General features: G+C 60.5%; 55 protein-coding genes (1 of these 55 running past the window's edge). 32 read left to right on the top strand and 23 right to left on the bottom strand.

Features of this window, described 5'->3' with window-relative positions; all coding sequences use genetic code 11:
* Positions 1-570: 570 nt before the first annotated feature.
* From SA339_10300 to SA339_10315, 4 genes are all read right to left on the bottom strand, one after another.
* A complete protein-coding gene (locus SA339_10300; protein MDW5563605.1) occupies positions 571-1,644 on the bottom strand; it encodes a PKD domain-containing protein in 1,074 nt (357 codons plus the stop codon).
* A 145-nt stretch (positions 1,645-1,789) separates the two neighbouring features.
* Complete coding sequence (locus SA339_10305; protein ID MDW5563606.1) at positions 1,790-2,230, bottom strand: universal stress protein; 441 nt, start codon at positions 2,228-2,230, stop codon at positions 1,790-1,792.
* 78 nt (positions 2,231-2,308) lie between these two features.
* A complete protein-coding gene (locus tag SA339_10310) occupies positions 2,309-3,964 on the bottom strand; it encodes an MDR family MFS transporter (protein ID MDW5563607.1) in 1,656 nt (551 codons plus the stop codon).
* Between the two features lie 25 nt (positions 3,965-3,989).
* The gene (locus SA339_10315; protein MDW5563608.1) at positions 3,990-4,628 is read right to left on the bottom strand and encodes a TetR/AcrR family transcriptional regulator; all 639 of its coding nucleotides are present in this window, start codon (positions 4,626-4,628) and stop codon (positions 3,990-3,992) included.
* Positions 4,629-4,781: 153 nt separating this feature from the next.
* Between SA339_10315 and SA339_10320 the strand changes: the two genes are divergently transcribed.
* Positions 4,782-5,945 (top strand): aconitase X catalytic domain-containing protein, encoded by a 1,164-nt coding sequence (locus SA339_10320; protein MDW5563609.1) that lies wholly within the window; start codon positions 4,782-4,784, stop codon positions 5,943-5,945.
* Between the two features lie 50 nt (positions 5,946-5,995).
* Positions 5,996-6,706, top strand: a complete 711-nt coding sequence (locus SA339_10325) for a DUF126 domain-containing protein (GenBank protein ID MDW5563610.1) — start codon at positions 5,996-5,998, stop codon at positions 6,704-6,706.
* On the opposite strand, the gene ileS is transcribed toward SA339_10325, so the two are convergent.
* The 5 genes from ileS to SA339_10350 form a co-directional block, all read right to left on the bottom strand.
* The gene (gene ileS, locus SA339_10330; protein MDW5563611.1) at positions 6,703-10,890 is read right to left on the bottom strand and encodes an isoleucine--tRNA ligase; all 4,188 of its coding nucleotides are present in this window, start codon (positions 10,888-10,890) and stop codon (positions 6,703-6,705) included. The two genes, SA339_10325 and ileS, sit on opposite strands and share 4 nt — an antisense overlap.
* Before the next feature lie 102 nt (positions 10,891-10,992).
* Positions 10,993-12,036, bottom strand: a complete 1,044-nt coding sequence (gene fen, locus SA339_10335; GenBank protein MDW5563612.1) for a flap endonuclease-1 — start codon at positions 12,034-12,036, stop codon at positions 10,993-10,995.
* A gap of 46 nt (positions 12,037-12,082) precedes the next feature.
* On the bottom strand, positions 12,083-12,259 hold the full coding sequence (locus SA339_10340; protein MDW5563613.1) for a hypothetical protein: 177 nt from the start codon (positions 12,257-12,259) through the stop codon (positions 12,083-12,085).
* Between the two features lie 46 nt (positions 12,260-12,305).
* Entirely contained in the window at positions 12,306-12,971 is a 666-nt protein-coding gene (gene rpe, locus SA339_10345; GenBank protein ID MDW5563614.1) for a ribulose-phosphate 3-epimerase, read from the bottom strand.
* A 27-nt stretch (positions 12,972-12,998) separates the two neighbouring features.
* On the bottom strand, positions 12,999-13,424 hold the full coding sequence (locus SA339_10350; GenBank protein ID MDW5563615.1) for a universal stress protein: 426 nt from the start codon (positions 13,422-13,424) through the stop codon (positions 12,999-13,001).
* Between the two features lie 271 nt (positions 13,425-13,695).
* Between SA339_10350 and SA339_10355 the strand changes: the two genes are divergently transcribed.
* The 6 genes from SA339_10355 to SA339_10380 all read left to right on the top strand — a co-directional run bounded on the left by SA339_10355 (position 13,696) and on the right by SA339_10380 (position 17,921).
* Positions 13,696-13,839 carry a hypothetical protein gene (locus SA339_10355; GenBank protein ID MDW5563616.1) on the top strand — a complete coding sequence of 48 codons (144 nt, stop codon included), beginning with the start codon at positions 13,696-13,698 and terminating at the stop codon, positions 13,837-13,839.
* 486 nt (positions 13,840-14,325) lie between these two features.
* Entirely contained in the window at positions 14,326-14,922 is a 597-nt protein-coding gene (locus SA339_10360; protein MDW5563617.1) for a hypothetical protein, read from the top strand.
* 382 nt (positions 14,923-15,304) lie between these two features.
* A complete protein-coding gene (locus SA339_10365) occupies positions 15,305-15,763 on the top strand; it encodes a hypothetical protein (GenBank protein ID MDW5563618.1) in 459 nt (152 codons plus the stop codon).
* Between the two features lie 276 nt (positions 15,764-16,039).
* Entirely contained in the window at positions 16,040-16,234 is a 195-nt protein-coding gene (locus SA339_10370) for a hypothetical protein (protein MDW5563619.1), read from the top strand.
* 61 nt (positions 16,235-16,295) lie between these two features.
* Positions 16,296-17,276, top strand: a complete 981-nt coding sequence (gene rnz, locus SA339_10375; GenBank protein MDW5563620.1) for a ribonuclease Z — start codon at positions 16,296-16,298, stop codon at positions 17,274-17,276.
* A 60-nt stretch (positions 17,277-17,336) separates the two neighbouring features.
* Complete coding sequence (locus tag SA339_10380) at positions 17,337-17,921, top strand: DUF4443 domain-containing protein (protein MDW5563621.1); 585 nt, start codon at positions 17,337-17,339, stop codon at positions 17,919-17,921.
* Here SA339_10380 and SA339_10385 read toward each other — a convergent pair.
* Positions 17,918-19,990, bottom strand: a complete 2,073-nt coding sequence (locus SA339_10385; protein MDW5563622.1) for a thioredoxin domain-containing protein — start codon at positions 19,988-19,990, stop codon at positions 17,918-17,920. The genes SA339_10380 and SA339_10385 overlap by 4 nt on opposite strands.
* 252 nt (positions 19,991-20,242) lie before the next feature.
* On the bottom strand, positions 20,243-21,853 hold the full coding sequence (locus SA339_10390; GenBank protein ID MDW5563623.1) for an FMN-binding glutamate synthase family protein: 1,611 nt from the start codon (positions 21,851-21,853) through the stop codon (positions 20,243-20,245).
* A gap of 372 nt (positions 21,854-22,225) precedes the next feature.
* Here SA339_10390 and SA339_10395 point away from each other — a divergent pair, with 372 nt between their 5' ends.
* The 4 genes from SA339_10395 to SA339_10410 all read left to right on the top strand — a co-directional run bounded on the left by SA339_10395 (position 22,226) and on the right by SA339_10410 (position 25,255).
* Complete coding sequence (locus SA339_10395) at positions 22,226-23,155, top strand: ABC transporter ATP-binding protein (GenBank protein MDW5563624.1); 930 nt, start codon at positions 22,226-22,228, stop codon at positions 23,153-23,155.
* The gene (locus SA339_10400; GenBank protein MDW5563625.1) at positions 23,152-23,865 is read left to right on the top strand and encodes an ABC transporter permease; all 714 of its coding nucleotides are present in this window, start codon (positions 23,152-23,154) and stop codon (positions 23,863-23,865) included. The genes SA339_10395 and SA339_10400 overlap by 4 nt, the downstream gene beginning before the upstream one ends.
* A 54-nt stretch (positions 23,866-23,919) precedes the next feature.
* Positions 23,920-24,198, top strand: a complete 279-nt coding sequence (locus SA339_10405) for a DUF5654 family protein (GenBank protein ID MDW5563626.1) — start codon at positions 23,920-23,922, stop codon at positions 24,196-24,198.
* 94 nt (positions 24,199-24,292) lie between these two features.
* Entirely contained in the window at positions 24,293-25,255 is a 963-nt protein-coding gene (locus SA339_10410; protein ID MDW5563627.1) for a prenyltransferase, read from the top strand.
* Here SA339_10410 and SA339_10415 read toward each other — a convergent pair.
* The 3 genes from SA339_10415 to SA339_10425 all read right to left on the bottom strand — a co-directional run bounded on the left by SA339_10415 (position 25,215) and on the right by SA339_10425 (position 28,385).
* Positions 25,215-26,144 carry a radical SAM protein gene (locus tag SA339_10415; protein ID MDW5563628.1) on the bottom strand — a complete coding sequence of 310 codons (930 nt, stop codon included), beginning with the start codon at positions 26,142-26,144 and terminating at the stop codon, positions 25,215-25,217. The two genes, SA339_10410 and SA339_10415, sit on opposite strands and share 41 nt — an antisense overlap.
* Positions 26,145-26,175: 31 nt before the next feature.
* On the bottom strand, positions 26,176-27,225 hold the full coding sequence (locus SA339_10420; GenBank protein ID MDW5563629.1) for a hypothetical protein: 1,050 nt from the start codon (positions 27,223-27,225) through the stop codon (positions 26,176-26,178).
* A gap of 80 nt (positions 27,226-27,305) precedes the next feature.
* Positions 27,306-28,385, bottom strand: a complete 1,080-nt coding sequence (locus SA339_10425) for a GNAT family N-acetyltransferase (protein ID MDW5563630.1) — start codon at positions 28,383-28,385, stop codon at positions 27,306-27,308.
* Positions 28,386-28,632: 247 nt separating this feature from the next.
* On the opposite strand from SA339_10425, the gene SA339_10430 reads away from it, so the two are divergent.
* The 15 genes from SA339_10430 (at position 28,633) to twy1 (ending at position 43,595) form a co-directional block, all read left to right on the top strand.
* Positions 28,633-29,163, top strand: coding sequence for a hypothetical protein (locus tag SA339_10430; protein MDW5563631.1), 531 nt, complete (start codon positions 28,633-28,635; stop codon positions 29,161-29,163).
* A 2-nt stretch (positions 29,164-29,165) separates the two neighbouring features.
* Positions 29,166-30,329, top strand: a complete 1,164-nt coding sequence (locus SA339_10435) for an SPFH domain-containing protein (GenBank protein MDW5563632.1) — start codon at positions 29,166-29,168, stop codon at positions 30,327-30,329.
* Between the two features lie 9 nt (positions 30,330-30,338).
* Complete coding sequence (locus SA339_10440; GenBank protein ID MDW5563633.1) at positions 30,339-31,082, top strand: zinc ribbon domain-containing protein; 744 nt, start codon at positions 30,339-30,341, stop codon at positions 31,080-31,082.
* A gap of 1 nt (position 31,083) precedes the next feature.
* Positions 31,084-32,085 carry a hypothetical protein gene (locus SA339_10445; protein ID MDW5563634.1) on the top strand — a complete coding sequence of 334 codons (1,002 nt, stop codon included), beginning with the start codon at positions 31,084-31,086 and terminating at the stop codon, positions 32,083-32,085.
* The gene (locus SA339_10450; GenBank protein ID MDW5563635.1) at positions 32,082-32,672 is read left to right on the top strand and encodes a hypothetical protein; all 591 of its coding nucleotides are present in this window, start codon (positions 32,082-32,084) and stop codon (positions 32,670-32,672) included. Before SA339_10445 ends, SA339_10450 begins: the two co-directional genes overlap by 4 nt.
* A 111-nt stretch (positions 32,673-32,783) precedes the next feature.
* Positions 32,784-33,254 (top strand): NfeD family protein, encoded by a 471-nt coding sequence (locus SA339_10455; GenBank protein ID MDW5563636.1) that lies wholly within the window; start codon positions 32,784-32,786, stop codon positions 33,252-33,254.
* Between the two features lie 13 nt (positions 33,255-33,267).
* On the top strand, positions 33,268-34,371 hold the full coding sequence (locus SA339_10460; GenBank protein MDW5563637.1) for an SPFH domain-containing protein: 1,104 nt from the start codon (positions 33,268-33,270) through the stop codon (positions 34,369-34,371).
* Positions 34,372-34,522: 151 nt separating this feature from the next.
* A complete protein-coding gene (locus tag SA339_10465; GenBank protein MDW5563638.1) occupies positions 34,523-35,242 on the top strand; it encodes an ABC transporter ATP-binding protein in 720 nt (239 codons plus the stop codon).
* Positions 35,196-38,225 (top strand): FtsX-like permease family protein, encoded by a 3,030-nt coding sequence (locus SA339_10470; protein MDW5563639.1) that lies wholly within the window; start codon positions 35,196-35,198, stop codon positions 38,223-38,225. The genes SA339_10465 and SA339_10470 overlap by 47 nt, the downstream gene beginning before the upstream one ends.
* A gap of 67 nt (positions 38,226-38,292) precedes the next feature.
* Positions 38,293-38,877, top strand: a complete 585-nt coding sequence (locus tag SA339_10475) for a flavin reductase family protein (GenBank protein ID MDW5563640.1) — start codon at positions 38,293-38,295, stop codon at positions 38,875-38,877.
* Positions 38,878-38,916: 39 nt separating this feature from the next.
* Positions 38,917-39,387: a hypothetical protein gene (locus SA339_10480; GenBank protein ID MDW5563641.1), complete on the top strand. Its 471-nt coding sequence runs from the start codon at positions 38,917-38,919 to the stop codon at positions 39,385-39,387.
* 56 nt (positions 39,388-39,443) lie between these two features.
* Positions 39,444-40,658: a PAS domain-containing protein gene (locus SA339_10485; protein ID MDW5563642.1), complete on the top strand. Its 1,215-nt coding sequence runs from the start codon at positions 39,444-39,446 to the stop codon at positions 40,656-40,658.
* Between the two features lie 110 nt (positions 40,659-40,768).
* Positions 40,769-41,122, top strand: coding sequence for a hypothetical protein (locus SA339_10490; protein MDW5563643.1), 354 nt, complete (start codon positions 40,769-40,771; stop codon positions 41,120-41,122).
* A gap of 100 nt (positions 41,123-41,222) precedes the next feature.
* Entirely contained in the window at positions 41,223-42,653 is a 1,431-nt protein-coding gene (locus tag SA339_10495; GenBank protein ID MDW5563644.1) for a replication factor C large subunit, read from the top strand.
* Between the two features lie 6 nt (positions 42,654-42,659).
* Entirely contained in the window at positions 42,660-43,595 is a 936-nt protein-coding gene (gene twy1, locus SA339_10500; protein ID MDW5563645.1) for a 4-demethylwyosine synthase TYW1, read from the top strand.
* Positions 43,596-43,872: 277 nt separating this feature from the next.
* Here the strand turns inward: twy1 and SA339_10505 are convergent, their stop codons facing one another.
* Entirely contained in the window at positions 43,873-45,783 is a 1,911-nt protein-coding gene (locus SA339_10505; GenBank protein ID MDW5563646.1) for a beta-CASP ribonuclease aCPSF1, read from the bottom strand.
* Positions 45,784-45,838: 55 nt separating this feature from the next.
* Positions 45,839-46,501, bottom strand: a complete 663-nt coding sequence (gene psmB / locus SA339_10510; GenBank protein MDW5563647.1) for an archaeal proteasome endopeptidase complex subunit beta — start codon at positions 46,499-46,501, stop codon at positions 45,839-45,841.
* A gap of 270 nt (positions 46,502-46,771) precedes the next feature.
* Between psmB and SA339_10515 the strand changes: the two genes are divergently transcribed.
* Positions 46,772-47,263, top strand: coding sequence for a redoxin domain-containing protein (locus SA339_10515; GenBank protein MDW5563648.1), 492 nt, complete (start codon positions 46,772-46,774; stop codon positions 47,261-47,263).
* Positions 47,264-47,271: 8 nt separating this feature from the next.
* On the opposite strand, the gene SA339_10520 is transcribed toward SA339_10515, so the two are convergent.
* Complete coding sequence (locus SA339_10520; GenBank protein ID MDW5563649.1) at positions 47,272-48,213, bottom strand: hypothetical protein; 942 nt, start codon at positions 48,211-48,213, stop codon at positions 47,272-47,274.
* Positions 48,214-48,695: 482 nt separating this feature from the next.
* Positions 48,696-49,217 (bottom strand): DUF2085 domain-containing protein, encoded by a 522-nt coding sequence (locus tag SA339_10525; protein ID MDW5563650.1) that lies wholly within the window; start codon positions 49,215-49,217, stop codon positions 48,696-48,698.
* An 89-nt stretch (positions 49,218-49,306) separates the two neighbouring features.
* Between SA339_10525 and SA339_10530 the strand changes: the two genes are divergently transcribed.
* Positions 49,307-49,732: a formylmethanofuran dehydrogenase subunit E family protein gene (locus SA339_10530; GenBank protein ID MDW5563651.1), complete on the top strand. Its 426-nt coding sequence runs from the start codon at positions 49,307-49,309 to the stop codon at positions 49,730-49,732.
* Here SA339_10530 and SA339_10535 read toward each other — a convergent pair.
* Genes SA339_10535 through SA339_10545 form a run of 3 tightly spaced genes read right to left on the bottom strand, consistent with a single transcriptional unit; the run spans position 49,698 to position 53,749 of the window.
* Positions 49,698-51,476, bottom strand: a complete 1,779-nt coding sequence (locus SA339_10535) for a hypothetical protein (GenBank protein MDW5563652.1) — start codon at positions 51,474-51,476, stop codon at positions 49,698-49,700. The genes SA339_10530 and SA339_10535 overlap by 35 nt on opposite strands.
* A gap of 4 nt (positions 51,477-51,480) precedes the next feature.
* A complete protein-coding gene (locus SA339_10540) occupies positions 51,481-53,196 on the bottom strand; it encodes a type II/IV secretion system ATPase subunit (protein ID MDW5563653.1) in 1,716 nt (571 codons plus the stop codon).
* Positions 53,186-53,749 (bottom strand): hypothetical protein, encoded by a 564-nt coding sequence (locus tag SA339_10545; GenBank protein MDW5563654.1) that lies wholly within the window; start codon positions 53,747-53,749, stop codon positions 53,186-53,188. Before SA339_10545 ends, SA339_10540 begins: the two co-directional genes overlap by 11 nt.
* A gap of 162 nt (positions 53,750-53,911) precedes the next feature.
* Between SA339_10545 and SA339_10550 the strand changes: the two genes are divergently transcribed.
* From SA339_10550 to SA339_10560, 3 genes are read left to right on the top strand one after another with little or no spacing between them, the layout of a single operon-like run.
* Entirely contained in the window at positions 53,912-55,834 is a 1,923-nt protein-coding gene (locus SA339_10550) for a U32 family peptidase (protein ID MDW5563655.1), read from the top strand.
* 56 nt (positions 55,835-55,890) lie between these two features.
* Entirely contained in the window at positions 55,891-56,376 is a 486-nt protein-coding gene (locus tag SA339_10555; GenBank protein ID MDW5563656.1) for a hypothetical protein, read from the top strand.
* Positions 56,373-56,810 (top strand): hypothetical protein, encoded by a 438-nt coding sequence (locus SA339_10560; GenBank protein MDW5563657.1) that lies wholly within the window; start codon positions 56,373-56,375, stop codon positions 56,808-56,810. The genes SA339_10555 and SA339_10560 overlap by 4 nt, the downstream gene beginning before the upstream one ends.
* Here the strand turns inward: SA339_10560 and SA339_10565 are convergent.
* Positions 56,801-57,160 carry a hypothetical protein gene (locus SA339_10565; protein ID MDW5563658.1) on the bottom strand — a complete coding sequence of 120 codons (360 nt, stop codon included), beginning with the start codon at positions 57,158-57,160 and terminating at the stop codon, positions 56,801-56,803. The two genes, SA339_10560 and SA339_10565, sit on opposite strands and share 10 nt — an antisense overlap.
* 2 nt (positions 57,161-57,162) lie before the next feature.
* Positions 57,163-57,671, bottom strand: partial view of a 2,3-bisphosphoglycerate-independent phosphoglycerate mutase gene (locus SA339_10570; GenBank protein ID MDW5563659.1) — the 3' end only. The gene runs 724 nt beyond the window's last position; 509 of the gene's 1,233 nt are visible here — the last part of the coding sequence; its start codon lies beyond the right edge, outside the window; it ends in the stop codon at positions 57,163-57,165.

Here is a 57,671-nt window from a genome sequence, read left to right on the forward strand (position 1 = left end):
ACGTGGTTACTGGAAACACCATCACCAACTGCCCCTCCTTCGGCATCCGCGTGTACAGCGGGAGCGGCAACACCATCTCGCCGAACACCTTCTCCGGGAACGGCCGAGACACTGGCTAGATCGATTCGATGTTCTGTCCCTCTGGTCTCCCCGGCCGCCGCCTGTCAGATGACGTTGGGGCATCTTGATGGAGGTACCGCATGTATCGCGAGCTCGAGGTCAAGGTGCTCCCAAATTGCGTATGCTGACCATCCCAGGTTCGACCCACGCATCGAGCCTTTGGCGTCGTGTCTAGGGTCCGATTTACAATCATCCTATATTCTTTTATAGAACGTTCAGAAATCCACACAAGGGTGTTGGGATGGGCATAGATTCCCTCAAATCCACTTAGCTTCCATCCCAACGCCTATACCGCTATTCACGTACTGCGTATATTATTTCTGTTACGATAAAACGAATGCTCCCTCCCTTGAGTACTTCCTCCTTTACTTTTATCATCATTCATCCTGGGAGTTAGAGGCTCACCGGCTCTTATGCGTGGAAGTGATCATGGTCGGTCAAGTCGTTGTCTCAGTACCGGCGGAATCTCGTCCGGTTCCTGTAGATCATGAACCCTACCACGGCCGTCGATGCAATCACGAACACGAAGATGTAGACGATGAGCAGTGGGCCGACATCGAACGGGGTCTCGGTCACCGGGGAGGTGGTCTGGTTCGATTGCGAAAGGACCGTAATGGTGATCAAGTCTCTGGCCGTGTTGCCCTCGGAATCGGTGGCCACTACCCTCACGGTGTAGGTGCCGGGATCGTTGTACGCATAAGTGAAGGAGTCCCCGTTGTAGGTCCCCCCGTCCCCGGTGGTCCAGGCGTAAGAGTACGGGCCGTTTCCGCCCGTCACGGTCGAGGTGAAAGTTGTGCTCAGAGGGGCCACCCCATTGGCCGTCGAGCTGCCGATCCGAACGGTGAAACCTGACACTCCCGCCTGAATGATGACGTCGGACGAGGCGGAAGTGCCTAGGCTGTCGGTAACCTCCAAGGTAGCGGTGTATGTGCCAGCAGTGGAAAACCGGTGATCGAACGAGGCGTCGTTCCCCATAGATCCGTCGCTGGTGGTCCAAACATAGCTGTACGGAGGTATACCCCCCATCACGGAGGACGTGAAGCTTACCTCAAGGGGCACCGTTCCGCTCTGGGGATCGGCCTGGGCGGTCACATTTAGGAGGGGGACCTCATCGATGGTGAAAGGGGCGGAGAAACTCAGTGTCGGGCTGATCAGGTCTGATGTGGTTACGTTGACGATCGCATCGTAGGTGCCGGGATCGACGTTGGGAGTGGTGAAGGACCCCGTCAGATTGGTGGTCTTACCGGCATCCACTTTCATTTCTCCGTCGAGAGCGACGACTGCAGTTGTATTTCCCCAGTCGATCTCGTAGGTGGCACTCTCGATGGATATGGAGAGCAATAGGTTCTTGTTCGTGAGCTCAACGCTGATGTTGACCTTTTGTTTAGGATATGCGGAATCGGGGCTAACGGCGACCGAACCGCTCCAGGCCGCTTGAGCCTGGTCGGTGGATATGAACAGACAGCTGACGAATGTGGCGGCCAGCAGCAGGGCCGTAACGGTCACGGTGCCGATCTTTTTCACGGAATCGCCGCGGGCACGAGTTACAGGAACTTAATATTTCCTCAGGCTATAAATGGCTCCGGGCTAGGGCGGGCGATGAGTGAAGATCGCTCACGATCAATAAGGACGAGCAGCCCGAGGGATGGTCGGGGCTCGACCCCGGCCATCACCCACCCTGCGTCGTTCGGATGACCATGACCGGACAGGCGGCGAACCGCACCACCTTCTCGGCCACGCTGCCGAGTAGGAAATGCTTCATTCCCGTCAGTCCCCTGGTAGCCATCAGCACGAGGTCGTGATCCTTTGATGCTTCAATGATGTCAAGGGCCGGGGATCCCCGCCGAACGATCGCTTCAGCCTGGACCCCTGCCTCCCGGGCTGCCGCCATCGCCGTCTCCGCTGCGGCTTCGGCCGCTTTCTGTTGGTAGGAATACACGTCCGGCATCCCCAGTCCCTGCTGAATGCTCACCGCCGCCTGCACGTCGATGATGCTCATGATTGTCACCTTGGCCCCCAGGCTCCTGGCCAGCTCCAAGCCTTGCACCACGGCCGCCTGGGCGTTCTTGCTCCCATCGGTGGGGATCAGAATCTTCCTGTAGAGCGCCATGGGATCACCCTAGCACTTTTCCTTCCGATATTCCGTTCGGTTCGCGTCTCACGATAGCAAAAGGAAGGATGGTGGGGATCACTTCCCACCCTCCTTGTTCGGTCTAAGGATATCGGCGATGGGGCCCTCTGCCCCAGCCGGGGTGCTCGCCGGTTCGGCATCGGTAGCGTGGTACTCCTCAGAGCTCTTCAGAGGCACGTTCTTAATAAGCAAGCTCACCACCAAGACGGACAGGACGATGAACGACCCGAGGAAGAAGGCGTAGGTGATGCTGTCGCTGAGCGCCTGCCTGATGATCTCCAGGACCGGAGCGGGGATCTGAGCCGTTGTGGTCAAGAGGAGCTGGCCCAGACTGTTAGTGTCCGTCGGCAACATGGCCATCTGGGCGGGGGTGAACTTGCCGAAGAGCTCTGAAGCCATCCTCGAGTTGACGATGCCGCCCATGAAGGCGACGCCCACGGTGCCGCCGATGCTCCGGAACAGGCTCATGGAGCCGGTGGCGATCCCCATCTGCTTCTTAGGCATTACGTTCTGCGCGGCCACGATGTAGTTGGACATCAGTGCACCTAGGCCGGACCCGGTGATGACCAAGTAGATGATGGCCTCGGTCGAGGAGCTACCGGAGCTCAGCGTGGACAGGAGGTACATGCCCAGTGCGGAAACGGGAGGACCGATGACTAGCCAGACCTTGTAGCCGGTCCTCTTGAGCAGCAGGCCGCTGCCGATCGAAGTCACCATCGCCCCCAGCATCAGGGGTATGATGAGCTCGCCGCTGTTGCTGGCGCTCATGCCCACCACTGCCTGCAGGAAGAGCGGGAGGTATGAGATCACACCGAACATGCCGAAGGCCATGATGAACAGGCCAATGCTGCCTAAGCTGAAGATCGGCTCCTTGAACAACCACAGGGGTAGGATCGGATCGGCCGCACGCTTCTCTATTGTTATGAACGCGTACAGGCAGGCGACGGACAGTGCCGTCAACCCGATGATCTCGGCGCTGCCCCAGGCGTAGGTGCTGCCTCCCCAGGTGACCACTAGCAGCGCCGGCGCCAGTGTGCCGATGAGCGTCAGCATGCCGGGGTAATCGACCGGCAGATTGCTCTTGTTGGCCAGCTGGGGAAACTTCATGGATGTGACCAGCACTGCGAGTAGCCCGACCGGCAGATTCACATAGAACACCCACCGCCAGTCCATGTTGTCAACGATGTACCCACCCATCAGGGGCCCCACGATGGTGGCCAAGGCGAACACACCGCCCAGCAGGCCCTGGATCTTGCCCCGCTCGGTCGGAGCGTAGAGATCGGCGACAGTGGCCATGGAGATGGGCATCATGGTACCGGCGCCTAAGCCCTGGATGAACCGGCAGGCGATCAGCATTTCCATCGATTCCGACATGCCAGCCAGGAACGAACCGGCCATAAACAGGGCCATGCCCGTCAGGAACACCGGTTTGCGGCCGGAGCGGTCCGACAGCTTGCCGGCGATGGGTATGACCACGGTCTCCGCCAGCATATAAGCGGTGAACAACCAGGAATATAGGCTCATGCCCCCTAGATCGCTCACTATCTTCGGCAAAGCGGTCCCCACCACAGTCTGGTCCAAGCTCGCCAGCAGCATGCCGAGTGCCAGCCCGAGCATGATGAAGGACCGGCTTCGGGTCTTCTTGTACCTCGCCGCCTCCTCGTCGCTGAGGGTGGCGGGGCCCTTGATAGTCTTGTTCTTACTTCCGAACATCGTTACAACCTTCGAACATCATTTTTTAAACAACCCCGGGGGGAAGCAACCGATCGTTGACCACAAAGCTCCCGGGCTTCATTCCCAGCACCCGCTCGGCGAGGAACACAAGGACTTGATAGTACTCTCTCATTTCCTCCACGGTCCTCGTCTCAGGAAGCGCATTGCCCAGTCCGTGGGCCATGGAGAGGATGGCGATGGCGGTTTGACGGGGATACTTCGTATCGAAGACCCCCTCCTCCACCCCTTGAACGATGATTTCCTGCATTGCCTCGGTCATGAAGTCCAACGCCCTTTTCTCCATTGACAACTGGAGAGCCTTGTTCCGCTCCTTTTTAAAGTAGGCCATTATAGTCGAGGAGCGGCAGGTGACATCGCGCTTGGCAGCCAGGAGCTCGGCCATTCGCTCGATGGCATTGAGGCCTTTTCTTTCCATGGCCCCGGTCACTGCCGATTCGATCTCATCCTGCAGCCTCTCGTAGAGGATATCCAGGACCTCCTCCTTGGAGTCGAAATAGTAGTAGAAGAGGCCTTTTGCGACCCCCAAGCGGGCGACGATGTCATCGATGGAGGTTTTCTCGAAACCTTTCTCGTTGAACAGATCGCGAGCTGCCTGGATGAACTCGTTTCGTCGGTCTTGGGGGGGTTTAGAGGTTCTGCTCATGTGTTATCGACTGACCGTCAGTCAAAACTGAGGGAGTATATATACATTATCGCTTGAAGGTCGAGCCCCGTTCTCACGCCTGATTGATAACCATCGACAGGCCGACCAGGAAGGCAAAAGGGTTTTATCGGCCATCGGGCCTGAGGAGTCACCATGTTCCTGACCAGGGAAGAGGAGGCCATGCTGGCCGGTGAGAAGGGGGAGGGCACCAGGACGGCCATGGAGTTGTTGGTCGCGCTGGGCGACATATACGAGGCCAAGAGACTGGTGCCAATCGCCTCGGCTCACCTGTCCGGGGTGTCGTACAAGACCATCGGAGAGGGAGGCATCGGTTTCCTCGAGTCCCTGGCCAAGGACGCCAAGGTCTGCGTGCCTACCACCCTCAACCCCGCGGGCATGGACCGCCAGAAGTGGAGGGAGATGGGAATCTCCCCCCGCTTCGCCGATCGTCAGCAACACATCATCGAGTGCTACGGCCGGCTGGGTGTGAACACCGACTGCTCCTGCACACCATACCTCAACACCAACATCCCCAAGAGAGGTCAGACGCTGGCATGGGCGGAATCGAGCGCTCTTTCCTACGCCAACTCGGTGATCGGGGCGCGGACCAACAGGGAGGGCGGCCCAGGAGCGCTGGCCGCCGCCATCGTCGGCCGGACGCCGGAGTACGGGCTCCATCTGGGCGAGAACCGCCTGCCCTCGGTAGTGGTGGAGGTCGATCTGGAGGAGGTCGACTACTCCCTCCTCGGTCATGCTGCTGGTTCGGTCGTCGGCTCCCGGGTCCCCTACTTCCGAGGCATCCGCCCTACGACGGACCAGATGAAGACGATGGCCGCGGCGATGGCCGCGGCTGGCTCGGTCGCCCTGTTCCATATCGAGGGGGTTACGCCGGAGGCCGACCCCGCCTGGACTAAGGGCCTGGAGCGCATCACGCTGGGCCGCCAAGAACTGGAGGCGGCGAGGAACAAGCTGGATACTGGGAAGGATCCCGAGCTCATCGCCCTGGGCTGTCCCCATCTGTCGGTCGAGGAGGTCCGTACCCTGGCGGCGAGGCTCAAGGGCCGCAAGCGCAAGGGAGACGCGGAAGTATGGTTCTGCACCTCCCGCTGCACCGCGGCTAAATGCTCCCGTGAGCTGGAAGTACTATCGAAGTTTGGTCAGGTGGTGTGTGACACCTGCATGATCGTCACACCCATCGAGGAGCGGTTCAAGACCACCGCCACCAACTCCGGGAAGGCGTGCAGCTACCTGCCCACCCTCTGCTCCCAGAAGGTCGTGTACCGCACCACCGACGGATTGCTGGAGATGATATCGTGATTTTCAAGGGAAGAGGCATCTCTAAGGGGCGAGGAGAAGGGCGAGCGCTGGTGAGCGAGACACCCATCTCCTTCCTGGGAGGCGTGGACCCCTCCACCGGTAACATCGCCGGTCGGGATGGCGCCTCGGTCAAGGACAAGATCTTCGCCTTCCCCCGGGGCAGGGGGAGCACCGTCGGCTCCTACGTTCTCTTGGAGATGAAGCGCCAGGGCACCCTGCCTGCGGCTATCATCAACTCCCTGGCCGAGCCCATAGTGGCCACGGGGTCGGTGATGGCCCGCGTGCCCATGGTCGACCGTATCGACATCTCCATGCTCCGGGACGGCGACCGCGTGATCGTCGATGGGGACCAGGGAACGGTCGAGCTGCCCGATGTGACCGAATCGCATGTCGTCAGCTGCGTGGTGCAGGACGGTGAGCGGCTCCTGCTGCTCAAGCGCAGCGGCAAGGTCGGCACCTTCCAGGGATACTGGGCGGCGGTAAGTGGGTTCGTGGAAAAGGATGAGGTCCCGATGGAGACGGCCCGCAAGGAGCTGAGGGAGGAGACCGGCCTGGAGGTCGATGTCTGCAAGGAGGGCCGAGTAGTCACGGTCAGGGACAAGAGCACCGTCTGGCACGTGCATCCGTACCTCTTCCGAGCCTCCAGTCCTAAAATAGAGATCGACTGGGAGCACACCGAGTTCTGCTGGGTGCGCCCCCAGGAGATGAATGGTTTCCAGACCGTCCCCGGCCTGGTGGAGATCGTTCGCGATCTCCTCTAGAAGGTGACGTCCACTTCCTTCTCCAGCAGGTTGAGCTCGTGGGGGTCCAGGGTCGAAGGGTTCAGCGCCAGCATGAGGATGGAGTGGTGGATGGCCACCTGGTCCCGCAGCGACTGCACGAACCTCAGCACCGTGAGGAAGTTGTTGTTGGTGATGAGGTATTCCAGTCCGTCGAGGAGGATGACTCCGCTGCCCTTGGACAGGAACTGCTCCAACGAGAAGCTAAGCTTCTCCAGGTCCTTGGGTCGTAAGCTGTCCTCCTTGCCGATGTTGGTCAGCCAGATCACCGGCGTCTCCCCGAGGTTGTATTTCGAGCGCACCTTGAGGGGATAGTCCCGGGTGACGCAGAAGCCCTTCATCCCCTTCTCGATCGCTTCAACGAACAGCGAGTACGAGCGTCCGCCCTTCTCCTCCTTGATCAAGTAGGTGAACGACGGCTCGAGGGCGGAAGTGGCTTTCACCGCTTCCTTGCTCCCGGCAGCCTCCTCTCCCTCGTCCTCGGCTTTGGGGATGTCCACGGGGCGATGGCAGGCTGGGCACTCGCTCTCGTAAGGCTGCACCGGTCGCTTGCAACTGCAACACTCGGTGACCCTGGTGAACCCTCCGGCGGCGGCGTGTTCCATGATTGCCTCCACCGTCTTGACCCCCAAGCCCTTGACCGACCGAAGGTCATCCTTGGTAGCCGCGGTTACCTTGTCCACCGAGTCATAGCCGGCATCGTACATCATCTCCGCCTTGAGCTGATTCATCCGGGGGATCCGCTTAAGGTATCCCAGTATGCGATCCCGGTCGTCCGGTGCTGCCGATCGGGGGGCCGCTTCGGCCTTGGCCGGAGCCTCCTGTCGGGACAGGTAGTGGACGATGTTCTTGGCGTCGTTGCGGCTTACTCCGTCGATGTCCGCCAGCGTCGCTTCGTCCATCCCCCTCAGGTCCTCGAGAGAGCCCTTGCCCGCTTTGATCAGGGCGAGGGCGGTCTCCTGGGGCAGTCCGGGCACCTTGGAGAATGTCTTGACCCGCTCCTTCATGTGCAGGGAGGAGAGGGCGATGTCCACCTTGTGCTTCTCCACATCCCAGCTGGCGGTGTGCTCGCCCTTGGGCTCCTGTACGAACTCCAGCTGGAGGGACCGAGTCTCCTTCATTATATGCTCCCTCCACGCCTTGAAGTAATCCTCCAGTTCGGTGGGCGCCTTGACCTCGGCGCGGATGAACTCCTCCACATCCAGCTTCATGTCCTTGCGCATCTGCTGGATACGGCGGATCAGTTCGCGGGTGTAGCCCTCGGCCTCGATCTCGGGTGTGACCTCGAAGTCAATGAACAGATCGCCCTCGGCGAACGGCACGCTGGTGATGTTGTCCGGAAGCGAGGTACTGAATGACACCATGCCGGGCTCGATGCGCACGACTTGGCCCTCGATGCCCAGCGAATACTCGCCCCGTTCGATCGCTTCCTTGACCTTCTCAGCCGGGCGGTTCTTGAGCATGACCGCGATCTTGGCCGACCACTGGCGGTAGACCTTGCCGATGGCGTTGGGGTTGGGGACGACCTCTAGCCTCAGCTCGTTCCAGGTTTCCCCCGCCGGCACATACTCCACGCTCTTGACGTTGGCCTGAGAGAGAAGAACCTCCTCCATCGGCTTCAGTATCTCCATGGTCTCGGCCGACCGGGGCTGGATGATGATGCGCTTCAGTGGCCAGCGGAGCTTGATGTTCTTTTTCTGCCTCTCCTTGGTGATGTCATCCACCAGCTCCTGCATGGTCCGCATGGACGCTTCCAAGCGATCGTCTGCCATGGTGGGGTCGGAAACCGGCCAATCGCACATGTGGACCGATCCCAGGGTACCGTCGAGGGATTGATAGATCTCCTCGGTGATGTGCGGACAGAAGGGGGCGAGCAAGCGTACGGTGGTCATGAGCGCATCGTACAGGGTGATGTACGCCGCCACCTTGTCCATGTCCGTGGACTCGGACCACATGCGGTCACGGATGAGCCGGACGTACCATCGGGACATGTCCTCCAGTATGAACTCCTCGAGAGCGCGGCAGGCGCGGTGCAGCTCGAACGACTCCAGGTTCTTGGTGACCTCCAGCGTGAGCTTCTCGGTGCGCGATGCCAGCCACCGGTCCTCAGGACGCAGGGCGGTCTGGACCGCGACGCGGTCGACCTTGGCCGGCTCGAACTTGTCTATCGACATGTAGGTGGAGGCGAAGTTGACCACGTTCCACAGGATGTTCAGCATCTTGCGGGCATTCTTGACCCCCTCGTGCTGGAAGGAGATGTCCTCCCAGGGAGCTGACACGCGCATGAAGTAGAACCGCATGGCGTCGGCTCCGTACTCGGCGATGACCTTGGCCGGCTCAATGACGTTGCCCTTGCTCTTGGACATCGGCTGGCCTTGTGGATCGAGCATCCATCCGTGCATCAGGACGCTCTTGTACGGGGCCCGGCCGAAGGAGATGCTCGACGAACCGAGCTGGGAGTAGAACCAGCCTCTGGTCTGATCGTGAGCCTCGGTTATGAACTTGGCCGGCCACCATCGCTCGAACTCGGTGCGGTTGCGGGGATACCCAAGCTGGGCCCAGGAGGCAACCCCGGCGTCGAACCAGACGTCCAGGACGTCGCCCACCCGCTTCATCTTCCCCTTGCACTTGTCGCACTTGAGGACCACGCCGTCAATCCACGGGCGATGGAGCTCCATCCCCTTCTGATATCCTTCAGCGCCTTCCAGCTCGTCGGTTGATCCCACTACCTTCATGTGCCCGCAGCTACAGGTCCACACTGGCAGGGGGATGCCCCAGTACCGCTGGCGCGATATGCACCAGTCCCGGGCGTTCATGGTCCAGTCGTACTCTCTCGAGGAACCGGCCCACTCCGGTGTCCACTGCACCTTGGCGATCTCGTCGAGCATGAGGTCCTTGACCTCGGTGACCCTCAGATACCACTGGCTGGTGTTCCTGTAGATGATTCCGGAGCGGCACCTCCAGCAGTGCCCATAGCGGTGCTCGATGGTGCCGCGGTGGAACATCAGGCCCTTGTCCTGGAGGTCCTCCATGATCTGGGCATTGGCCTTCTTGACGTGCATTCCGTAGTAGCGCGCGCCGACGTCCTTGGTGAACTTGCCCCCCTCGTCCACCGGGCAGTATGGATCTAGGCCGAACTCCTTGCCCAACTCGAAGTCCTCGGGACCGTGGCCGGGGGCGATGTGCACCAGGCCGGTCATGTCGGCCTCGACCGTCTGGGAGGGGATGACCTTATGCACCCATTTCCCGCCCATGGACCGCTGCGATTCGACCTCGTCGTACAGTGGGGGAAGGTACTCCAAACCTACGAGGTCATCGCCCTCGATGAGCTGCAGCACCTCGATCTCCTCCCAGCCTTCCAGCTGGCCGATCTGGTCGATGAGGCTTTCCAGCACGATAACGGTGTCCGTATCCCCGCCCTTGTGATAGCGGACCTTGGCATACCGGAAGTCAGGATGGGCGGCGACGGCCATATTGGCCGGCAGCGTCCAAGGCGTCGTTGTCCAGATGAGCAGGGAGACCCCCGCCTCGTCCTTAAGAGGGAAGCGGACGTAGATGGAGGGGTCCTTCTCGTCGGAGTACTCGATCTCCGCCTCGGCCAGAGCGGTCTCGCATCGGGGACACCATGAGATAACCCGGTTGGATGCCGCCAGCAAGCCCTTGTCGTACGCTCTCTTCAGCGTCCACCACGCCGCCTCGATGTAGGAGGGAGCGATGGTCATGTATGGCCGCTCCCAGTCCATCCACACGCCCAGCTCCTTGAACTGCTCGGTCATCTTGACCTGGTGGCTCAAAGCGAACTCCTTGCAGGTGTTGACGAACTTGTCGATACCGTAGGTCTCGATGTCCTTCTTGCTCTTGATGCCGATGGCCTGCTCGACCTTGACCTCGATAGGAAGGCCATGCATATCGTAGCCCGGCTGGTCGCGCACGTTGTGCTTCTGCATCCGCTTGAAACGTACCACGGTGTCTTTGATGGTCTTGTTCCAGGCGGTACCGAGATGAATATAACCTGTGGTGTATGGAGGCCCATCGACGAAGTAGTAGTCAGCTCCGCTAGCGCGCAGCTCCTTGGTCTTCTTGTAGGCGTTGGTATCGTTCCAGAACTTCTGCACCCGTTTCTCGAGATCGGGGGGATTATAATTCGCTTGAACCTGCTTTATCATCGCAGTCCCTTTAGGGCGGGTAAAGTCCTTGCTTATTATAATGATGATGGTTCGCCGGCCTATGCTGGATAACCTTGCATTCCCAAGAGGTGGAACGTTGGCCTATCCCCATCGGTCGAGGCTCGATTGAGACTTGGGCATGACCTCTGCTTTCTTGGCCGGCTTTCGGTTCTCCAGGCGGTCGAGGGCAGCGGTGATCCGGGCCTCTGAGAACTCGTAGCTACCGCACATGAGCTCGATGACCTTTTCCCGCTGGACGGGCTTCCACTCCAACCGGTACTCGTCAATGTGCTCTACACGCAGGAAGATCTCCTTGACCACTTCGACGTCAGGAATACTGGCATCGATCGCTTGAAGCGCTTTCTCCAGCGTGCCCTGCTCTTTGATCAGCTTGAGACCTTTCTTCGGCCCGATCCCCCGGATGCCTCGGTTGTAGTCGGTGCCCATGAGGATGCACAGGTCTATGAGCTGCTCGCGGTCCCTCAGGCCATTTGCCTCCAGCACCTTGGGGAGTTCCACGATCTCGATGTGGATGTCCCGGTACTCCTTGGAACCGGGCATCTTGCGCCGGCCGGTGATGTTGAGGTTGCGCACCAGACGGGGCGCGCCGAAGAGCAGGGAGTCGTAGTCCTGCGACGAGGCTGCCCAAACATGGCCTCGGGAGGCCATGTATGCCGCCTGGGCCTCGCCCTCCTCCGGAGCCTGGACCACCGGGATGCCCAGGTAGGTCAGGAGGATGCGCGACGACTCCACGATGTCGTTGTTAATGCGCGACGACTGGGTGGCCTTGGTGCGCGCCCTCTCGATGTCCCCCTCGGACACCGCTTCCCTCCACTCGTCATGAGCCTTCGTCCTTCGTTCCGATCTCTCCGCCAGTGTCTGGGCCTTCATGGCGTGGGGGTGGCCGTCGAAGATGTATGCCGGCCTGATCCCCGCTTCCAGCAGGTTGATGTTGCGATACAGGAGACCGGTGAGATGGGAGGTCACCCGCCCCCGGGTGTCCTTCAACGGGGTGCCATCTGGCCCCCGGATGATGGATAAGAACTGATAAATGGCATTGTATGCGTCGATGGCCAGGGTTTGGCCGGTAAGGTCCTCGAGCTCCCTATGCTCGGCCTGTACGATGTCCGAAAGGTTGACTCCCATCGTCGAAAAAGAACGCTGGCCCCGGTAATAACGCTTTTGCCCTGCCTCAATCCTTCTTGTTCGGCAGGTACAGAACCATCAGACCCATGGCCATCCAGACAAGCAGGACCATGACCCAGCAGATGTTGATGCTAAGCGCCAGGACAACGACCAACAGGAGCAAGGGCAGTACTATGGCGACGAACGGAATGAACCACTTGGAGCCGATGGGGTCGAATTTCATGGGAACGGGGGATGATTAAATGGCCCGTTAATGAACCTTTGCCGCCTCATCCCCTTTCCGGGAACCTGAACTTTCTCCACTGGTCCATCTCGTGCCCCATGTCCTTGGCCTTGAACAGGGAGCTCCCCGCGGCAAGCACTGTGGCTCCCGCCTCCACGCACTGGCGCCCGGTGCGAGAGTTGATGCCGCCGTCGACCTCGACCTCGGCGCACGATCCCACGGAGTCGAAATATTCCCTGGCCCTGGCAATCTTGGGCACGCATTGGGCGATGAAGGACTGGCCCCCGAATCCCGGATGAACGGTCATCACCAACAAGAGGTCGATATCGTCGAGGTAAGGCAGCACGTCCTCGAACGGTGTCTCGGGGTTCAGGGACAGTCCTGCCTTCTTTCCCAGTCCATGGATCCTTTCAATGCCGGAGCGGACCTTATCGGTCGCTTCCACATGGATGGTGATGCTGTCCGCTCCCGACCGTGCGAACTCGTCTATGTATCGTTCCGGCTCCGCGATCATCAGATGAACGTCGAACGGAAGCCTGGTATGGGGGCGGAGAGCGCTGACCACCCCTGGCCCGATGGTTATGTTGGGCACGAAGATACCGTCCATGACATCGACGTGAATCCAGTCGGCGCCCTCCCGTTCCAGGCGGCGGACCTCCTCTCCCAGGCGGCTGAAGTCGGCGGACAAGATGGACGGCGCGATCTTCGTCATATGCCCAGGCGAAGTGCCTGTTGCTTTTTAAGTCTTAGGGACCACCAGCACGGGAATCTTGGAGTTCTGCACGATCTTCTGCGAAACGCTCCCCATGACCATTTCTCGGAAACCTGTTAGCCCTCTCGTGCCCACCACTATGGCATCATACCGTCCGGCGGCGGTGCTCAGGATGACCTCGGCCGGGTCCCCCAGCTCGACAATAGTGTCGAAGGGGACGTTCCTCTCCTGCAGGTACTCCTTGGCTCGGTCGAATCGGTCACCGGCCAGCACGTTATCTCCGGTGGTATAGGTAGGCTTGGCCGCGAAGCTGCCGGTGTACTTGTCAGAAGCAATGTATATCAGGGTCACCGACGCCCCCAGCTTCTCGGCTAGTGCCGCTGTGAAGCTGGCAGCCTTGTATGAGTCCTCCGAACCGTCGATGCCCAACAGTATTCTCTTTATGGCGTACATATCTTCTCCGAATGAATAATTCTTGCCGCATGGAGATAAGGCTGACGATGGCAACCACTGGAAATCCAATTCAACGGTCTGGTTTGCTGGCTCGGCATCGAGGGGCATGAAAATGGCCGCCCTAGCTGGCCTTGCGGCCGAAGCTCGTCGACGCTGATCCCGATGTACGGTCGGAAGGATGGTCGTTAGTCTCGTGTCTCATCTGCCACCGGCGATTCGTTCGTGCAAGGCATTGGTTCCTCGGCAAGGGATGCTTCCCGGCCAACAAGCGATGGCAGGAGAGCCCCAGGTCGGCCCACTGCTGTTGCGGGAGGCGAGGCGCCTGAAGGACATCACGTACCTGGAGGGCTGCTGCTTCCCGTCCCGTCACCCGTCCTGCGAGGCTTCTGTCGCGAACAGGACGGTCGAAGAATAGCCATTTCAGATTCAACAGTAAATAATGTGCCAATATTTTAGCACAATGATGGGGACCTAGACAGAACAAAAAAATTCCATTATAGGTTCAGTGCTTGGTGACCCATCATAGCATTCCTCGGCCATCAGCTCCTGTTATGGACTCTTGGCGATGGATCGTAATGGCCGTTCGATGTAGTGATCGTGGCCGACGCCAATAATACTGTAGTGATAAGGCCTCGATCTGAGGTCATGGCACATTAATCAAGGGAAGCATTCTTGGGCGACCATCACAGCTCAATAACACAAACGGGGATTGGACTCTGGCCCATGGTGTCGAGGGAGGGTCGATAAATTCCATATCATGGGGGCTTAACTCGAACACCTCCGACCTGCCGAGCTAATGCGTCACGAATCGCAAGGGCGAGAAGTGACAAAACGGTTGTGTTTTTGCACAATGTTCTTTTCATCATGAGATAACATAGAAAAGGGAGCACCACAATTTCAATTGGGGAAGAAGTTGGAAAACGATTCATTATCTGCAGATAGAGTGCAAGCTCGAACCGAACGCCGATGGCCACTGCTGCTGATCATATCTAGCATCGTGCTTGGAATTATCATTTATCCAATCTACCTATTGTTGCCATATGTCGTCACCCAGACCTTCGATTACTACATCTACGCTTCACTTGCCGTTCTTCTGGCTCCCATCCTGTACGTCTGTGGTGTCGTGGAAATGGTTACGGAGAGGAGGGCAGGTGCAAAGGGACGCTATGCACTCTCACAGATCGGCGGCGCAACGTTGCTGGTCGGTGGGCTGTTCGGCGCTGTCACTTTCATCATCTATGCCTACCAGCTTTTTACATTCGATATCCCGATGTCATTAAGCCCATATGATGCGCTTACCTACGTACTGCCAGTAATAGGGGCATTCGGTTCATTACTAGGCGCCTATTTCGCCCTCAAGAGAACATCGTTCAGAGGAGCATTGCTTGCCGGGCTATTCAGCATCTTCTTGACCGGGTATGTATTCCCATTGGCCCTGTTGCCCATAGCTCTCGATATTGAGCATTTCAACAAGTCCGGAGAGAAGAGCGAAAAATAGCCTCATACGGCGTTATATGGTATTGCTAAACACGTGTTCTGGGTCATCGTCATTGAACCGTACAGGTGATGCTACCGGCTCCGGGCAGCTCTCGCTTTGATTTGATCACAACGCCGCACGATATAATTGGAGTCTCGACCGCCTTTTCTCTCCAGCCACATCCGGCATGGTTTATGGCCCCGCATGCCGGGCAATCCTCCGTCCTGGTCATGTTGACATGCTCGTTAATCATGATGGTCCGGACGACCTCCATCATCGATGCATGTCGTACCAGAGGTGACCGATAGTGCGGGTGTCCCTGGGTTCCAAGATATGGGATGATTTAACTATTATTGAAACATAGATTATTAGCTTATAGAACCGATATTGGCTGGGAATTCTTATGGAACTATGGGGACATGGTAAAGTTAACTATCCCTTGCTCAAGGGACTATATGTGTTCACGATAGTTGTGGCTGGATTCTTTGGGTTGGGCATGTTGTTCATGCCAGAGACGGCGAAGGACTGGTTCTCGATGCCCATGGACAATCCGATGATTTATGGTGTTACAGGAAGTGTCTTCCTCGCATTTGCTCTGGTGTCCATTCTGGGTCTGCGGTCACCGTTGAAGTTCGTGCCCGTCCTTCTTTTACAGCTTAGCTACAAGACGATATGGGTCGTTCTTGTTGCGATACCGGCACTGATCGATAATGCCTTCCCGTCATGGGCGTACATGACCCTGATCATCTTCCTGATATTCATCATCTGGGATCTGATCGCTATACCTTTCTGGATACTCTTGGAGAAGGATGAAACGATTGCAAAGACCAGGGCTGTGAAGAGCAAGACCAAAATCAGCTAGGGTATCTCGAGAATACCCCTCATCATGGCGGGACTGATCCGATGAATAAGTAAGGGTCGCTCTCGTAATTTTTTTCTTGATGACGAAGCTTTTTGAGCAGGATTGAATGAGTAAGAAATGACCCCATTCGTTCGCAAGGAAGAGCCACGGAACATCAAGCGGTACCTGCACCAATGCGTCTGCGGAGCTGCCGTTGAATAAATTAGTCCCTGAGCTCTTTGCCAGTGATGTTAACCGCAGGAAAACCTTTTTAGATGGACGTTAGAATGCGGGACCATGGCCGAGGAAAAGTGCGGCGTGGCCGGTTGCAATGAGCCGGCGGTCAAGTCATACTCCCGGGAGACCGTGGAGAAAGCTGGTCTCAAGGCGGCGGATGAGAAGGGCAAGCGGATGCACCTGTGCAAGGAGCACAACAAGCAGTTCAAGAAGGCCACCAAGGAAGACCGCAAGCTGGAGAGCCTGGGGCGCTGAACCTCAGGTGGGCCCGGGGCCGCCCCGGTGGCAACCGTGGAGAATATTATCGGGTAGAGCCATGTCAAGGAACGTGAGGCTCACCTTTCTAGGCACCGGTGGAGGGATGCCCTCCCCCTCCCGAGGGGTCAGCGCGATCGCCCTACAGGTGGGTGGAGACGTGCTGCTCTTCGACTGCGGTGAAGGTACCCAGCGGCAGTTCATGCGCTCCTCCGCATCCTTCATGAAGGTCACCACTATCTTCATAACTCACTTCCACGGCGATCACTTCCTCGGGCTGCCAGGGTTGATTCAATCGATGAACTTCTCCGGTCGCCAGGCACCGCTTTCGATCTACGGTCCGCCGGGGATGATCGACCTGGCCAGTACCCTCATCTCGCTGGGCCACTTCACCCTGGCCTTCCCGGTTTCGGCCGGGGAGATGATCGACGGGGACCAGGTGGACCTGGGTGCGGTCACCGTGACAGCCGTGGAAGGTGAGCACTCGGTCCCCGCGCTGTCCTTCGTGATCGAGGAGAAGGGGCGACGAGGAAGGTTCCTTCCCGAACGGGCCATGGAGCTGGGAGTGCCTTCAGGCCCTCTGTTCGGCCAGCTTCAGTCCGGTCATGAGATCAACGTGGGCGGCCGCATCGTGACGCCGTCGATGGTCATGGGCCCGCCCCGCCCGGGACTAAAGGTGGTGATATCGGGGGATACCCGGCCGACCGCCCGGCTGGCCGAGGCCGCCGGTCACGCTTCGGTGCTGGTGCACGAAGCCACCCTTGACTCCTCCCTGCAGGAGGGTGCCAGGAGCTACGGGCACTCCACCGCCCGGGAGGCGGGAGAGGTGGCCAGGGCCGCCGAGGTAGAACTGCTGGTGCTGACCCATATCTCCAACCGCTACGATGACGTGTCCGTTCTTGAGGAGGAGGCCAAGGAGGCGTTCCCCCACGTCCTGGCGGCTACCGACCTCATGACCATCCAGGTCAGGACGGAGAGAGACCGTCCGTCTGGGAGGCCGGACGACGAGGAGGAGGGGAAGACCGGAACGGGTGATACCTAGTTCAGGATCGGAGCGCCGAAAGGACAAATTGTTTATTGCCATATCGCTGTATTCTGGAACGTGAAGCTCATCGACCGGCCGAAGTACGGACCACTGTTCCGCTTCGGGGATTATCACGTGTACAAGGTGCTCTCGATCCTTGCCGATGGAAGGAGGAAGGGACGCAAGCAGCTGGCCGACAAGATCGGCGTAGGCGAAGGCAGCATGCGGACGATCGTTGACTACCTGCGCGATGAGGGCTTGATCGACGTCAAGCAGACGGGCATAAAGATCAGCAAGAAGGGGCAGGATTTCATCACTAGGCTTCCGCTGCAGGTGTACGTCCTCGACGTGCCGGACATCACCTTAGGCCAGCAATCGGTCGCGGTCCAGGTCAAGGGCGCGGCGTCCAAGATTGGCTCGGGAATGAAGCAGAGGGACCAGGCTATCAAGGCCGGGGCGGAGGGAGCCACCACCATCATCGTCAAAGGCGATCACCTTACTGTCCCGGTGGACTACGATCTGGACCAGGAGCGACCGGAGGTGGCTGCGGCCATCCGTAGGCTGTTCGACCTGACGGACAGCGACGTTATCATCGTGGGCACCTCAGCGGAGCTGCAACGGGCCGAAGAGGGCGCGATGGCTGCTGCGCTCGATCTTCTCTAGGCAGGGCGGAGGAGGGAGGCGAAGGTCTCGGGATCGGCCGTCTCCTGCAGGCAGGCCTGCTCGGTGCAGAGGTGGGCCACCGCCCTGCCCTCATGCATACCTTGTCCCTGGGCGAGGGGGGAAATCCTTCCCAACCGCTCGCCCGGCGGTCCGGGCTCGTTGAGCAGTACGACCTTGTTGGGCACGAAGCGAGGCGCCAGGGCTTTGAAGAACAAAGTGGTGTCGGGCGAACCTCCATGACCGGAGATGACGATGGAGTACGACGGCCCCACCCGGAAATCGATGGCGTTCATCAGCTGGGCATGGTTCTCCGGAGAGCCGAACACCGCGCCGGACAGGGCGCTTACGGCGGCGTCTGCTTTCTCCAATAGGTCCGGCTCTTCGGTGATGCGGTACAGTGTCAGAAGGTCGAGTATGGCGATGGAGTTGCCGGAGGGGAGCGCCCCATCATAGACGTCCTTGAGCCTGGGCATCCGTTCGTCCGAAGCCTCCGCCTGGAAGAACCCGCCCTCCTTGCGGTCCCAGAACCGGGCGATCATCTGCTCGGTGATGATGATCGCCTCCTCCAGCCACCTGAGGTCCTGGTCCGCCTGGAACAGCTCGAGGAGCCCCCAAGCCATGAATGCGTGGTCGTCGAGGAAACCAGGCACCGGGGCCGCTCCGTCCCGGTACATGTGCAGCAGGACCCCGTCCGAGGAGCGCATGCGGTCGAGGACCAGCTCGGCCGCCCTCCTCGCCGCCTGCAGATAACGCTCTTCATCAAATGCCGCCGCCCCCCGGGCCATGGCCGCGATCATCAGGCCGTTCCAGTCGGCCAAGACCTTGTCATCCAGTCCCGGACGGGATCTCTTCTCCCGTGCGGACAGGAGCTTGCTGCGGATGGCGAGATACAGGGGATCGGAGCGGCCCTCGGGAGAGGCGAGGCGCAGCACGTTCCGGCCTCCTAGCTCCCCCCATAGGCCCTCCCTGACGTTCCCCTCCTGGCTCAGGCCGAACAGGCGGTGTGCCGCCGACAGCGCCGGGGGATCGAGGACGGCGGCGGCCTGCCCCTCCGTCCAGAAATAGAACCTGCCCTCCTCGCCCTCGCTATCGGCGTCCTCCGCCGAACAGAATCCCCCCTCCGGAGAGGTGAGGCGGTCGAGGACATAGTCGAGCACCTCACGGGCGGTACTGGCATGGTCTTCCTTCCCTGTCGCCTGCCACCCCTCGATGTACGCTATGGCCAGCAAGGCCTGGTCGTACAGCATCTTCTCAAAGTGGGGGACCAGCCAGGCCTGGTCAGTGGAATAGCGGTGGAACCCGCCTCCCAGTTGATCGTACATCCCCCCGTTCCTCATGGCCTCCAGGGTACGGTCGGCCATCCATAGAGCCTTGGGATCACTGGTGCGGTTCCAGTAGCGCAACAGGAAGGTCAGACGGTGAGGGGTGGGGAACTTGGGAGCCCGGCCGAAACCGCCGTAGCGCTCATCAAATGCTTCCATCAGGTTCTGGAAAGTGGCCATCAGGTTCTCTTCGCCCATGCTGCCCCCTGCGGTGCTTCCCCCGGCCTCCCTCATGGCCTCCAGCACCCTGGCCGATGATTCCTCCAGCTCCTCCCGACGGGTCTGCCAGAACTCGGCAATGGTCGGGAGCAGGACGGTGAGGCCAGTCATGCTCATCTTGCTGTCCTTGGGCAGGTAGGTGGCGGCGAAGAATGGCCTGAGGTCGGGAGTCAGGATGACGGTGAGGGGCCAGCCTCCTCCGCCTGACAACAGCTGAGCGGCGGTCATGTAGGTCGAATCGACGTCCGGCCTCTCCTCGCGGTCGACCTTGATCGAAACAAAGCTGTCGTTGAGTAGCTTGGCCACTTCCTCGTCCTCGAAGGACTCCTTTTCCATGACGTGGCACCAGTGGCAGGAGGAATAGCCGATCGACAGGAAGATCGGCCGGTCGAGCTCGCGGGCACGCTGGAACGCCTCGTTCCCCCAGGGATACCAGTCGACCGGGTTGTTGGCGTGCTGCCGGAGGTAGGGGCTCTTCTCTCCGATCAGGTGGTTCGGGCCTCTATCGGTAGCGGTGGGAGCTTCCATGAGTGACATATTGCCGCTTCAGGTAGGTAAAGGCCGATGCCCGACGGCGGCGATGAAAAATATAGTTGGGGGCGGCCGCGAAAGCATGCGGTCCTCCCCCGGTTTCTCCTCCTCTCTCGTGAACTGGGAGGGTAAGCCTCCCTGCCCACATCTCTCCTCAGTCCACTATTTTTTGCAGGTATATATAACTGTATCCGACGGTTGTAAAAGAAAAGGGAAATGGGTGGGTAAGGGGTTTGGATAAGGCCGCTTTCAATCCCGGAGGATGTCGGCCATGGTCCGATCGGCCATCTGGTCGAAGGTCTCGATGCCGGTGACCTTGCTGGCATACTCGGTGAGGGCGGCAATGTCATCCCTCTTCAGTAGCTCCAGTTTGAACTTGCGGGTACCGGCCATGAGCTGCTTCAGCCCCTCACCAATGCGGTCCTCCATGTAGGTGTTCAAGCCGACGGCGCCCCATGGAATGCTCTTGCCGAGCTTCTGACCGGGGAACTTCCTCTGCAGCTCCGAGGCCTTGACGAAGAAGGTCGCGGGGTCATGGGTGTACTGGTCGGAGAAGGACTTGGGGAGCTTGTGGGTGTCCGCCAGCCGGGCGAAGTATTCCGACTTCATGACTGCCAGGATCGGGGCCCGAGCCATGCCGATGGCCTTGATCAGGGGGCCGTCGCCCAGATTGCTCATGGCGATGGACTTGTAGATCTGGCTCTCGTTGGTGTATCCGCCAGCGAAAACGAGGTCCGGCACGAACCGACCCTGGGCCTTGAGAATCTTGGCGCACGCCAGAACCTGAGCTTCAAGGTGCACGGTAGGGGTGGACATCTCGTTCATCATCGGCACCGGAGACATGCCCGTGCCGCCGCCGGCTCCGTCGAAGGTCAACATATCGACCCTGGCCTCGGAAGCCGCCTTCATGGTGAAGGCCACGACTTCGGGGCGATAGGCACCGGTCTTCAGGAACACGTACTTGGCACCGCTGCCCCTCAGAGCCTCCACATCCTCGACGAAGGACTTGTGGTCCGGGAAGCCGACCCTGCTGTGCCGCTCGAAGGTGCGGAAGGCCCCGGCCTTGAACGCTGCCTGGACCGAGGGATCCTCGGGGTCCGGTAGAACAAGATAGCCGCGCTTCTTAAGCTCCAGGGCCCGCTCGATGGTGGACAGCCTGACCTCGCCGCCGATGGCCTTGGCACCCTGGCCCCACTTGCGCTCGATGATGTTGACCTCGAGCTTGGAGAGGGCGTACTGGTCGACTCCCGCGCGGGTGTCCTCCACGTTGGTCTGGATCGCAATGTCACCGTACTTGCCGTCCCACAGGGCGCGGAACGAGGAGACCCTGAACTCCAGGTCAGGCGACCTGACGACCCTCCCATTGGAGTAGGTGGAGTCGGGGTCCATGCCGCAGACGTTCTCGCCGACGGTCTCGATGATACCAGAGAGGGCCGAGCCCTTGGCCAGCCCATCCCAGTTCCTCTTGGCCACATCGGTGGACCCCAGTCCAGGGATGACCAGGGGGACCTTGAGCCTGATGGGCTTCTTGCTATGGCTGGCCACCGTGGTAGTCACATCAGCGTTCTCGAAGAAGGCCATGTCAGGGTTGGCTTCTATGCCATAAGCCCCAATGAGCTCGGCCAGGATCTGGAAGTGGGACCAGTCCAGGTGGAAATTCTTGTTGGAGGCGGCGGTGCTCTGACCAAAATACTCGGTGCTGGGGTACAGGACCTCCCTCCCACGGAAAGCGGACTTGCCGACCTCGCAGACCGCTGGGCATTCTTCGACGCACAGAGGGCACATGCCCGATACCGGGCTGATGTCCTCCACTCTCGTTCTAGTTCCGGTTGTAGACCTTGCATTCTCGATCGATATCATAGCTTCATCCTCGAATCGGAAAAATCCGTGATTTTGCTATGCCCGGGGGAATGCCCGCCGAATAAATAACCGTTGTCCTACTGGCTTACTATTTTTTTGTCTATATAAATAACCTGATTATTGCCATTTGTCAACGGTTCTGACGACGCATTATATGAAAGAGGGTGACCATTCTACGGTCCTAGACAAACGCTCTAATTTGGACAATTAGACATACCGTTGCATATCATTGGAATCGATGGAGATATGGTCAAGCATTGAAAGATATGTATACGAATGACGAGCTCGGAAGGCTTCAGATCTGGGAAAAGCTAAAACAAGGTTTTTACCACCGGACGCGATGCGTGCCCCCACTCATCGAGGGGCAGGTCCATGAAGGTCATCGAGCTCGAGGATCTTAGCAAGTCGTTCGGCGGGCGTCAGGTGCTAGCTAACGTCACCTTCAGCGTGGAACGCGGAGAAGTCTTCGGTTATCTCGGCCCCAACGGGGCGGGGAAGACCACCACTATGAGGATCCTGCTGGGCCTCCTCAGGCCGACGGCCGGACGGGCGCTGGTCCGGGGGGCAGACCTCTCTCTGGACAACGCCGCCCGCGGTTCCGTCGGCGTGCTGATGGAAAACGACGGCCTCTATGACCGCATCTCCGCGTGGCAGAACCTGGATTACTATGGAAAGCTCTATGGGGTGCAGGACCGGGACAGGCGCATATCCGAACTTCTCCACGCTTTCGGACTCGCGGACCGCCGCAACGACAGGGTCTTCAACTTCTCCAAGGGCATGAGGCGAAAGCTGGGTATCGCCAGGGCCATCATACACGATCCGGACATCCTGATGCTCGACGAGCCGACCTCTGGCCTGGACCCAGAGGCCCAGAAGATGGTCAGGGATGTGCTCAAGGACCTTTCCCGTCGCGAGGGTATGACCGTGCTGCTAAGCTCCCACAACCTCGACGAGGTGGAGAAGATGTGCTCGAGAGTGGCGGTCATCAAGAGCGGGATGCTGAGAGCCTGTGACAGCGTGGAGAACTTGAGGGGAGGTCGAGGCGGGCACAACCTGACGATCACCCTTTCCAAGGAGCAGGATGCCCAGACTGCTATGGATCTGATCAAGAAATCGCCCACCGTGACCGCGGCCCGGGCTGATGGCGCCCGCATAAGCGTCGATCACCTCGAGGACAGCGCTTCCCCCCTGCTGAGCTCACTGGTCCGCGCGGGCATCGGGGTGGAGGAGGTCCATAAGGCCTCGAGATCCCTTGAGGACGTATACATCGACCTGGTGAGGGAGCAGGAGGAAGTGGCATGAACTTCGATCAGATTAGCATCGTGACCAGGAAGGAGCTCAAGGAGCTGGCCACTAACAAGGGAACTTGGATCTCGGCCCTGGTGTTCGGCCTGCTGTTCACCATGACCAGCCTGAGCACGGTGATGGCCGACGCCGAGCAGGATGGGGTTGCCTCCATTGACTGGCCGGTGATCTACCTATCCATGTTCGTGGGCGTCTTCGCCGGCTTCGTCATATGCGGGACGGTCTTCTTCCGAGAGAAGCAGAGCGGGGTCATCGAGACCCTTCTTTGCACCCCCCTGGACCTGAGGACCATCTGGCTGGGCAAGGTCCTGGGGGTAGCGCTGCCATCTTACCTCCTGGGGCTGCTGTCAGCAGGAGTGCTGGCCGTGCTCTCCTTCGCCTCCGTTGGGGCGGTTGCCATGCCCTCCCTTCTGACCGTCTTCCATCTGGCCGTCGTAGCCCCGCTGTTCATAGCCTCGGCCATCGGTCTGGTGGGCTACGTCCAGCTGGCAATGGGAATGCGGGAGAACAGGATCATCAGCATGGGTGTCTTTTTCCTCCTCATCGCCGGGCTGTCGGTGTCCTCGGGCCTTGTCCAGGAGAACGGCGCCCTGGTCACCCAGATAGTCCTCGCTCTCCTGGTCGGAGGGGCCCTGCTGTTCGTCCTCTCCTTCGTACTATCGAACCGCCTCGACAAGGAGAAGATAGTGACGTCCATACCAGACTGAAAATCCAGGAGGCAATTATTAATTATCTAGGATGATTACCTGAACTGGATACCAATGGTAGACATCAAGGAGGAAGACGGAAAGAGCACGACGGTGCTCGTCATAGAGACCATCGCGGCCCTGATGACGGCGGCGTTCGGTTTCGTGGCCGCTCTGGCGTGGAACACGGCGATACAGACCGCCCTGGCCCAGGTGTTCACGAACCCCGACGACCCGACCGGCATGTTCGTTTACGCGATCATCATCACCATCATCGCGGTCATCGCCATCGTCCTCATCGGACGGGTCCTGGCCAAGTATAAAGCGATGAACGGGAAGAGCCGCGCGAAGTAGCCGGGATGAACATAAACCCCTTCCCATTCTTGTTCCGCACTGACAAAAGGGTTATAGTAAGCGTGCTGGATAGGGGCCCGTTCCGGTGCTCACCATGGAAGAAAACCTTGAGCTAACCACCTGGCAGAAGGTCAAAGAGGTCCTTAGGATCGCCTATACCCTGCCATTCGTCCTGGCCTCGGTGGTGGGAGTGGTCTTCGCCCTGACCGTCAGGCAGGAGGCGCTAATCTCCATCCTTATCCCGCTCACCGTCCTATTCCTGGCACTCTTCGTCAACTTCTCCAACGATTATTTCGATCACAGGAGCGGCGTGGACAAGCTCCGGTTCAGCTACTACGAGGACGAGGCCTTGCGCGCGGAGATCGCCCAGCTCTTCAATCAGAAAGTATTCTGGTCCGGCAACGCCCTCGATAGGGGGATCATCACCGAGGCCCAGGGAAAGGTCCTCATGACCATCCTGGCCATCGGGGCGGTCCTCCTCGCCATCCCCATCATCCTCTATGCCGGGTGGCTGGCTGTGGCCCTCGGCCTGGTCGGTCTGGCCCTGGCGTTCTTCTATACCGCCCCCCCGATCAACCTGGGGGCACGCGGGCTAGGGGAGATCGATGTGCTTGTGTCGTTCGCCATGATGGCCTTCTTCTCCTACTTCGTCATAGCCCAGACCTTCAGCTGGCCGATGCTCTTCCTATCTTTGGCCATCGGGCTGGGGGCGATGCTCATGCGGCTATCGGACGAGGCACCGGGATATCCATCGCACGTGGCCAAGGGAGAGAAGAACCTGCTGGTGAGGTTCGGTCTCGACAACATCGGCCGCATCGAGGCGGCGCTCATCGCCGCCCTCTACCTCTGTGTCCTAAGCGCAGCGGTGCTCGAGCCGTTCCTGGTTATCCTGTTCCTCGTCCTTCCGCTTCCTATCAGGGCGCTCAGGATCCTGAGGACCGACAGCTCTCGCATCAGGCTGTGGAAGCCGATACCTCTATTTCTCAAGCAGACTGTGGGCCTCGAGGTCCTGGCGATCATCGCTTTGATAGCGCGAATCGCCTGGACATCTTTGTGATGGTCTCGACATTCCCTGCGAGGATGAGACGGTACTCGCGCACCGCATCGAAGCCGCATTGTCTGCACGACTCCGTTCCCTGCATGGGACAACCGGAGTGCTTCGAGCCGTCGGGCATGGTGAACGATGAGACCCAATAAGGGCACTTGGCCGAGTAGTCCTCAATGAGCATCTCCTTCAGGGCCCGCTCGGTGTTTAGGATCGGCAGCTTCTCCTTACGCCACTGGAGGGCATCGCTGACCACCTGTTCCTTCTCTTCGTACGATAGCGCGATATCGTAGGGCGGGGGTGTGAGGAAGTTAAGCATAAGGCCTCGGATGTGAGGGTTCGCCTTCACCACCTCTGCGGTCTCCTTGACCTTATCGAGGTTCGGCCGCATGACCACCATGTTGGCGAAGATGTTGGGATGGTCGGTCATCTCTAGGTTGGTCATGAGCTTGTCGTAGACCCCCGCCCCTCGGATGCTGTCGTGGACCTTCCGGGGCCCGTCCAGGCTTATGGAGAGAACATCGCTCTCCTCGAAGATCCTTCCTGTCCCGTTGGTGGTGTACCCGATCACATAGTAACCGATGCGCCTCCCCTCGGCGATGAGGTCCCCAAGGCCCTTGTCCCCGTCCCTCCATATGGTCGGTTCCCCGCCTTCGAAGAACAGTATTTTCGCCCCCCGATGATATTCCGCCCGCATCTCCCTGGAGGCAGCGGTGAAGGTTATCGAGCTCCCCTCCGGCAGCTTGTCTCCGTTGGCGGCGATGGAGCAGTGCTGACAGCGGAGATTGCATCCATAATGGATGATCATGGTGTTGACCAGCGGCCGCTTGATGCCAAGCTTGGAGCGCAGGAACCAGCTGGCATAGTAAGAATACTGGCGTAGGGAGCTCGCCGGGGACATGACCGATTGAACATTCCCGTCGTATATATGCTTAGTGAGCCAGACGCACCGATTGCCCCAACCCGAGGGCGAGCGCGCCGCTGGGAAGGAGCGCGGCAAGGATGGCAATGGCCGGCCCGACGATCCACCCTCCCCACAGCAAGAGACCAAGCGCACCGATGGCCAACAGAGCCACCCTGGTCCGCATGGGCACGCCGTCGGGCGACCTGTCGCGGAGGGCGATCCTGCACGCTGCGATGCCAAGGGCTAGGACCGCGGCGGCGAAGATGATGGTCACCACCGCGACGACCTCCGACCCCGTCTGCGCGAGGGACCACAGCATCTGGTATAGGAGGGAAACACCGGACGCCGCCATGAGCAGGCCAGCAGAGGTGGCCATGATCCACAGCACATCCCGGGGACGATTCCGGCGGGATGCGATCAGCATAATGGCCAGCCCGACCAGGAAGGCGACCACGGGAGGGGCGAGGACCGCAGCCAGGTCCTGCCCTTCCCACTGATAGATGGATATGGCGCTGAACGGGACGAGGAGCCACTCTTCGGCGGTAAAGCTCTCCCGCAAGCCGACCGCCAGTCCGTAGTTGCCGCCGGCGGCTCCATCGTACACCGCCAGGTAATAGTCGCCGTCCTGGGGCGCCTCCAGCGATAGCTCCCCCATCTCATAGAATGCGCTGGGGGAGAACGGCTCATACTCCATCGCCGAAGGCTGCTCTCCGGTGACGACCTTGACCCCCACGCCGTCGGGCACCTGGAGGAAGGAAGGGGGTGAGCCCTCATCCTCGATACCCGGGCCCATGAGCGCCATCGAAGGCCGGAAACCCCGTTCAGTGGAGATCTGGGGCGCGGTGAGCGATAACGTGATGTTCTCCCCTTGTTCCATCCGGAGCAGGTAGTAGTTCGCATCCCCGCCCTCCTGCAGCTGAGAGTAGAGGGCCCAGGACTTCGTGGGGTCTTCGATCTCCGTTGCCTGGTCCAAGCCGTCGTTGCCCTGAGGGAACTCTGGGGCATGGGCCGAGATCGTGGCGGTCAGCGTAATGATCGAGATAAGGAGGACGAGGGCGGCGGCCGAACCTCGGGTCATCCCTTGTCCATTTGCCCTCCCCTTTCAATAAACCTTCGCCCACCTGAGGGGGAGACGACCGGAGGTCCGGTCGACGGGGGTCACACCCAGTCGGTGTCCCCAAGCACCAGGTGGCACTTCTGCTCGCCTCCGAGGCTCTGGGCCAAGTGCTCGGCGCCATCGGCGGGGCGGTACAGCAGCTTCATTTTTCGCTCATCGGGCCCGGGCTGCCTCATCAGGAACCCCGCCCTTCCAAGGTCAGGCATGTAGGGGTGGTCGGTGGGGAGCCATATCTGCAGGACGTTGGAGCCCTCTTCTCGGCATATCCTCGCTCCTTCCCGTACCAGGGCGGCGATGGTGCTCCCGTCACCGACCTCAGCGACGAGGTCGACGATGTCCATGAAGGTGCGGTTTTCGATGGTGTAAGGACGGAGAACGATGAAGCCGGCGGTGGACCCCCCGCGGCGGGCGAATAGGGTCCTGAATCTCCCGCCCCTAGGCTCGGAGTATCTCCATTTCAGGTACGCCTGGTCCCTGCGCAGCACGAAGGTGAAAGCCTCCTGGAAGCGCTTGGTCATGGCTTCGATGTCCTCCGGGAAGGTCGTGCTCTCGTATACCTCCACACTGGGATCGTCCTTGGCCCGGTTACCCTTCAGAGTCCTGAGGCCGGAGTAGGCAATCTTCTTCAAACCTCCGAACCTGACGTTCTCGAAGAATCCGTCAGGATTGGCGATCAGCTCGTACTGCCCCATCTCCACCTTGAGGTCTACGAACCCGGCCTTGCGGACCACCTTCTCTCCCGGCACCGAGGGGAAGGCGAACTCCACTTCCACCCCCCTACGCATATTGAGCTGGTGGAGGACGGGGACGGCGCGCTCCATGGTCCCTCTTCCCCTTACATCTTCGCGTGTCAGCAGGTCGGAGTACTGGGCTCCTCGGACCTCCTTCCCGTTGATCACCAGATCGGTGGGAAGGCTGGCAGCATGGGCGCACACCTTCCCCTCACCCACCGCGACCACCTCGTTGGTGTATCCGCGGGGGTTGTCGGCATACCTCCAATTCCAGAACTCGGTCTTGCTTCCCTGGTGAACAAACCCGGGCCACGGCATGGCTCCGGTCATGAGGTCGACGATGCCCTGGGCATCGTTCCGGTCTGCCGCTCGGATCAAAGTCTCGGTCATGAACCATCCCCTCCCTGGGTCGTATCGGTACCGTATGACATTCCCTATAAGGTGATTGCCCTGAATCGTCGACCAGGAAAATGAAGTGAACCGGCAAGGAGCAGCCGGTCAGCGCCCACCACGGATGTTTGACCCAATCGGGTAAACCAGAGGTCAGGATGACCAAGTGATGCTATTAAAATGATGCTCGGTACGATACTATTATACCCTCACCTGGGGTTTTAACGCAAAAAAGAGGGTTCACACCATGCCGGACATACGTCAGAGAGTGCAGGAGGACCAAGGTATCCTGAAGAAGATCCAGCTGTTCGTCCCTGGATTCCGGGGCTACCGTCAGAGGGAGGACCTGAGGGACGCCGACCGCATGCTGCGGGATCAGTTGGCGAAGAAACTGTCGCTCCAGCGGAAGCAGGTCGAGGGAGCCCGCCGGCTGGTGGTCAGCTCCTTCAACTCCAAGGAGCTGGAGCTCATGGGCGGGATCGTCACCGGCTACAAAAAGGTGGAAGGTCTGGTCTCCCACTCCTCGCCCGGGTACTCCGGCATATCTGCCGACGTCCAGTTCAAGCAGGACGAGATATTCCGGCTTTACGATTATGACGCCTCGATGATCGACGGGCTGGCATCGATGCAGCAATCCATCGATCAGTTGAAGGCGGCCCTCGCCGCCCAGGACGGCCTGCGGGCCCAAGCGGAGCTCGATCAGCTCAAGGCTCTGCTCGGCAACTTCGAGGAACAGTTCAAGCGACGCATCAACGTCATTCAGGGAACGGAGGTCTAAAGATGGCAAAGGTAACCGACCCCAGCGGGGGCGGGGGGCTGAAAGACAGCCTCATCGGCTCGGCCACCTTCAGCTGGGACGATATCGAGAAGCGCGGTAACATCATGTTCCGCGTCCCGCGGCTGATCAGGTACAATGACAACATCGTGGTGAGGGAGGATGAGATCGCGGCGTTCTACCGTGATGGCAAGGCGCTTACCTACTTCGACCGTCCCGATCGTTACGCGCTCACCGACATCAACGCTCCGATCGTAGGCAGGCTGGTCAAGGCCCTCTCGGGTGTGGTCCAGCAGGCTGAGGTCATATATCTGCAGAAGCGTGCCTTCGACGGTAAGTTTGGCTCCAAGCAACCATACCAGTTCCGGGACAAGGACTTCGGCGTGGTGAACCTCAGAGTGTTCGGCGAGTTCCGTTACAAGGTCGGACAGCCAGAGAATTTCGTCAACCAGTTCGTGGGCACGTTGAACTTCGCCACCTCCGCCGAGGTGGAGGAACGTCTGAAGGAGCAGATGGTCGTTCTTATCTACAACGTGGTCGGGGAGATGAAGAACCAGGGGATGGGAGTCGCCGACCTGGCCTCCAGCCTCATGAACATTGAGCAGGGAGTGTTGGAGAAAGCCAAGGACCACTTCGACTTGTACGGGATCACCATCGACAAAGTATCCGGACTGTACATCTCCCTGCCGGACGAGGTCCAGAAGGCGGTGGACACCCGGGCCTCAATGCAGGTGCTGGGCACCAACTACATGGGCTACCAGACTGGTCAGGCTATGCGCGAGGCGGCCCAGAATCCCTCGGGCGGGGCCGCCGGTGTCGGCGTAGGCCTCGGGGCCGGTGTGGGGATGGGGTACACTATGGTCGACCAGATGCGGCAACAGCCGGTCAGCGGCCAACAGCAGCAGGGCGGAGCGGTACCCTTCGGCAATACGGTGAAATGTCCGAAGTGCGGGGCCATGAACCCCCCCACCAACAAGTTCTGCTCGGAGTGCGGAACCAAGTTCGAGGCCGACAAGAAGTGCCCCAAATGCGGCGCCAACGTCCCTGGCGGCTCCAAGTTCTGCCCCGAGTGCGGCAATCCCATGGGCAGCAAGAAGTGCGCCAACTGCGGGGCCGAGGTCAGTGCGGGGACCAAGTTCTGCCCCGAATGCGGGAAACCCATCCAGTGAGGTCCACAGATGGCCCAGGTAAAATGTCCCAAGTGCTCAGCGCCGATGGAGCTTGACTCCGGCACCAAGTTCGCCAAGTGCAGCTACTGCGGCTCGCTGATCTTCTTTGACCGAACCGGTGCGGGGTTCTATTACGCCATACCCTTCAAGCTCAGCCAGGACGACGCCGTGGGCACGTTCCGCCGCTGGGCCGGAGGGTCCACCAAGGCCAAGGACCTAGACCGCCTGGCGAACATCACCGCGGTCAAGAAGAAATACTTCCCGGTATACCTCTTCCGCAGAGATCTCAATGGCAAGGAGGAGGTGATGGTGGAACCGGCCGGCTCCACCATCCTGCCGGGCCTTCACCAGCTCAAGATCCCTGGCGGCGATCTCCGTATCTTCGACGACAAGTTCGACACCAACGGGGCGGAGATGGTCAAGCCGGACATCGAGATGCTGCACTATCTGGACAAGCTACCTGGAGCGGGAAAGGAGCAGGCCTTGGTCTACTTTCCAATTTGGACCATTGACTACAACTTCGGCGGTTCCAGCTATCAGGTGGTGGTGGACGCTTCCTCCTCAGAGGTGTTCGCGACTTCCTTCCCCACCCGGAGTTCGGCCGCCTACCTGTTGGTGGCGGTGGCCGGGTTCTTCACCTTTCTGGCCCTGGGATTCGTGGCCACGGTCTACTTCATACCGGCCCTGATCCTCATGGCAGTGACCGTGGTGGCGGTGTTCCTTACCTCTCTGACGGTGGCAAGGAGGCTTTGACATGGGCGATATAACCGTCGGCCTGAACTGCCCCGCCTGCGGGGGTGCCATCTCCATCAAGGAAGGGGAGAGCGTTGTCAACTGCCAGTACTGCGGCTCCACCCTCTACGCGGAGGGGGACAAGGGCGTGATGACAATCGCCTTCAAGAACAAGCTGGACCAGGGGTCGGCAGTGGGAGCCGCCCAGGGATGGTGGAGGAAGGGCTTCAAAGCCCGGGACCTGCGTACCAAGGGCAAGGTCACCGAGTGTTATCCCATCTACATCCCGTTCTGGAATATCAACACCAGGGTGGCTGGGTGGGTATGCGGCTACGAGGAGAGGACCCACTCCGACAGCAAGGGGAACACCCACACCGAGAGGGTCTACAAAGAAGAGATGGTCCTCATGGACCTGGTGTTCTCGGAGATCGCCTGCGACCCCGGCGATCTCGGGGTTCGATCGCTGCGTAACTTCTCCGGTGAGTCATCGTTCGAGGATTTCGAGATGATCCCGACCTTCGAGTCGACCACCAGCCGGGACGATGCGGATGCCCACGCCCGTGATGACGCCATCACCCGCGGGCGGAGCTCCGCCCACGTTCCCCATGTCACCTTCGAACGGCTTCATGCCTTGATCAAGAGGACATCGATCATCTACTATCCTGTCTGGGTCGTCCGGTACACCTACCAGGATCGCATGTACATCCTGACGGTGGATGGAGTGACGGGGCAGGTGCTCTCCGGCCGTGCCCCCGGGGACCCCCTCTTCCAGAGCCTCGCGGTCACCGCTGGGACGTCCGTTGGCGGTCTCGCCGCGGCTGGTGGGATCCTCTTCACGGTGGAGGCCGGTTCGGAGTTCGGGATCGCTGGGGTGATATTCGGCTTCATCATTCTGGGCCTCACTTACGTCTTCTTCCGCCATGGTTCGGAGATCATTGAAGGAGACTTCCCCGATCGCAGAAAGGCTGTCGATCTCAAGCAGATCGAGGACATCGGCAGGATGATAGGAGGTGCGTACCGATGAGGATCGTTCAGGTCAAGTGCCCCAACTGCGGACAGCCTATCTATCAGAAGACCAGGGACGAGATGTTCCTCTGTCAGAACTGCGGAACGATTCATCAACGTGATGCGCAGGGACCTCACAAGGTCCCCTTTGAGGTCGCCAGTCCCAACCCTGCGGCCGCCGGGCAGCGGTCATACATGCCGTTCTGGCGCCTGCGCTGTGATTTCATCATACGCTCGAGGAAGGTAGAGGGAGGGTTGCTGCACAAGCTGGCCACTTCGTTCAACGGAGCTGATAACGGCGGCTCCCTGTACATCTTCGTCCCCGCCGCGGACCTCGACACCGCCACCTTCAGGCGGCTGGCGGTGATGCTGACCTCATCGCCCCCTCGTTACCAGGCCAGGTCGGACTTCGCTGGCATCGAGAGGATACCGACTACCATGGGCCAGGATGAGGCGCTGGAGATGGCGGATTTCGTAGCGGTCACCCTGGAAGCGGAGAAGCCGGGCACCCTGCAGTATCTCGATTACGAACTGAAGGTGCAGGAGGCCAGGCTAATATATCTGCCCGTGATCGGCACCCCCGACGGTCCTTGGCTGGCACTGTAGACGAATTAACCTCCGAAATTCGTACCATCCGGATAAGAGAAGGGCCCATTAGTCCAACGAGGGCGGTCCAGCGGGCATAGTTTTTAGATGCCCCTCGTTATTTTTATCCCCATGACCGGAGCGGACCTAGGGCTCATATTCATCATAATCGGAGTGATCATGTTATTGGCCGAGGCGGTGACGCCCGGCGCCTTCCTGGTGGTACCGGCAACGGTACTCATCGTGCTGGGAGCGCTAGGTATGATTGCGCCGGACCTGTTGCTCAGCATCTGGTCGCCGATCATCGCTGTGCTCATCGGCGTGCCGGTGTTCATGCTCACGGTGAAAGCGTACCAGAAGCTGTCCCCGCCCATGCCCCCCACCACGACGGTGGCCACATCTCTCATCGGGAAGGAAGGGATTGTGGTGGCCGATATCTGCCCAAACAACATCCGGGGGAAGGTCAAGATCGAGAACGACACCTGGAGCGCCACCTCGGTCCGTCCCATCCCTACGGGCTATCGGGTGCGAGTGGTCCACAGCGAAGGCGTTCATGTGAAGGTCGAGCCCATCGGGGAAGTCCCCGAGGCCGAGTGCAATTAAGGAGGAGGAAAAAATGGTCGATGTATTGACGGTGGGACTTCTGGTCCTGGCCATTGTGGCCGCAGTGCTGATCCTGATAACTGGTATCCGCATCGTGAAACCTTACGAGCAGGCCATCTACATATTGCTCGGAACGTACAAGCGAACGCTGAACCCGGGGTTCAACTATGTGTTCCCGTTGATCAGTGAGGTGGTGAAGATCGACCTCCGTACCCAGGTGCTGGAGGTCCCCCGGCAGGAGGTCATCACCAAGGACAACTCGCCCACCAACGTGGACGCCATCATCTATACCAAGGTCATCGATCCCAAGAAGGCGTTCTTCCAGGTCACCAACTACCGGGCGGCGACCGTCTACCTGGCGCAGACGACCCTTCGTGCCATCATCGGAGACATGGAGCTCGATGAGATCCTGTCGTCCCGGGAGAAGATCAACCTGCGTCTGCGGGATATCCTCGATGAGGCGACCGATAAGTGGGGTGTTCGTGTCGAAGCGGTGGAGATAAGGGAGGTCGATCCCGCCCCCAAGGTCAAGCAGGCCATGGAGGAGCAGACGTCCTCTGAGCGTCTGAGAAGGGCGGCCATTCTGCGGGCCGACGGAGAGAAGCGCGCGGCTATCCTCAGCGCCGAGGGGTCCAAGAGGTCCCGCATCCTGCAGGCCGAAGGTGTCCGTCAGTCCAAGGTACTGGAGGCGGAGGGCGAGCGGCTGGCAATCATTCTGCAGAGCCAGGGTGAGGCCCAGAAGCTGCGCATCCTGTCGGTCGGCGCAAGCCCCCTGGACTCGAAGGCCTTGGCGGTTCTGTCGATGCAGACGATGCAGAGCCTCGGCGCGTCGCAGTCGACCAAGTGGATCCTGCCGTTCGAGGTCACCAAGGTCCTCGAGGGCATGTCCGAGTTCCTAGGCGTCTCCCGGCAGACCCCTACCCGTGACGTCGCCGACCAGGCCGCCATCGAGAAGGCAGTGGGCAAGCCGGAGGACATCCTCGGCCCCATTCCCACGCCTGATGAGCTGCGATCCGAGCTCAAGGGTCTGGAGGACGCCATGGCCAAGGAGCAGGCTGAGGCCGAGGCCATCGGGGCCCTGGGCCAAGGGAGGCCGGACAAAGAAATGCTGAAGTAAGTGCATATAAACCCCTTCTTTCCCTTTTTCGATGGCCCGGTCACTCCATTCTGATAAACAATTCTGGTTCGACAATTCGACGTCGTAGCCAATAAGTTTCATAAGGGGCCCCAAGCTACCCCGGCCACTAACTGATCGGGGAGGTCAAGCCGTGTCGATAATCCGCTGCGAGAACGTCGTCAAGACCTATGTCACAGGAGACATTACCGTAAATGCCCTGAAGGGCATCGACCTGGAGATCGAGAAGGGAGAGATGGTGGCAGTCATGGGTCCGTCTGGATGCGGCAAGACCACTCTCCTCAACTGCCTGTCGGGGATCGACGAGGTCACCTCTGGGCGCATCACCATTGAGGATAAGGATATAACCACGATGGACGACAACGCCAAGACGGGCTTCCGGGCCAAGCGCATGGGCTTCGTCTTTCAGTTCTACAACCTGCTGCCAGTGCTGTCGGCCACCGAGAATGTAGAGCTTCCTCTGCTCATCGCCGGGGGCAATCCCCAGGAGGCGAGGAAGAGGGCGTTGGAGCTCCTCGACTCGGTCGGCCTGTCCAAGCGGGCGAGCCTCCGCCCCAACTCTCTGTCCGGTGGCGAGAGGCAGAGGGTAACCATCGCCCGGGCGCTGAGCAACACTCCGGCCATCGTGTGGGCCGACGAGCCCACCGGCGATCTCGACGTGCGGACCTCGGAGGAGGTGGTCGCCCTCATGCGTCGCCTGAACAAGGAGAACGGGCAGACCTTCGTCATTGTCACCCACGATCCTGAGGTGGGGGCCAAGTGCGACCGTATCATTCACATGCGGGACGGGCAGGTCGTTTCCACTAATGGTAACGTTGATCACATATCCAGCGAGATCCGGCAGCTGGGGTGATGACCTGAACTGGAGATCAACGCTGCTGACCATCGTTGCCTTGGCCCTTATGGCTGCGGCCGTGGTCCTGCTACCCCTCACCCTGGCCATCCTGGCGATCATCGGCCTGGTCATGCTCCGCATCCTGCTGGACGCCCTCGGCAACCGCATGCTGTTCAAAATGGCCCTCCGCAACGTGCTCCGCCGGCCGTCGACCACCGCGCTGGTGCTGGGTGGCCTAATGATCGGCACGGCGATAATATCCGCCTCGCTTGTGGTCGGTGACACCCTCGATAACATGATCGTAGGAGAGACCACCAAGGCCTACGGGGACGTCGACTTCACCATCGCCGGCAACGGGACCGTTGCCGAAAGCCCAGGGCTCTATTCCTTGGTCAACGTCTCCGCCGTCCGCGGGGCGGTGCTAGCCGTGGACCATGTAGACGGGGCGGAATGGGTATTGGAAGCTCCGTCGAGCATCCGTTCGGTGGGGTCAAACCTCACCCAGCCTTCGGTGGGAACCATGGGCCTGACCGACGCCACGGTGGCAAGGTTCGGCGGGTTCATCGCTGAGGACGGCACCCCCCTCGACCACCTGCCCGCCGCCGGGCATGCCTACGTCAATGAGAAGCTCGCCGCCAGCCTTGGTATAGCCGACGGCGGCACCGTAATGCTGGCCACGGACCACCAGCATGTGGTATCCCTCACCGCGGACATCGTCCGCGACGAGCGTATGGCGGCGATGGGGCCGAAGCTTTTCCTGGACCTGTCCACAGCCCAACAGCTCAGCGGCATGGGCGATGTGGTGAACATGCTCCTGGTGACCCTTGACGACTCTGGACGGGCGAACGTAAACGCCACCCGGGCCGACCTGAACTCGACCATCGCCGCCTTCCCCGATCTGGAACTGCGGATCAACAACGACCGCGCCCAGGCTATCGTAGAGGGCCGCTCCAGCGTGTCGATGTTTACCTCCCTCTTCTTCGTATTCGGCTCGTTCTCCATTATCGCCGGCATCGCCCTAATCATAAACATCTTCACCATGCTGGGTGAGGAACGCAAGGGCGAGATGGGCGTGGCCCGAGCGGTGGGCATGAAGCGGGGGCATCTCCGCAAGCTCTTCACCTACGAAGGGCTGCTGTACGCGGCGGTGGCCGCGGCCATCGGGACCGGGGTGGGCCTTATACTCGCCTACGTTCTCATCATCGGCGCGGGAGCGCTCATCTCCACCGGGGATGTGGTCATAAGCGATTACTTCGCCTTCGCCCCCTTCTCGCTGTCGGTGGCCTACCTGGCGGGGTTCGTACTTACCCTGGTCACCATCTACCTGGTGACCTTCAGGATATCCAATATGAATATCGTCCGGGCGGTGCGGAACATCCCCGAGCCCCTGCGGTCCAGGACCGACAAGGGTCTGCTCCGTCTCGGACTCCTGGCCTTCGTGGCCGGTGCAATGATCATGTTTCTGGGCGTGGAACAGCAGAGCCTCGCCCTGGCCAGCAGCGGCCTCTCCCTGGTGACCCTGTCCCTGGGACTGCTGCTCCGCCGGTTCACGGGCGACCGCCTGGCCTGGACCGTCGCCGGCCTCGCCACCCTGTTCGTTTGGTTGCCCAAGGGGTTCGAGATATTCCCGTACTCCGGCGACATAGAGATGTTCGTCATCTCAGGGGTGTTCATGGTCACCTCCCTGCTCATCGTGGTCATGTTCAACTCCGACAGCATCGTGCGCTTCTTCACGATGGTGCTCAGGACTAAGGGGGGTTACCGCGCGGTCATCAAGACCGCGATCTCCTATCCCCTCAGGGCCAAGGTCCGAACCGGGCTCAGCATATTCATCTTCGGGCTGGTGATCTTCACCGTGACCACGCTGTCGATGATGTCCGGCATGCTGTCGGTGGGCATCCCCCAGATGGTCGAGGAGACCTCCGGCGGTTTCGACATCGTGGCCTTCTCGGCCGCTCCGGTGGACATGTGGGGAACGATCAACGGCACCCCCGGTCTGGTGGACCGGGTGAACGTCACCAGTATCATCCAGCTGAGCCAAGCCGACGCCCTGGTGACCATGAACCGCACCGACCCAGCGACCAACCTCACCGCGGAAGCCACCTTCAGGTATGATGCCATAGGCATAGATCCCGATGGCCGGCTGTACACCGAGGGCAATTACCCTCTCAAGCAGTGGAACACCACCCGGTTCGCCAGCGAGACGGATGTGTGGAACGCCGCCCGGTCCGATCCATCACTGGTGATCCTGGACGGCACCGCGGGGGAGGGAAATGGCGAGTTCGGCATCTCTATGGGAAGCAGTGAGATCTCCGACGCGAAGGTGGGGGACACCCTCCAGCTGACCGATCTGAGCGGCAATAACTCGACCGTGACCGTCATCGGGGTGACCAAGCAGAGTACCTTCCATGGCGTGTTCATGAACAGCGGGTACGTGAACGACGATCTCGGGGTCAACGGAACGAACCTGTTCCTTATCAAGCTGGCCGGAAATGTCGATGCCGACCGCCAGGCCACCCTCATCCAGAACGAGTTCTGGGAGGCCGGGGTTTACACCATACCCATGAAGACCGTGGCTCACCAGGCGGTCAGCCAGATCGACGGGATGTTCAACCTCATCAAGGCCTTTCTGGCACTGGGACTCATCATCGGTATCACCGGGCTGGGGATCATCACCATACGATCCATCCGGGAGAGGACCATCGAGATCGGCATGATGCGGGCCATAGGCTACACCAGGCGCATGGTCGTCGCCAACTTCGCCCTGGAGTCCGCGTTCGTCTCAGTCCTGGGGATCCTCATCGGCTCCGTCCTGGGTATAGTGGTCGGCTACCAGCTGTGGCAATCGGCCTTCCAGGACATGGGGATCGATTTCCTCATCCCGTGGTGGCCCATCCTGCTCGTGGGCGGCCTGGCGTTCATCGCCACCCTCCTCAGCGTGTACCCGGCGGCAAGGGGCGCCAGCAAGGTATCCCCGGCCGAGGTCCTGCGGTTCGAGTAAGCCAAACCTCTTCCTCCTCTTTTTTCTTAAGCAGCTTAAAAAATCACGACGACGTTCACCCCTTATCATGACCGACCGACGCCCCCTGCAGAGCCTGACCTACGGGATGTACATCGTGGGGGCGAGGGAAGGGGAGCGGATGAATGGGCAGCTGTCCAACACCGTGTTCCAAACGACCTCCGAGCCACCCATGCTATCGGTGTGCGTCAACCACCAGAATGTCACCCACGGGATGATCAAGAGGAGCGGCAGGTTCTGCGTTTCAGTGCTCGACGTGACCGCCCCGTTCACCTTCATCAGTCTCTTCGGCTTCCGCCACGGCGATAAGGTCGACAAGCTCGCTGGGGTCCCCCACCGTACCAGCAAGGCTGGCCTTCCCGTGGTAACAGCCAGCACCAATGCCTACCTCGAGGCCGTGGTCGTAGGCTCCGTTGAGGCCGTCACCCACACAGTGTTCCTCGGCCAGGTCACCGATATGGAGATCCTCGGTGAGGGAGTGTCCATGACCTATGACTACTACCGCACCGTGCTCAAGGGGCTCACTCCCCGGAGCGCCCCGACCTTCGCTCCCCCGGTCGCCGTGCGCGACTCCGCAGGGGACGCCTACCGGGTGAGCGATCCCGCCCTCGGCACAGAGAGGACGTCCCAATAGTATAAGTCATCAGACGTTTCTATTTTCCTCTGAGGACATATGGCCAGCGGGTTGGGGGTTACCAGGGCCGCCCAGGCCTCGGAAGCGGTCGTCAAGCTGAAGGACAGGATGATGTTCGGTATAGCTGATAGGGCGGGGGAGAACGCGGCAGCCCGGGCTCGCCTGCTGCTGGACCATGTCATCGACTCCCTTCCCGAAGAGGCGTTGGGGGACGAGGCGGCATTCATGGCCCTCCTGGTGGATCGGGCCAGGACCTTCGTTCTCTCCTCCGGAGGAGAGCCGGAGGGCCACTTCCGGCTGGTGGGAGCGAACCACCTGCTGGTCAACATGCTGCAGCCAGTGGTGGAGGGAACCGACGACGAGTACATCACCACCGAGTACGAGGAACTGAGCGATGGGCTCGACGACCTCGAGCGTATCGACATCTCGAACCCCTCGCTGAACAATCGCCTTAGTTCCATCTTCGACGAGCTGATCGAGCTGTCGAAGGCGCTGGGGATCGGGGCTTAGGCGGTCTGAGCGGCCGACAGTAAAAGGTATCACCACCCAGCTCTCAATCGAAACTCATGGACGACCGGTTCGTTTTAGCGGGACCTTCGGCGAAGGACCGTGTCCTGGATCTTGTGGCAAGGATCAAGCAGGGGAAGGGGGAGTTGCCCGAAGAGGTAAGGGAAGCCCTCGAGGACACCGACCCGTTCCTCATCGAGAGGATCGAGGCGGAATTGGTGGACCAGGGGGTGTCCCGCGACGACATCAGGCTGCTGTGCGACGCCCGGAGCAGGACCTTCATCGCCGCCGAGGAGATCGACGAGACCATCCTGGAACGACCGGGGCATCCCATTCACACCCTGATGGAGGAGCACCGGCAGATCCTCATGTTCATGACCCGGCTCCGGGACACCGCCCGAGAGATGCGGACCGGCGAGCTGCGGCCCGATGCCGCAAGGGTCGACCTGCGGGAGGTAGCGCCGTTCATCCAGGAAGCCCAGAAACACTTCCAGAGGGAGGAGAACGTACTGTTTCCGTACCTCGAGAGGCATGGCATCGAGGGGCCGCCCCAGGCGATGTGGTCGGAGCACCAGGTCCTGAGGGCCCATGAAGGAAAGCTCATCTCTCTCATCAGCGGGCAAGGATCAACGGGGGATCAGGAGATCACAACCGCCCTGGAATGCCAGGCATCGATCCTGCTGGCGCTGCTGGACGCGCACTTCCACAAGGAGAACCATGTCCTATTTCCCATGGCCGTGCGCGCGTTGGATGTCCATGAGTGGAACGAAGCCCGGCGGGAGTTCGAATCGATCGGCCCTTGCAGCTTCGTCGAGGCCCACGCCCCTCTCGAGTTCCGGCCGGTAGAGGTCGGGGAGACCGCTCCCGCGCAAGAGGTCGTGCTCCCCACGGGGAGGTTCACCGCGGCAGAGCTGGAGATGATGCTAGGCACCCTGCCGGTCGACATCACCTTCGTAGACGAGAACGACCGAGTGCGGTTCTACTCCAACTCTACCGACCGCATCTTCGTGAGGACGCCGGCGGTCATCGGCCGCAAGGTCCAGAACTGTCATCCTCAGAAGAGCGTGCATGTAGTGCAGAAAATCCTCGACGACTTCCGGGCAGGGAGGAGGAACGAGGCGGAGTTCTGGCTGGAGGTCGGGGAGAGGTTCGTGCACATCCGTTACTTCCCTCTCCGGAGCGCCACGGGCGAGTACAAGGGCGTTCTGGAGATGGTACAGGACGTGACCGCCATCAGAACGCTGGAGGGGCAGAAACGGCTGCTTGACGAGTAGTCCCATTCTACTCCGACGAAGGCATTCGCTCCTCGCGTAACGGCCAGGTTCTCACCATCCAAGGGGCCGGGAGTGAAACCCAAATATGCCTTATCTCCGTCATGGTGGTCATGGACGAGGTTAAGAACGTAGGGGCCGGACGGTTGAAGCACCTACGAGCGAGCGACAGGAGCATGACCTTCGAGGACGATTACATGGAGATCGAGGAGGGGACCAGGGGCCTGATTAAGGCGGTCGACCCCAAGGGCGAGATCGTCGGCCTGGAGTTCATCGAACCGGAGGAGATGTGGTCGGACCCTGACGTGATGGATGAATACCTGGAGACGCTAGAGGATGGCATATTGGTCACAGTGATCGTTCCCGACAGCGAGCGGCTGGAGGCAGAGGCTATGCTGCGGGAGGAGGTCGGTAAGAGCGTCCGCGTCCTCCCGTACAGGGAGTGCGCCACGGCCGCGTGGCGCTGATGGCCCTCTCTTTCAAGGGAAATAGCGGAGGATCGACACCGGTGGTGTCGTCCCAACCAGGGTCATCTTTTTATCCTCCCTCGGTGCTCTTTCGGGCGACATGAGCGACGATTGGACCGAGATCTACCGGCCCCATGGGCTCAGCGAGGTCGTGGGCAACCCCAAGGCCGTTGAGGAGCTGAAGGCGTGGGCTGACGCCTGGGAGAACGGGAGGCCGGCCAAGCGGGCCGCGGTGCTCATAGGTACCCCGGGCACGGGAAAGACCAGTGCCGCGCTCGCCCTGGCCGCCGATTACGGCTGGGATGTGGTGGAGATGAACGCCTCGGACCAACGCAATGCCGACGCCATCAAGGGCATCGCCCTGAGGGGGGCCATCGGCCAGACCTTCACTTCCGATGGGGAGTACCGTTCCACCAAGCAGGGCAAGCTTAAGCTCATCATCCTGGACGAGGCGGATAACATCAGCGGCCGGGAGGACCGGGGCGGGGTGCCGGCTATCGTCGAGGTGGTGCGCACCACCAAGCAGCCAGTCATACTCATCGTCAACGATTGGTATGCGCTCACCAAGAAAAGTTCGGTGCTGAAGTCACAGACCGAGCAGATCAAGTTCACCCGCATTAAGACGGTCACCGTGCGCGGTGTGCTAAGGAGGATCGCCAAGGACCAGGAGATTAAAGTCTCCGATGGGGCGCTGGAGCTGCTGTCCGAGAACTCGGGGGGCGATCTGCGCTCCGCCATCAGGGACCTCCAGGCCGTTGCCACCGGCAGGCAGGAGGTGGGCGATCTCGATACCACCGTGGTCTCGGCGCGAGAGGTCGAGAAGACCATGTACCAGGCCATGGACTCAGTGTTCAAATCCAGCGACGCCAAGGGGGCGCGAGCGAGGATGGCCGAGGTCGAAGAGACCCCTGACGCCAAGCTGTTGTGGATAGAGGAGAACCTGCCGATCGCCTACCGCGATCATCTCGACCTGTATCGAGGGATGCGCGAAGTGGCCAAGGCCAGCGCTTATCTCGGTCGGGTCCAGAGGCGCCAGCACTACGGATTCTGGAGCTACGCTGGGGACATGCTCTCATTCGGCGTGTGCGCGGCCAAGCGGAAGGAGGTCCGGGGTTACGTCCGCTATGCCTTCCCTAGCTACCTTATGAAGATGTCGCGCAGCAAGAGCGTCAGGGCGGTGCAGTCGCAGGTATGTTCCAAGATCGGGGAACGGGTCCATATGTCTGTAGCCGGAGTGCGGCAGGACCTCCTGCCGTATTTCCGGTCGATGTTCAAGACGGATAAGGAGTTCCAGTTGCGGATGGCGATCGACCTGCAGCTGGAGGACGAGGAAGTGGCATTCATCCTGGAGGATAAGATCGACTCCAACGCGGTCAAGCACGTCATGTCAAGCATCAAGAAGGTGCTGGAGGCGAAGGACCAGCGGATGGAGAAGGCCATCGACCGCAAGAAAGCCATCGATGCACTGGACGAGCCGCTGACGACCATGCCCAAGCCCCAGCCGTCCCCCTCCCAGCGGACGCTATTCTGAGGCCCCATGACCACCGATCTGAACAGGACGAGAGAGAAGCAGCAGTACAAGATGCATGGCGGACATGCTGCGGTCAAGCTGTGCCACTGGATGCAACAGTCGCTGCTCAAGGACCGCCCTTGCTATAAGCAGGAGTTCTACGGCATCCGATCGCACCGCTGCCTCCAGATGACCCCGGTGGTCGACCAGTGCACCCATAACTGCCTCTTCTGCTGGCGGGTGCAGGGCTTCGACCGCAAGGAGGAGGACTGGAGGGAGCCGGAAGAGGTCCTGGATGCATGTATCGCCGAGCAGCGCAAGCTGGTCTCTGGTTTCGGGGGCGATCCAAGATGTAAGAAGGAGATGTGGAACGAGGCGCGGGAGCCCAAACAGGTTGCCATATCCCTCTCCGGGGAGCCGACGATGTACCCCTACCTCGGCGATCTCATCGCCCTATGCCACCGGCGCGGGATGACCACCTTCCTGGTGACCAACGGCACCCTCCCAGAGGTCCTGGAGAAGCTCGATCCCCTGCCCACCCAGCTGTATGTGACGGTGGCGGCCCCCAACCCCGAGGTGTATAAGCGGCTTTGCGTGCCCCGCATCCCCGATGGGTGGCAGAAGCTCATGCGCACCCTGGAGCTATTCCCCTCGCTCGATACGCGGACGGTCATCCGGCACACCCTGGTCAAGGAGTGGAACATCGGATGGGAGGACGAGTACGCCCACCTCGACTCCATCGCCGACCCTACCTTCATCGAGCCCAAGGGCTACGTCTTCGTCGGCGATTCACGGCGCCGCATGAGCATGGCTAACATGCCCTCTCATACCGAGATCAGGGAATTCTCCACCAAGCTCGGCGAGCGGCTGGGGGTCAGCATTTTAAAGGAAAGAAAGGACAGTCGGGTGCTGGTACTCGGAGCGGATGAATCCGAGCTGAGGATCCCCGGCCTCGACGAGTGACCGCCGATCGGTCCGAGCCATCACGGCCGCTTGCACAGGGCCATGCACGACCTCTCTACCTATATGCTCGTAGAGCCGAGCCCGCCCCTGTCCAGCCGCTGAAGTTGAGCCACCTCTCATTTGCCCCCTGCCCCACTCAACATCACTCGGTCGTCGGTCTTCGTCCTCTGCTCGGGCGCTATCGTGGCGCGGGCGCCGGCTACCATCGCCAGCAGCATCCACTCCAGGCCCTCATCCCTGAAGTCCCGGAAGGAAACGCCGGCGAGGCCTATGGGACCTACTTCATCCGAATGGTCTCAAGGTTCATCGGCGCCCTCGTCTCCACATTGAACTTCTTGTAGATTGACGAGGCCAGGTCGGAGCACTTGTGCTCATCGCCGTGGCCGATGATGATCCTCTCCGGCTTGGGGTCCAGCGAAGCGATGTACGCCATCAACTGGCGGCGATCGCTATGTCCTGAGAACCCCTCGGCGTTCTCCACGTTGAGCTTGATCTTGACGGTGATGGGCTTGCCCCTTTCGCTGAGCTGCAGCTCGTTCCACCCCTTCTGGATCTTGCTGCCCAGAGTGCCCTCGGCCTGGTACCCGACGAACACCAGGGAGTTCTTGGGCTCGTCCGCCCATGACTTCAGGTATTCCAGCACCGGGCCCCCGTTCATCATGCCGCCGGTGGCGAGCACGATGCACGGTTCCACGTCATTGCAGATGCGTTCCCTCATGTCCGAGGTCTCCACCCTCTTGAAGATGGGCGACAGGAAGGGGTTCTGCCCCATCTGGAATATCTGGGTACGCAGCTGCGAGTTGAGGTACTCGGGATACGCGGTGTGGATTGCGGTCGCCTCCCAGATCATACCGTCCAGGTATACGGGGGTGTTCGGCAGCTTTCCCGTCCTCATTAGCTCTTCGAGAACGAGCATGACCTCCTGGGACCGGCCCACCGCAAACACCGGGACGAGGACCTTTCCCTGACGGGCGAGAGTCCTTTCCACGACCGCCTTGAGGGCGTTGCCGGCGTCCACCCGGGAGGGCTGGATATCCCGATATCCGCCATAGGTGGACTCGATGACCAAGGTCTCCAGGCGAGGAAACTTATTAGCAGTGGGGTTGAACAGCCAGGTTCTCTCGAACTTCATGTCTCCGGTGAAGGCCACGTTGTACAGCCCGTCGCCGACATGGAAGTGGCAGACCGCCGAGCCAAGGATGTGGCCGGCGTTCTGGAAGGTGAGCCTGATGTCCGGCGCGATGTCGGTGGTCTCCCCGTACTTCAGCGGAATACAGTGGGCTACCATCTCACGGACATGCGAGGACTCGTATGGAGCCCGCTTGCCCTCGCCGAAGGACACCTTGATGTAGTCCAGCTGCATGAGCGACATGAGGTCCCGGGTGGGCGGGGTGCAGTAGATGGGGCCGTCGTAACCGTATTTGTACAGCGCCGGCAGGAGGGCGCAGTGATCCAGGTGAGCGTGGGTGATGACCACCGCATCGAGGTTCTCCAGCGGCTGAATCTCTGGGGCGTTAAAGTAGGGCGTGGCGCCCTCCTTGTCCGAAGGGTCCACTCCGCAGTCGATGAGCACCTTGCTCTCCCTTGTGCTCAGGAGGGTGGCGCTGCGACCGACCTCGCGATAGCCGCCCAGTGCGGTCATGCGCACCCACGATTCGCCCTCCAAACGCGGCCTGGCGAGCCTCCTCCCGACCTTCTTTAAGAAGCTCTTCCGCTCGTCCGAGATCTGCCGGAGGTAGTTACGGATGTCGGAGACTGTCTTGGAGGAGAGGGGCGGCGCGCGAACGACCTTGGGTGCCCAGCCCACCTCCTTCTTGATCTCGTTGAGGATGCTTCCGTGCTTGCCGATGACGAGCCCGGGGGCGATGGCCTCGATGGTAACTTCTCCCGTGTCGTCCTCGAAATAGATATCGGTGATCTGGGCCTCCGTTGGAATGATCTCGCGGATCTTCTTCTCCACGACGGATGGGTCGGCGAGGGTGGAAGGATCGGGCCGGATGGCCACCCTCCGCCTGAGCCCTTGGGCCAGCTGTCTCACGATGTCGTTGTTGGAGGCGAACTTCTCCATGTCCTTGGTGTAGATGACAACGACAGGGCCCTCGAACTCGATGGCCGTTATGTTGACGTCGGATGGGGCGATCTTCCGGATCTGTTCCCTTGCATCCTCTAGAACTCTCTCTGCGCTCATACAATATTCCAGCTGTTGTGTTTGATGATAATATAAACGAGGATTGGGAAGGTGTTTAGAGGTGTTTGGCGTAGCCGATCAGCAGCTGCATCTCCTTGGCCCGCTCCAAAGACTCATCATCGGTGAGCTCCTTGAAGCCGTCCTTGTTGATGACAGCGACCGCGTAGCCGTCGCCGCTGGCGGAGTCCCGCCTCATGGCCGCGTTGAGCGCCCTGATGGCGAGGTCGATAGCCTCGTCCTCGGACATGCCCAACTTATAGTGGTCCTCAAGGACGCCGTAGGCGAAGACCGAGCCGGACCCGACCGACACGAACTCGTCCCTGATGGAACCACCCGCGGCATCGAGCGAGTACACGTGGCCGCCGGTGGAGTCCAGGCCACCCATGATCAGGCCGACGTAATAGTAGCCGTAGGAGCCGCCGCCTCCCCTCATTATGTTGGAAAGGAGCGTCGCGGCGGACTTGACGGACATGGGAGTGCCCTTCTTGAGCTTGTACAGCTCGACCTCTGCCTTGATGTACCGGGCGAGAAGTTGGGCGTCACCGACCAGACCGGCGACGGTCAGTCCCAGGTTGTCATCGATTTTGAAGAGCTTGCGAACATCCTTGTGGGCGATTAGGTTGCCCATGGTGGCCCGGTGCTCAGTCGCTATCACGACACCATCCTTGTATACGATTCCGATGGTGGTAGTTCCCGTCTTCAATTGATTATCAGCCATGACCATCAACCCATAAAATCGGTTAAAAGATGGATTTTAAACTTTCTGATTTCTCCAATGATGACGGGCGTATATAAAACTTGCTTAATATCGTCATCTGGATGGATTGATCCGTCGACATTTTTACCATTCCGGATATCTCAAAAAGGACAATAAAACGCTCTATCGGCATGGGTCTCGGCCAAGAGATCGGCTCTTGCGCCTCATCGATCGGGCAACTCTGACAAATACTAACAAGGTTTATTTTACCTGACCGGAATCGATAGCGAGATGACCGACGACGGCCCCAAGGAGGGAGAGAAAGCCCCTGATTTCTGCCTGCCAGAAGCTTCAGAGACCATTGTATGCCTGTACGAAGAGCTGAAGAGAAGCCCCATGATGCTCATATTCTATCCCACCGACTTTGGCATCACCTGCACTCTGGAGTTCAAGCGGTTCAAGGAGATGCTTCCCGAGTTTACAGCGGCGGGAGTCAGGCTGCTAGGCATAAGCGTCAACAGCACAAGGAGCCACCGTTCCTGGAAGGAGAAGATGGATATGGACATACCGCTGCTCTGTGACACCGATGCCGCTGTCTCCAAGCTGTACGACGTGATGAGCCCCGAGAAAAGCCTGCTCAAGGGATACTCGGGCCGGGCCATCTTCATCGTCGATGCCGAGGGGATCGTAACCTATAAGTGGGTCGCGGCGGACACCCATTTCCAACCGGACTACGACATCATCCTGAACAAGGTCAGGGAACTCCAGGCCCCCTCGTTGTGATCGCCGGCTCATGCTTTTTCCGGGGCGCAGGACGGTCTGCTTCCTAGATCGGCCATGCGGGCGTCTATCCGCTTCACCTGGGTCTCGTTGGACAATTTCTTGTATACGGCGCGAGCATGGGCCAGGGCGCGACATCCAACGTCCACCTGCCCAGCACTGATCAGGGTCTCACCGTACCAGGAGTGGGCCAGAGCCTCGTAGTACACCCCGTACCGCGTAACCCTGAATACCTCTATTGCTCTCTGAAACGTCTCCCTGCTCTCCTCCCACTCCGAGTTTATGGCCAATATCTCCGCTCTAATCAGGAAAGCCATCCCCAGGTTGGCCGGCCTCGCGCTTTCAATGTCCCCGCTGATGAGCCTCAGGGTCTCGCTCTCGAGGTCCCTGGCCTCTCCCAGCTCCCCCCGGCGCAGCCACAGGTGGGCCAGGAAAGCGTCCATGCGGCCCTTTCGAGTGGGATTATGGTGGGGAACGACGTCTTTCCCCATCTCCAGCTCGGCGGTGGCCATGCAAGGCTCCCCATGCCGCTCGTAGACCAGGGCGTGGTAGAAGTGTCCCAAGAACTGACTGTGGCTGTCGTCGAGGACCTCGGACAGGGCCACGAACTCCTCAAGGTCCCGGTGGGCTTCCTCCTCCCGCCCCATGGCCAGGTAAGCGAGCCCCCGGTAGAACAGCAGCTGACCCTTCTTGGAAGGGTTCTCTTTTCCCTGCAGCAGGTCGAAGGCCGCATCGATGTAGGCGAGGGCTTGGGGAGGTTGTCCCTGGCAAAGGCGGATCTGGCTTCTGGTGATCAGGACCTCGCTGAGCATCTCGTTATCACCCAGGTCCCTGAACGCAGTCTCCGCCTGGTACAACGCCTCCTCGGCGTCGTTGGCCTTCCGAACGGACATCAGCAGCTTCGCTCTTGTCAGCTCGTTGTTCGCCCACTCCCTTCTCTCAGAGAGCTCCATACTTCCCTACCTGCCGACATGCTGATTGTGCGGAACGCTCGCCTTTCCCGTGACGCCCACGTCTATATGAACGATCGACCGGTCCGGTGGCCGTCCGATGGTCCAAGGGCCGCGGCCTTCTGTGAAGAATAACGAGAAACATCATAATAGAAAAAACAAGCGCCATCGAATATTGTATAGCATAAAAAAATTACTCTATTCGTACTGAACCGCGAGCTCTCCTAGCTTCAATTACGAAATCGAGAAGGACGCACCGCGGACGAGGCCTCGGAGGGGAGATTAACGGGCCTTAGCCAGCGTGTCGCAGAAGCGATTTTTTTTGCAATAGGTTTAAATCGCGTGAAATAGGTCACATTGTCGGGACAGGTAGCGTATAAGACCATTCCTGTACACGCACCACTACTTGACTCGTGTGCTCCAAAACGGAAATATGGATGGCCTCGCGTCAGGACTTCCCGTGCCTGCCTGTCTCACTATTCTTATCATCTTTTGTTAAGTCCCCCGCTCTGGAGCCAGTCCGAGAAATGTCCCAGGAAATAGGACGCCCCGATGCCTCCGAGTGCTCCGGTGGCGAGCCTGAGCAGGTTGTTCGATTCGTACACTCCCGTGAGCTGCACCCCTCCGTCCATCAGGATGGGGAGAATCAGGACCGCCAGCACTGGCCAGGAGAAGCGGGGTGAGAACACCAGTGCCACCAACATCCCCACGACCAGTCCGATGAAGATGCCCACGTCCCTGGCGCAGAACGGCATTTGGTTCCCATGGAGGTAGAACGACCGCTCCGCCAGCTGATGGCAGTTGATATCTCCGAACAGATAGACTCCGGCGGCCAGCGGGTTCATTTTCTCCACTTGATCGTAGTTGTCTATGGCGTTCGCCCGCCCGCTGAGGTCGGTGACGCTCCCAGCGGGCAGGGTGAAAGGTGCCAGGAAGACCAGGACGAGCCAAACGGCGAAGAGCATCAGAGCGGCACGCTTGGCCCTGAACATGGGATCCCTCTTCACGCTCCCCCATCGACCGTCCGGGGATAATCGTTTCCCCATTCTCTTCGGCTAGGCAAAGGAAAAATACCATCGACGGCTCTCGTGCAGCGATGATTGCCCTCCCTGATGAAATGGTCGCTCTCAAGAGATTCCACGGACATCTTGGCCCCTATGCCGTTCTCGGTTACCGTATGGGTCTGACCGCCCGCCGCCAGTTCCCCGAGCGCATCTACGCGCGGGTCCACAGCGGCACCAAGAGGCCGCTGTCCTGTCTCTCCGACGGGGTCCAAATGTCCTCCTGCTGCACGCTGGGTAAGAACAACATCATGGTGCTGGAGGAGGGCGAGGCCAGGGTCGAGTTCTCCGACGGCAAGACCGGGCACCTGGAGATGACCGCCCGGTCCGAGGTGGTGGCAGAGATCAATACCCGGTGCGATCATCACAACGAAGAGGAGATGGCCATGCGACTGTACTCCATGCGGGACGATGAGCTGTGGACGGTTACATCAGGGAGTTCAACCCCGTTCGGCAGATGAAGGACACGGCGGCGAACACCACGAACGCCACCGGGGTCCTGGTGGCATAGGCGTGGACGATCCCCCTCCAGCTCCGATCTCCCATGACTAGGACGGTAAAGAACGAGACCAGCAGGGACAGTTCGCCGATGTAGATTCCGGTGATCAAGGCAACATCGTCGGCCATGCCTTCTCCCACCGAGGTCTGGGACCCGATCAGTGCGAACAACGCGCCGGTGACCCCCAGCACGATGGGGGCGAAGACCATGCTCGTGGTGCGCATCATCTCAACCACGCCTTGGAGTTTCTCTTCGATCTTCCCCTGGCATGAGCCGAGATCGGAGAGCATATGAGCAAGATTGAGGGCGATCTGGCCGGCGTAGCGGGGGTCGCGGGCGGCGCATTGCGCTACCGTCACATAGGCGTTCTCGACCACTCGGGAGGCGGCGCGCAGGCTGCCCTCTTCCACGATCATTTCGTCCAGGGGCCTCCCGTACAATCGGGAGCGATAGAGCAGGGAGCGGGCGAAAACCTGGAATGGCGTCCCATCCTGTCCCGTCGCCGCGTCGTGCAGGGCACGTTCGAAAGTCGTCCCCGACACCATGCGATTCCCGATCTGGAACAGCGCCGAGGTCGCCTCCTTCTCCAATTGCTTCCTCCGCCGGCGCGAGGAAATATGGTCCCTAAGCTTCCATCCCAGGAAGGCACAAGGGGTGAGGATTGCGGCCCCCGCGATGGCGTAAGGTCTCAGTTCCCCCAGGTCAGTCAAGGAGGCGGCCAATACCGCGGCGCCCCACAGGGCCACGAGGGGGAGGGAGAACAGCGACCGGATATCCTCCGCATCCCTTCTCACTAGCCCCAGGGGGTTCCTTGTAAGGATGGTCCAGGCATAGCTCATCGCTGACACAGGTATGATGAACAAGAGGAGGAAGGCCAGGTAGGGGAGGGGGATCGCTTGTTCCCCGGTCGCCGCACCCATTGAAGTGCCGAGTGAGAGCAATGGCAGTATGGAGAACAGCATGATCGGGAGCAGTGTCCCGAGGGAAAAGAGGACCATCGTCGGCATCGACAGGGAGGCGGCGTATGAATCAACCGCGTCCCGCACCCCTCCCAGGGCGACCGTGTTGGCCTTGTCCAGCAGACGGTCCATGCCTTGCTTGGTGCGCTCGCAGGTCGCCGAGATGACCAGGTGCAAGGACTGCTTCAGCGAGGAGTTGGACTCAGACAGGGAGGAGCACAGGTCGTCGATCGCCTCGGACAGCGAACCGCTATTACGGGCGAGGTTCGACCACATCGCCTCCCGGAGGCGGGCGGGCAAGGCTCCATCGCCGCGTTCGGAGGCGAAGGTCACCCCCCGCTCCAGGGAGGGGCTGACCTGCATGCTCATGGTCATGCATCCTATAATCGCGGGCGCCTCCCCCAGCATCCTGCGTTCCTCTCCCTGCCCCATGGTGTTGGGAGTGTTGAGGTAAAGGGACGAGGCTATGATGGGCACTAGCAGGGTAGGGATGATCCCGTAGATCAGGATGCCAACGCCGAGCGCTAGGACAGCCATGGCCAGAACGGAAACGGAAAGAAGGGAGGATGCGAGCATCAGGTTCCATGCCCCCTTGCTCAGGGTGCCTTCATCGACCTCGTTGCGCAGCATCCATCGCTCGCCCACCGTGGTCCGGTGGGGGCGCATCGTCCGGTCGAACCAAGGAGGTACCCCTACTTCAGGCAGAAATCCAGGCAGACGAGCGAACAGCACCTCGTTCCAGGACATAGACCTACCTACCCTGGACGGACAATCGGAAATCTGCCGCGATTCTTTCATAGTCCCTATCTCCGGCGTCCAGCCTGTTCCATAGGTACTCGTTGCACCGGCACACCCATTCCGGCTCTAGGTACTGCACGCCTCGGTCGGCCGCGGCATCCAGCAATGCCTGCCGCATGTCGGACCGAGCCTGGATGTTCGCCGCCGCCTCGGTCAGGGTAATGCCCCAGGACCCAGCGATGCGGGCCACCATCCGGGAGGTGACTATGCCCTCAGTAAAGGACCCTGGCCGCAGGAGCTGGTTGAAGGTCACGCAGCCATCCTCCTCCCGGCACTCCGCGACCTCGATGAGCCGGCGGACGGGGCGGGACCCCCCACCCGGGCGGGAGAGACCCATGGTGAGCACCACATCGGTGGCCAGGAAAGCCTCCTTGGGTATACCCATATCATGGACCACTCGGTCATAAACCGAGCTGGCGGAGTCGCCGTGGATGGTGCCCAGGACCGACGAGCCGGCTCTGCCCGCCCGCATACTCTGATAGAGGGTCTGGGCCTCCCTACCGCGCACCTCGCCCAGCACGATGGCCGATTCGCCGAGACGAAGCGATACCCTCAACGCCTGGTCGGCCGCTTCCTCGTTGCTCTGGTCCATCCGTGTTTCTACGAAGAGTGACTGGACCTTGTAGCCCAAGGACTGCATGCGGCGGATGGGAAGCTCCAAGGTATCCTCGATCGCCAGGATGCGCTGGGAGAGGGGGAACTCAAACATCATGGCCGAGAGCAGGGACGATTTGCCGGCCCCTCGGGCGCCGCAGATGAGCATGGTACTACGTCCGTCCATGAGGAAGGAGAGGAGGCCGGCGGTCCCGGCGTCCATAGACCCGTTGGCGGCGAGCTTCAGCAGGGTCCACGGGGTCCTCGAGTGCCTTCGTAGGGCGACTGCCGTCCCTCCGGGGGATAGGGGCGGTCCGATGATGGTGGCCCTGGACTCCTGTCCCTCGATATCGGTCTCCATGACAGGGTAGGCCTCGGAGAACGGTCGGCCGCTCGACTGTCTAAGCCGGGAGGCCAGCTTGGCGACCTCACCCTCGGAAACGGTTATGTTGGTCAGGCACCGGCAAACCGCGTTGACCCCGGATATGCCGTTGACGGTGACATGCACGGGATTGTCCTCGGACGGCGCGTCGACGTAGACGTCCTCGATCCGGTCGTCGGCGAGGAGGATCTCGAACAGGCCGAGGCCAACGGTGTAGCGGGCCACGATATCGGACAGCCTGGCGATCATCTTCTCCCGCTCCTCGATGTTGCCTCCGAGGTCGAGGCCACCTCCCGTACTCAGGTTGCGGAGGAGGCGGGCGGAGCTGGAGGTGACATGGGATCGCAGTTCGTCCATGGATATGCTGAGCGAGGGTGGGGGGAGGAAGGAGATGCGCTGGATAGCCTTGGACAGGCCGGATACCCAGCTGTCAGGGAGGCCGTACTCCCAAGGCGTGACGTGGTACAGCATGCCGGTCCCGTCGCCGGTGGAGGCGATCGTGACCCTGGCCCCGGCGATCTCGTAGGTCTCCACCGCCCTGCTCCCAGAGGGCAGGGAGGTTCCGATCCAGCACCCCGAGAACCCCGGACGCCGAATCGCTCGCTCCCGGAACAGCATGGCCAGTGCTCGTCCTACAGGGTCACCGGGATCGGAAGTGGGACGGGGGGCTCGGACCAGGACCCTAGTGTTCATCGGACCTCACCACTCGGTAGGCGGCCTTGTTGATCACGATCCCGGCCTGTTCGAGCAGGAGCTTGGCATGGTCGAGGTTGGAGCGCATGGAACGGACGCATTGCTCGCAGGCCCGCCCGTGGCCGCCGGATGGGCGGGTGTACCTGGTATCGAGCTCGGGAGCGGCCTGGGGGAGGCAGTCCACGACCCGCGAGATGACCGTGCGGGGATTGGAGAGGCAGGAGGAACAGTCCTCGAACGGTTGCTGGAAGCTTATGCCGTTGGCGAACCTAGCAATGTCTCCCAGTCCAGAGAGGACGTCGACACATTCCTGGTCATACACGACCTCCCAGTCCCGGCAGAGCATGACCCCGTGGATGCCGGAGGCCTCGGCGGACATCAGCCTGATGATGCCCTTTAAGCACCGCTGGTCGGTCAGGTCCTGCTTCTGACGGCATCCGTGGCAGTCGACGACGAGAACGCCCCGTTCCCGGTGCCCGGCGCAGGTCGGATGCATCGGTTTTCTCTCCGGGGGGCGGCTCCTAGCTCTTTTCGAGAAAAGATCGATCCTCATGGTCCCGCTCCTCCCACGGCGGATGAGGTCATCCTTGTTGATGCTACAATGATGCTACGGTGGCCCCCTGGTGGCTCGTGGGAATGCTATTCCGACGATGAGGTTATCGCCCCATGATCGATCGCAATAGAGGTTATATCGGACCCACCGTATTGCAAATGCATGGAAGTGCTCGCCCCCGCCGGGTCCAAAGAGTCGTTCAAGGCCGCCCTGGCCGGCGGTGCCGATGCTATCTACCTCGGCGGCAAGCTGTTCGGGGCCCGGCGCTTCGCTCAAAACTTCTCCGACCCGGAACTAGCCGGAGCGGTTAGGCTGGCCCACTCCCGCGGGGTCAAGGTGTACGTGACGGTGAACGTGCTGATCAAGGAGCGGGAGCTCCCCTTGGCCTACGACTACCTCGATGTGCTGGACCGCATCGGAGTGGATGCGGTCATCGTGCAGGACCGCGGCCTTGCCCGACTCATTCTGGACAATTACGGAATGCCGGTGCACGCCTCGACCCAGATGGGGATCCACTCTCCTGAGGATGCCCGGTGGGCGGAGAGCATGGGGATGAAGAGGGCCATACTGGCCCGGGAGCTTGGCCTCGAAGAAGTGGAGAGGGTACGAAGCGCGAGCAACATCGGGATCGAGGTGTTCATCCACGGGGCGCTGTGCTACGCCTTCTCAGGCCAATGCCTCTTCTCCTCGGTGCTGGGGGGCCGCTCGGGTAACCGGGGAATGTGTGCTCAGCCCTGCCGGAAGCGCTACACCCTGGGGAAGGAGACGGCATACCTGCTGTCCACCGCCGACCTGTTCTCGGTGGACGCTCTTCCCGCACTGATGCGGATGGGTGTGGAGGCGGTCAAGATCGAGGGTCGGCTGCGCTCCCCTACCTATGTCTACCTGGCGTCCAAGGTATACAAGGCGGCGGTGGAGCGCGCATCCCGAGGCGAAGAGGAACTGATCACTCCGCGCGAAAGGGAACTGCTCTCCGTAGCCTTCAACAGAGGATTCAGCTCGGGATACCTGTTGACGGACAAGGTTATGCAGCGCTCTTACCCAGAATCCCGGGGGCTGCCCCTGGGGACCGCACGTTCCGAGGGCCGCACGGTCAGGGTCCACGGCGCCATGCAGGAGGGGGATGGCATCACTTTCTACCGCGACGGAGAGAAGATCGGAGGCTTCGAGGTCCGTGCTCCCCGCCGGGAGGGCGACCAGACCGTTGTCGCCTCCCCCTTCCGGCTGGAATTAGGCGAGTACGCCGCCTACAAGACCAAGGACCGGGAGTTCCCGGCCATCGAGAGGGAGATCTCCGCGATCCCCATTTCTGATTCCCAGGTCAAACGGCGCCGCACCCATCTTGACCTCCCGACGGTGGAACGACCTCCGCGCCAGGGGGAGCTCTCATTCTACATCTCATCGATTCCATCGCTGGAGGCGGTCCTGCCATGCGCGGGGAGGGTGTACTTCGATGCCGGCCCTCACCTGGAGGAGGCGATCGAGCGGTGCCGAGCCTCGGGGGTGGAGATCGTGGCCAACCTGCCTCGGGTGACCATGAAGGTCCCCCCCATGCCCTCTGTACCGCTGATGGTCAGCTCCCCAGGGCAGGCTTTTGCCTTCCCCGACCGCCGCCTGTATGGCTCGTACTTCATGAATGTCTTCAACTCCCTGAGCAAGCCGGAGCTGTACCAGAGCACCCTTTCAGTAGAGCTTTCCAGGGACGACCTGAAGGATCTAACCGCGCACCACCGCGGCCGGCTGGAGGTCATGGTCTTCGGACGGGTGGAACTCATGGTTACTCGCGATCCCTCACTATCAGAGGGCACGCTTATCGATGAGCGAGGGGCACGGTTCCCGGTGTTCCGCGACCATTGCGGCTACGCTCACATCCTCAACTCCTCGGACCTCTTCCTCCTGGACTTCCTGGGCGAACTGGACCGCATGGGCATTGACTCCTACGGCATCGACCTGAGGCAGCGCCCCGCCGACCTGTGCTCGCTGGTGGCCAAGGCGTTCCACCGCCGAGACCTCAGGTCCAAGGACCGGATCAAGCGCCGGGTCGGGTCCATAACCGCTGGCCATTACCTGCGAGGGGTGCAGTAGGAGGCTAACTGTAGCCGCAGCCCTGATGCCCCGGGCATAGGTTAAGGAGCGAAGTGATGCTCGAAATCGGAGGTGGACCTGGAGGCGATGCCCTATCCCGGAAAGCTCATCGCCCGGCAGGTGACCGGCGGGGGATGGGCGGTTTCTACGAGGCCATCATGGCCATGATGATTGTCACCTCGGGAATCGTCCTCCTCACTTGCTCCTTCACTTTCCTTGCCGTCGACGGGCGAGAGGAAGACGCCCTCGACGGCACCTGCCAGGACGTTCTTGCTTCGATTCTAAGCAACCGTACTCTGGCTACCAACGACCACATGCTGGACCATCGCAAGCTGGAGCGTGCCGATTGGTCGTCGCTCCGGGGAGCATGGGATGGAGGCCTCGCCGTAATGCTCACCCTTCCCGACGGATCCACCACGACGCTTTTCCGTGACGATGCTCCCCTCACTGGAGAACGGAGCGCACGGAGCGAGCCGATCAACCTCGTGGAGCGAGGCGGCGAGGTCGGGGCTGGTCTGCTGACGGTGTGGGTGTGGCGATGAGGAGAGACCGCCGCGCCCTGGCCGGGCTGTTCGATGCCCTCATCTTCCTAGCCATCGCCTCCCTGGTCTCCGTTTCCCTGCTCTCCGCCATTGGTGTGTCTCACGACGATGGCCGTAGGGACCATAGGGTCGACGCCGTGCACACCGCCCTCTTGAGGTCCACGGTCGACGACTCCATGGGGAACCCATGTTCGGTGCAGGACCTCTTCAAGCTCGAGGTCGTGGGGCCGAAAGACCACGAGGAAGAGATTTCGTCCGTCCTGGAGCTATTACTGATAGGGAAGGAGTGGCGCTGGTCGGTGATTTACGGCGAGCGGTCCTGGTCGTACGGGACCGACACGGTGCCCGATGATACCGTGCGCTGCTCTGTCGTCCGGGCGCCGTTCAACGGCTCCTTCATCGAATACCGGCTCGAGGTGTGGAATCACTCATGAAGGCGTCCTTTGCGCTCCTCGATGATCTGACGGGCCTCCCGGTTGGTGCGACCGAGGTCAAGGTAGGAGAACACGAAAGACACGACGATCAATCCGAACACCAGGCCGATGTACGGCGTCCCGTCCATTCCAGAGATGAATGAGGCGAAGCCGGCATTATAGTCGCGGTGCGCCAGCAGCAGGAGGATGAGCGCCAGCGCCATGCCGCTGGTCAGGTACATAGCCCTGCCATAGACGGACCGGTGAACCTTGATGGTGATGGCCTCGTCCCGACACGCCTCGCACCGATCATCCATCATCAGCGTCCTCGGCCGTGCAATATCGCACTTCGGACAGTACTTATATCTCATCGTCACGCCCCGAACTTCTCCGACCGATCCACTTTGTCCACCAGTATCGGTAGGAGATCCACTCCTCTAATGCGCCCCAGGCCCCCAGATGCACAGGACACTTCGTCGTAGCTCTGGACGCCGTCCCTGACCGACGTCTCGGAGCATATGGTCAGCGGGACAGGGTCCCCGGAATGGTCCATCCTGCCCACCGGGGTGCAGTGGTCGGCGCACAGGGCGATGGCCGTGCCCTCCGGCAATCCATCGCGCAGCACCCCAGCCATATCGTCCAGGCGCTCGATGACCTCAACCTTGGCCATGACATCGCCGTCATGGGAGACGATGTCCGGAGCCTTGACGTTAATCAGTACGAAGTCCTTGCGCTCGAGCTCCCGGAGCGCGGTCCTGGCCTTGGACACCATGTTGGTATCCAGTCCGCCAGTGGCGCCTGGCGCGTCGACCACCTCAAGGCCGCAGACCCGGGCGATGCCCTTGATTAGGGTCACTCCAGCCACACAGGATGCGGTCATGC

The sequence above is a fragment of the Methanomassiliicoccus sp. genome, assembly GCA_033485155.1.
In the GTDB taxonomy this organism is placed as follows: domain Archaea; phylum Thermoplasmatota; class Thermoplasmata; order Methanomassiliicoccales; family Methanomassiliicoccaceae; genus UBA6.

Bases quoted from the DNA above. Each gene is read 5' to 3' on its own strand.
- SA339_10305 (MDW5563606.1), bottom strand. From the start codon at position 2,230: ATGGCGCTCTACAGGAAGATTCTGATCCCCACCGATGGGAGCAAGAAC.
- SA339_10310 (MDW5563607.1), bottom strand. From the start codon at position 3,964: ATGTTCGGAAGTAAGAACAAGACTATCAAGGGCCCCGCCACCCTCAGC.
- SA339_10315 (MDW5563608.1), bottom strand. From the start codon at position 4,628: ATGAGCAGAACCTCTAAACCCCCCCAAGACCGACGAAACGAGTTCATC.
- SA339_10320 (MDW5563609.1), top strand. From the start codon at position 4,782: ATGTTCCTGACCAGGGAAGAGGAGGCCATGCTGGCCGGTGAGAAGGGG.
- ileS (MDW5563611.1), bottom strand. From the start codon at position 10,890: ATGATAAAGCAGGTTCAAGCGAATTATAATCCCCCCGATCTCGAGAAA.
- fen (MDW5563612.1), bottom strand. From the start codon at position 12,036: ATGGGAGTCAACCTTTCGGACATCGTACAGGCCGAGCATAGGGAGCTC.
- SA339_10340 (MDW5563613.1), bottom strand. From the start codon at position 12,259: ATGAAATTCGACCCCATCGGCTCCAAGTGGTTCATTCCGTTCGTCGCC.
- rpe (MDW5563614.1), bottom strand. From the start codon at position 12,971: ATGACGAAGATCGCGCCGTCCATCTTGTCCGCCGACTTCAGCCGCCTG.
- SA339_10350 (MDW5563615.1), bottom strand. From the start codon at position 13,424: ATGTACGCCATAAAGAGAATACTGTTGGGCATCGACGGTTCGGAGGAC.
- SA339_10355 (MDW5563616.1), top strand. From the start codon at position 13,696: ATGGCAGGAGAGCCCCAGGTCGGCCCACTGCTGTTGCGGGAGGCGAGG.
- SA339_10365 (MDW5563618.1), top strand. From the start codon at position 15,305: ATGGAACTATGGGGACATGGTAAAGTTAACTATCCCTTGCTCAAGGGA.
- SA339_10370 (MDW5563619.1), top strand. From the start codon at position 16,040: ATGGCCGAGGAAAAGTGCGGCGTGGCCGGTTGCAATGAGCCGGCGGTC.
- rnz (MDW5563620.1), top strand. From the start codon at position 16,296: ATGTCAAGGAACGTGAGGCTCACCTTTCTAGGCACCGGTGGAGGGATG.
- SA339_10385 (MDW5563622.1), bottom strand. From the start codon at position 19,990: ATGGAAGCTCCCACCGCTACCGATAGAGGCCCGAACCACCTGATCGGA.
- SA339_10390 (MDW5563623.1), bottom strand. From the start codon at position 21,853: ATGATATCGATCGAGAATGCAAGGTCTACAACCGGAACTAGAACGAGA.
- SA339_10395 (MDW5563624.1), top strand. From the start codon at position 22,226: ATGAAGGTCATCGAGCTCGAGGATCTTAGCAAGTCGTTCGGCGGGCGT.
- SA339_10400 (MDW5563625.1), top strand. From the start codon at position 23,152: ATGAACTTCGATCAGATTAGCATCGTGACCAGGAAGGAGCTCAAGGAG.
- SA339_10405 (MDW5563626.1), top strand. From the start codon at position 23,920: ATGGTAGACATCAAGGAGGAAGACGGAAAGAGCACGACGGTGCTCGTC.
- SA339_10410 (MDW5563627.1), top strand. From the start codon at position 24,293: ATGGAAGAAAACCTTGAGCTAACCACCTGGCAGAAGGTCAAAGAGGTC.
- SA339_10415 (MDW5563628.1), bottom strand. From the start codon at position 26,144: ATGTCCCCGGCGAGCTCCCTACGCCAGTATTCTTACTATGCCAGCTGG.
- SA339_10420 (MDW5563629.1), bottom strand. From the start codon at position 27,225: ATGACCCGAGGTTCGGCCGCCGCCCTCGTCCTCCTTATCTCGATCATT.
- SA339_10425 (MDW5563630.1), bottom strand. From the start codon at position 28,385: ATGACCGAGACTTTGATCCGAGCGGCAGACCGGAACGATGCCCAGGGC.
- SA339_10430 (MDW5563631.1), top strand. From the start codon at position 28,633: ATGCCGGACATACGTCAGAGAGTGCAGGAGGACCAAGGTATCCTGAAG.
- SA339_10435 (MDW5563632.1), top strand. From the start codon at position 29,166: ATGGCAAAGGTAACCGACCCCAGCGGGGGCGGGGGGCTGAAAGACAGC.
- SA339_10440 (MDW5563633.1), top strand. From the start codon at position 30,339: ATGGCCCAGGTAAAATGTCCCAAGTGCTCAGCGCCGATGGAGCTTGAC.
- SA339_10445 (MDW5563634.1), top strand. From the start codon at position 31,084: ATGGGCGATATAACCGTCGGCCTGAACTGCCCCGCCTGCGGGGGTGCC.
- SA339_10450 (MDW5563635.1), top strand. From the start codon at position 32,082: ATGAGGATCGTTCAGGTCAAGTGCCCCAACTGCGGACAGCCTATCTAT.
- SA339_10455 (MDW5563636.1), top strand. From the start codon at position 32,784: ATGACCGGAGCGGACCTAGGGCTCATATTCATCATAATCGGAGTGATC.
- SA339_10460 (MDW5563637.1), top strand. From the start codon at position 33,268: ATGGTCGATGTATTGACGGTGGGACTTCTGGTCCTGGCCATTGTGGCC.
- SA339_10470 (MDW5563639.1), top strand. From the start codon at position 35,196: ATGGTAACGTTGATCACATATCCAGCGAGATCCGGCAGCTGGGGTGAT.
- SA339_10475 (MDW5563640.1), top strand. From the start codon at position 38,293: ATGACCGACCGACGCCCCCTGCAGAGCCTGACCTACGGGATGTACATC.
- SA339_10480 (MDW5563641.1), top strand. From the start codon at position 38,917: ATGGCCAGCGGGTTGGGGGTTACCAGGGCCGCCCAGGCCTCGGAAGCG.
- SA339_10485 (MDW5563642.1), top strand. From the start codon at position 39,444: ATGGACGACCGGTTCGTTTTAGCGGGACCTTCGGCGAAGGACCGTGTC.
- SA339_10490 (MDW5563643.1), top strand. From the start codon at position 40,769: ATGGACGAGGTTAAGAACGTAGGGGCCGGACGGTTGAAGCACCTACGA.
- SA339_10495 (MDW5563644.1), top strand. From the start codon at position 41,223: ATGAGCGACGATTGGACCGAGATCTACCGGCCCCATGGGCTCAGCGAG.
- twy1 (MDW5563645.1), top strand. From the start codon at position 42,660: ATGACCACCGATCTGAACAGGACGAGAGAGAAGCAGCAGTACAAGATG.
- SA339_10505 (MDW5563646.1), bottom strand. From the start codon at position 45,783: ATGAGCGCAGAGAGAGTTCTAGAGGATGCAAGGGAACAGATCCGGAAG.
- psmB (MDW5563647.1), bottom strand. From the start codon at position 46,501: ATGGCTGATAATCAATTGAAGACGGGAACTACCACCATCGGAATCGTA.
- SA339_10515 (MDW5563648.1), top strand. From the start codon at position 46,772: ATGACCGACGACGGCCCCAAGGAGGGAGAGAAAGCCCCTGATTTCTGC.
- SA339_10520 (MDW5563649.1), bottom strand. From the start codon at position 48,213: ATGGAGCTCTCTGAGAGAAGGGAGTGGGCGAACAACGAGCTGACAAGA.
- SA339_10530 (MDW5563651.1), top strand. From the start codon at position 49,307: ATGATTGCCCTCCCTGATGAAATGGTCGCTCTCAAGAGATTCCACGGA.
- SA339_10535 (MDW5563652.1), bottom strand. From the start codon at position 51,476: ATGTCCTGGAACGAGGTGCTGTTCGCTCGTCTGCCTGGATTTCTGCCT.
- SA339_10540 (MDW5563653.1), bottom strand. From the start codon at position 53,196: ATGAACACTAGGGTCCTGGTCCGAGCCCCCCGTCCCACTTCCGATCCC.
- SA339_10545 (MDW5563654.1), bottom strand. From the start codon at position 53,749: ATGAGGATCGATCTTTTCTCGAAAAGAGCTAGGAGCCGCCCCCCGGAG.
- SA339_10550 (MDW5563655.1), top strand. From the start codon at position 53,912: ATGGAAGTGCTCGCCCCCGCCGGGTCCAAAGAGTCGTTCAAGGCCGCC.
- SA339_10555 (MDW5563656.1), top strand. From the start codon at position 55,891: ATGCTCGAAATCGGAGGTGGACCTGGAGGCGATGCCCTATCCCGGAAA.
- SA339_10560 (MDW5563657.1), top strand. From the start codon at position 56,373: ATGAGGAGAGACCGCCGCGCCCTGGCCGGGCTGTTCGATGCCCTCATC.
- SA339_10565 (MDW5563658.1), bottom strand. From the start codon at position 57,160: ATGAGATATAAGTACTGTCCGAAGTGCGATATTGCACGGCCGAGGACG.